The organism is Vibrio olivae, from assembly GCF_042428525.1.
In the GTDB taxonomy this organism is placed as follows: Bacteria; Pseudomonadota; Gammaproteobacteria; order Enterobacterales; family Vibrionaceae; genus Vibrio; species Vibrio olivae.
In genome coordinates this window covers 2,082,042-2,139,712 of sequence record NZ_JBHMEP010000001.1, presented here as the reverse complement: position 1 = coordinate 2,139,712, position 57,671 = coordinate 2,082,042, and the positions used below count along the sequence as shown (strand labels likewise).

Sequence of the window (57,671 nt, the reverse complement as noted above, 5' to 3'; positions counted from 1 at the left end):
ATGTGAGAAAGCTCGACATCTGGGTAGTCTTTGGCAATCTCTTCAACCACTTCACGCCATAAAATTGAGCTTTGTAGTACATTGGCTTTGTCAATTGAGCATACTTTTTTACGACGAAGGCGCGCAGACTCAAACGCAATTTTGGCAATGCGCTCAATTTCAAAGCGGTGATATACCTCGGTATCGAATGCTTTTTCATTCGCACCTTCACCTTCACGACCTTTTGGCTGACCAAAGTAAATCCCACCAGTCAACTCGCGAACGACCACAATGTCAAAACCACGCTCAGAAATATCGGCGCGCAGGGGAGAGAAGGCTTCTAAGCCTTGGTGAATTTGCGCTGGGCGCAGATTGCAAAATAGTTGAAAATGCTTACGAAGTGGAAGAAGAGCTCCGCGCTCAGGTTGATCATTCGGTGGTAAATGTTCCCATTTCGGGCCGCCAACGGAACCAAACAAAACCGCGTCTGCCTGTTCACAGGCGGCAACTGTGCTTTGTGGTAGTGGGGTTCCATGGTTGTCGATGGCAATACCACCAACATCGTGCTGCTCGCGATGAAAAGTGATGTTGTGTTTCTTTTCGATAGCATCCAATACCTTATGGGCTTGGGCCATTACTTCTGGGCCAATGCCGTCACCGGGCAATACTGCAATCTGATAGCGCTTGTCTGTCATGTTCTTCCTTAAATTTTAGATTTTTTCGTGTGCTTAATTCTAATGAAACCCCGAGCGAAATGCTCGGGGTAAATTCGTTAAACGGCTGCAATTTGCTTTTGTTTGATGGCTTCGATCTGATCCGCTCGGTGGATACTGTTGATCACATGTAGCAAGGCCTGTCCGGATGCTTCAACGATGTCAGTTGACATCCCAGTACCATGGTATTTACGACCTTTATAGTTAGCGATGATGTCTGCTTGGCCTAGGCCATCTTCCCCTTCACCTTTTGCTGTTAGGTCAAACTTATCCAATACGATGTCGTAACCGGTGACGCGATAAATGCATTGATATAAAGCATCAACAGGACCATTTCCAACTGCGGCTTCGCTTTTCTCTTCATCGCCGCATTGTAGCTTAATACTGGTGGTTGCCATCACGCTACCAGATTGTACGCTTAGATAATTCAACTTGTAGAAATCGTCTTCTTCGCGCAAGTTTGAGAAGTGCATGAGCGCTTCTAAATCGTAATCAAACACTTGCCCTTTACGGTCAGCCAGTTTCAAGAAGTCTTCGTACAGCACATCCAAATTGTACTGCTCTTCTTTGTAACCCATGGTTTCCATGTGGCTCTTAACGGCAGCACGACCACTTCGGCTGGTCAGGTTCAGAGCTTGGTTCTTCAAGCCAATTGACTCTGGCGTCATAATTTCATAAGTGTTTTTGTTCTTTAGCATGCCATCTTGGTGAATGCCTGAGGAATGGCTGAAGGCATTCGCACCAACAATGGCTTTATTGCTTTGAATTGGCATATTACATAATTGGCTAACAAGCTTACTGGTCCGATGGATTTCTTCGTGTTTGATGCCAGTATTGACGCCTAGGAAGTTTTCGCGAGTTTTGATGATCATCGCGACTTCCTCTAATGAGGTGTTACCCGCGCGTTCACCAATCCCATTGATGGTCCCTTCAATTTGTCGAGCGCCGGCTTGAACGGCAGCAATCGAGTTCGCCACTGACATACCCAAATCATCGTGACAGTGAACGGAAATGACCGCTTTATCGATATTAGGGACGCGATTGAATAGGTTTTCAATGATGCCTCCGAATTCACTAGGAATGGTATAGCCGACTGTATCTGGAATATTCACGGTTGTTGCACCTGCATTGATCGCCGCTTCTACCATACGGCATAGGTTATCAATAGGTGTACGGCCTGCATCTTCACATGAAAATTCAACATCATCGGTATATTTACGCGCATGTTTCACTGCATTAACTGCCATTTCGACAACATCATCATAGCTACGACGCAGTTTATCTTCGACATGAATGGTTGATGTGGCTAAGAAGGTATGGATTCGGAATTGATCCGCCACTTTCAAGGCTTCTGCTGCTGCGTCGATATCTTTTGCTACTGCGCGTGATAACGCGCAAATTCGGCTGTTTTTGATATTTTGAGCAATGGTTTGTACGGATTGAAAGTCGCCTGGAGAGGAAATCGGAAATCCCGCTTCGATAACATCAACGCCGAGTCTTTCCAGCGCGAAAGCAATTTGCAGTTTCTCCTTAACCGTTAAGCTTGCTGACAACGCTTGTTCGCCATCCCGTAATGTGGTGTCGAATATAATGACTTGGTCGTTCATGTTGGCTTCCTTTTTATCGATGTTGTGTTGTGCGTGTTATGTCATGTTGTGTTTATGGAGATACAAAAAAGCCCGCATCTCGATGCGGGCTTGATAAATCTTGTGTGGTTATTTTTCTTCCACAGCCTACCCGCGCGATCTGGTCACGATGAGGAGGAGGCTAAGCAGGAGAGAAAAACGAGCTGTCATGATTGTTAAGCTTTCCACAAAATTAAGTTATCAAATTAGTACCGCACTCCATGGGTGACGTCAACCCTAAAGTCGAATTTTTATTCAAATTGATTCAACTTCGAGCTTGAATCGCAGTTTGACGTGGAAATTTGCTCTCTTCATTACCTTGATAGTGTCTATCACCATTATTGGTCTATTAAAATCAGCTTGCCGGTCTGAGGATCGCGGTAGACGGTTCCTACACTTTCCATGCCTTGTTGCGATTGTCCCTGCTGTTTCATTCGGTCGGGTAAATCTATCAATTCATCGGAGGTGGTTACTTCTACTTCAGTCAGTGAAAAATGACGTTTAAGGTCATCGCTTTGAGCTATGAGTGCGATCATCAGCCCAAGAGCAAATACCAACATCACATCCATAATATTGGCGAAACCGCTGAGAGGGTCCGTCTCTTGATGAGAAAAACGTCCCCCTTTTAGCAGCCTTAGACGGGGAGGGTGGTTATGCGTTGATTGCGGCTTCATCATATTCTCTCGTTTCAATTTCTAATAACGTCACTTCATACCAACGGCGGCGAATGCGCCCAAAGATATAGCCGAACAAGCCAATCAATAGGCCCAATACCGTGGTATCAAAAGCAACGGTCATTGCCGTTGCGAGTTGCTCGATATTTCCACTAGAGAGAGCCGCAAGGCCAGGTCCGAGAGGAATGAGTGTACCCATGAGACCGAGAATTGGCCCGCTGCGAGCCAACAGATCCACACGTTCCAAACGTTTGGCGGCATATTGTTCAAACTCGTTAATCGTGCTTTGTTGTAAAACACGTAGACCATTGTATTTTTCGCTCAGCAAAATGCCGAATTCCCATAACAAACACAAAAGGCAAACAGCAAGACCGAGCATTACTGGGTAAAGAAGCCAAGAGACCAAATGGTGAAGTAGACCCAATGTGTATCCGTAAATCATCAAGATGCTCCTTTTAAGGTGTTTATTGTGCGGCGATGTTGGCGGTAGCTCAGCATGACGATAGCCACAAAAAACAGGCCGATGACGCCTGAGATTAGCCAAGTCAACCAGGAGGCACTTGGCTCAGAGGGCTGAGAGTCAGATTGTGTTGATTGCGGTTGCTGCGACTCTTGCTCTAGCTTGACTTCTTTCAATGAGTGAATTTCTTGGCGCTGGGGAGAGTCTTGCTGCGCCTGCTGCAAAACTTCGGTAAAGGCTTGACGTTTATCGCCGCTGAGCAGCGATTTGAGCCAGGGCATCATCGGATGATCTGGCGTCGTATGACCACTGCCCGGTAACCCGTGTTTTATCACCAACTGTGCAAACGCATCAGCCAGTTGCTGTGTCGTCGCTTGGTCTGCATTCCAAAATCCTTTGTGAATCGCGACCAACATAATCGCCAACATATTGGATTTAACATGAACGTTGTGCCCTTGTTCGAGAAAGTCGTCTAAACCGAGTTGATAGCGGTCATCCATATACACCTCTTTCACTTCCTGCCATGCCCAATCCCCGACTAATGTCGGGTTAGTGACTTGCCACCCCCAGAGGTACTCCAAAAATTCACTGCCCATGGTTCGAGCACCTGCATAGCCGTGCTTCATTAAGCCGGTTAACCACTCTGGGTTGAGGAAACGTCCTCTAAGTTCTTGTTTTAACGCGCTCGCGAGCGGTTCCGTGACCACTTTTTTGGGATTGGCATGATTAATCACGAAGTTGTTCGGAGCTTGTCCAGATAGTGTTTCGACCGCTAAGCTAAGGCCGCCTAAATAGTCAAATGCATCGTTATTGTCGATGAGGCCGTATAGATTGCTTGAACGACCGAAATAGGTATTTTCCACATCGCTTAACAAGTGACGAAATGTTTGTTCTGCTGCGATACCATATTGTTGTGATGTGAAACCATGACCTAGCCGCCTTAGGTACACATCGGCTAACTCTTGGCGTTTTTCCCAAGCCCCTGAACGCTCGGCTAAGCGATTCACGCCAGCTCCATAACTGCCCGGAGCATCACCAAAAATACGTAATGAAGCTCGCAAAGCAGCTTGTTCCGGTTTAAGGCCTTGAGCCAGTAAATCGCGGCTGTCTTGTACCCAGTGAGCCGCGACTAAGTTTTGACTCAACGGCTCTTGACCACCCTGGCGCAGGTTACCTAGTGGCTGCAATGCGATATCGAGAACTTGAGTTAAAGCCGGATGCTGTTTGACGATGATATCTGCTGACGCATCGAGAGCGAGCAATACGGCGTTATCTAACAAATGCATTTGCTGAGCGTAAAGGTCGCGAAATAGCCCGGAAGTGGTGAACACCATATCACGGCGCTGGCGAGCGCTGGGTAATGGTTGGCGCTTTAAGCCTTTAACTAGCCCTCGACTGTTCCAAACTGGCTCCAAGCCGAGCATATCTAATGCGAAAGCGATCATTACGCCTTCATCGCGCACGACATCGGATGCCCATAATATTTGTGCTTCACGTTTTGTTGGATCGAAGGGATTATTGTGGCGAGCATTGCTGGCCATCTCTTTACCCAATTGCCACGCAATTCGGCTAGGAATTAAGCTGTTGTCTAGAGCATAAAAATTTCGACCAGTCGGTAGGCTTTCAGGGCTACGAATCGGATCGTTTCCTTTTCCAGGCGCGATAAAGCGGCCATTTAGCCCATTTAACAGCGCCGTCATTTCATAGGAAGGGGAACTACGGAGTAAAGCTTGCCACTGCTGACGTTGACTATCTGATGTTGGGGACATGGAATTGACCATCATATCAATGGCAGGCGTCTGCCAATCTTTGCCAAAGATATGTAGGCCATATGGCATGAAGTTTTCTTGCAGGTTCGTGAGGTAATGACCAATTTCATGCACCAGCATATCGTCATTGACTTGATCAAAGCCGATCCCCATAACGGCGAGTTCAGCAGACATTGATTGCGCGAGTTCTTGCTTGAGGTCGAGTGCGTCTACTTTGGCTCGAATTTGGGAGATTAACTGGCTTTTAAGCGTTTGATTACGGCTGTCGTGATTGGCTTCAAAACTTTCAACTAATTGGCGTAATTGCAGTAAATCGTCATAAAGTGGCGTGCTCTCGAGTGGAGGAGTGAGGTGGTCAACCATCACAGCTAACCCACGGCGTTTGGCTTGAATGCCTTCACCAACACCATCCACGATATACGGATAGATTCCGGGAACATCGGCTGCAATGATTCTTGAGTAATCATCATTGGCTAAACCAACGGAACGGTGTGGTAGAAACTCGTAGGTTGAGTGACGGCCGACATGGACGATGACATCGGCTTTAAACACATCACGTAAATAATGATAGTAAGCCAAATATTGGTGCGTGGGTGGGAAGGCTAAGTTGGCGTGTAGCAGTTCTGGATTCACCTCCCAGCCTCTCGGTGGTTGAGGGCTAAGCATGATATTCCCATACTGCAAGCTAGGTAGCAGCAACTGTTGGTTATACACCATGACATTGCCGGGAATCTCTCCCCAACCGCCGAGGCCTTCAATCCCCGTTTCCTGTAACGCTTTTATAATGTTTTTGGCTTGCGTCCAGCAAGCTGGGCCAGAATTCTCGATTTCGCTCAAGTAACAGGTTTTCAACTGCTTTAGCAAAGAGAGCGCTCGCGCTCGCGCCGGATGATCCACCCCTTCGACCAAATGCACCATTTCTTCCATGGTGCTAGTGAGTAAAGCATGCGCTTGCTGCGGTAATTTGGCGTTAAGTGCGGATTGTAACTGCGCTTGTAAGCGGCCAAATGGTCCATAACGCATCTCATCTTGTACTGAGCTTGGCAGTGTCGCGAAGTAGTCTTGATATTGCGCGAGATTCATTGTTGGAATTGTTGCACTCATGGTTTCCAACGCGTGTCGGTCATTGGGGAGGTTGACTCCACGCTGCTGAATATCATCCAGCAATGCCTGCTGTGAATTGGGTAAGGTGCCGACTTGATATCCTGCTTGCTTGAGGCGATTTAATATTTGCCATAAAGAGGCAGGAACATCAAGGTTGTCCGCGCCGATATTGTGGCGTCCTGGAGGGTGGTTATAGTAGACAATCGCAACGCGCTTATCTTTGTTGGCTTTGGTTTGTAAAGTCGCCCAGCGTTTGACTCGCTGAGTGATGACTTGCATTCCTTGTCGCTCGGGTTCAATCGGCTGAATCTCAATGCCAGACAAGGGATCTTGGTGTACTTGTCCTGCGGTTGCGACGATTATTGGCTGACTAGCACCTTGAATTTCTGGCATTGCCACTTGGTAGTAAACTTTATCGGAATGAATGCCATCGGCAGAGAGTTGCCATTGCTTGGCGGTTCGATCACGAAGTTTGATCGCTTTGAGTACAGGAACGTTAAGTTTGGTCAACTGCTCGGTGGCGTGTTCTCTTCCTTTCCCACCACCAATCACGAAATCTTGCAACATCACAATTGCGGCTAAGCGTGGCTCTATCGTACTCAGTGTCTCAATCGCTTGAACACTGGCGTCTCCCCAGGCTGCAAGCCCGACGAGGCATTGCAAGTGATGAGTGTCTTCAATTTGTCGACACAACTGTTGGAATACCTTGCTGTCACTCGGGCGCGTGCCACCACTATGATCAAGCAGCATTACAATCGGCTGGTGGTGGGGCATTGTCGGCAATTGCGAATAATACTGTTGTTGATACCACCATCTGAGGCGTGGTTGCGCCGTTGCAGGTTCTGGAGTGAGTGAGTTATCCCAAAGACGAGCAAGCCAAGTCAATAAGTGGCGAGTGTTGTCGACACCGCCAGCTTGCCAATAGCCGCGAGCCGTTAACCAAGGTGCTTGTTGTGGATTTTGTTTAAGCAGCGCACTGAGCCAAGTTTGGAACTGATCATCGGGTCTTAGCGCGGCCAAGGTAGTTAATTGCTCAGGAGCAGAAAATTGTTGCTGCTGTTGGTAGCGACTTAATCCGACGAGTCGGTGGTCACTACTAAAAATTAGCAGTGTGTCTGGCGCATTGAGTTGTAAATCATGTTCTAGCTCGCCAACAATAGCCCCATATAGCCCAATTCCCACTAGCGCTTGGCTATGAGTGAGCAATTGTTGGCGAGTGGTGGATGAGCTGGCTAACCATTGTGTGTCCGTTCGCGCCGTGATGCGAATATTCGGTGTTTGCTGGTGAAATTGTTCCACTGCTTGAGCAATGGTTTCTGCGTTGCGCTGTGAGACAATCAACAGCAGTTGATGTTGTGCTGCGCTGCTGCTGGCGCTCATTAACATCAAAAATAAAATAAACAAAATGCGCATATCTAACCTCAAGGGAATGCTTTGCCTTAAGGGAGAATTGTTCTGAGGACTGATGTCGGAGAAAAGGTGATGTAAAAGACCAACGACATAGTGCCAGGTATTCCCGCCCGGTGACGTGTTTTAATCCGTATTTAAACCCCAAGTATCTGGCTTGTGATAGTTCACTTACAGTTGCGGGTACAGCCTCGGATTCGCACCGAGTTCCTTGGTTATGCCGATGAGGGCAAAGTTTAGATGGGTTGTTATAGAGGGTTCTATTTGTTAGGTCAATAAATAGTCGCTATTCAGTAAGTCTTATATAAAAACAACCATAAGCAAACGGTGAATTTGATGCTGGTGGAATTTTCATCAATTTACCAATAATACGTCACCGAACTGTCATTTTGGCTCTTTAACGTGATTGGTAATCCGTCAAAGAAGGAGTCGGTAATGCGTACTATAGAACCGATTGCAAAGTTAGATTTTGCATTCTCACAGTTGTGTTTGCGCCATAAATTCAGTTTGCCTGTCGCTCGTGTGAGCCAAGCCATTTCCCATACCGGTGATGGCCACCTTTATGCGTTGATTGGGGCGTTGGCTTGGTTTGTTGATGGGCCGCTCGGGCTTGTATTTTTGATGACCGGCCTGTTGGCCTTTGCCATCGAACTGCCAATCTATTGGTTAGCCAAAAATCTGTTTAAACGCCGCCGCCCGCAAGAATTGTCTGAACTATTAACCTCCTTTATTACCCCTTCTGATCGATATAGTTTGCCTTCTGGACATACCAGCGCTGCGTTTCTAATGGCGGTGCTGCTCGGGCATTTCTACTCAGACACGCAAATATTGGCGATGAGCTGGGCGAGTGCCATTGCCGTCTCTCGTGTGTTGTTAGGCGTTCATTTTCTTACCGATGTTGTGATTGGTGCATTACTCGGCACTAGCTGCGCGGTGGTCGCGATCAGTGTGATGGGAGGGTAGAGGTTGAGAATATTATTTGGCGTTCAAGGGACAGGAAATGGACATATTGCTCGGGCTCGCGCAATGCAGCAATCGTTTGAAAATAAAAACGTTGCAGTGGACTTCTTGTTTTCAGGTCGTGAGCGGAATAAGTATTTTTCGATGGAGCCATTTGGCGACTTTGAGACTCGTCGTGGCCTGACGTTCTGTGTTGATAAAGGCAAAGTGAATTACTGGCAGACTGCCGCTAACAATAATCTCTGGCAATTTCGTCGTGAAGTGGCGGATCTGGATCTTTCTGGATACGACTTAGTCTTGAATGATTTTGAGCCTGTTTCTGCTTGGGCCGCGAAACAGCAAAATATCACGACGATTGGTATCAGCCATCAAAACGCCTTTCGTTATCCTATTCCGGTCAAAGGCGCGAACTGGGTAGATAAAAAAGTCGTTAAGTATTTTGCGCCCACAAAGTTCAGTATTGGTTTGCACTGGTATCACTTTGATCAGCCGCTTCTGCCACCAATTATTCATACTCATGGCTCACAAGTCATTCGTCATGAGGCTTTTGTGTTGGTGTACTTGCCTTTTGAACGCCTAGAAGCGATCAGTGACTTGTTATTTCGTTTTACTCGACAGTCCTTTGTCTGTTATCACCCAGAGGTTAGTGCGCCTTATCAGGAAGAAAATATCCAGTATCAACCCTTATCACAGCCCAACTTTCAACATCATTTATTGCGTTGTGGTGGAGTTATTGCCAATGGTGGGTTTGAATTACCTTCAGAGGCATTGAGTTTAGGTAAGAAGTTATTACTCAAACCTCTGGCTGGTCAGTTTGAGCAATTGACCAATGTCGCGACGTTAGAACATTTAGGTTTGGCCCATTCAATGGATTATTTGGACGCCTCTGCGGTCCGTGACTGGTTAGACGAAAAGCAAGCGGATCAAGTGCAATTCCCGAATGTGGCGGATGCGATCACCGAGTGGATCCTCAGCGGTGAATGGCATAACAGCGCGTCTTTAAGTGACCAATTGTGGGATAAGGTCAACTTTCCAGAATACGTCTCCTTCTCTTAATTCTGCCTCTATCACCCGCTGACAAGTGTTGGATTTATTCACTTGTGAGTGGGTGTTTTTATTTTTGAACATTCATTACTCTGATGAATGTGTGGGAAAATTCCGATAAATCGCCTCTATCGGCTGCGAAAATTATTCTAAAAACAGCCTGAAAATATTTTTAGGGTTTTTTATACTGTATATAAGCGTTTGTTTTGTAGGTTTTTTCCTGAAATGTGGGTAAAAAATACTGATTAAATATCAACACTGTTGATAAGGGCTTATTGATTCGAAGATAGTAGCGCTGTCCAAAGATTCATCTAAAACACAAATATAAGAATCCTTGGTTATCTATTCCGATTTTTTGAAAGTTATCGTTATTAGGTTTGACGAATACAGAGGCGTTTTATCAATGTTAGACAAAAAAGAACCAATGAATGCAATTTCTAGCTACCGAATGGAGAGTACGCTAAGAGGAGTAGACCTTAATCTACTGACCGTGTTTGACGCAGTAATGCAGGAACAAAATATTACTCGCGCTGCACACAATTTAGGTATGTCTCAACCGGCAGTAAGTAACGCTGTTGCGCGTCTTAAAGTCATGTTTAACGATGAGTTGTTTATGCGCCAAGGTCGCGGTATTCAACCAACTCAACGTGCTCGTCAATTGTTTGGGCCTGTTCGTCAAGCTTTGCAATTGATCCGCAATGAATTACCGAGCTCTATTTTTACGCCAGACACTTCAACGCGTTTATTTAAAATGGCGATCTGTAGTCCTTGTGATATGCGTTTTGCCCCGCGCATTATGCAAACCATCCATAGTAAAGCACCGAATGTACAGCTGCATCTCGATGCGGAATTCTCAAGCAACTTGGCTGAGCGTTTACGTTTTCAAGAGATCGACTTTATTATCGATTACTCGCGCTTTGATGAACCAGGTTATTCCAGCACTGAAATCTTCCAAGATGAATTAGTCGTGGTGGCGTCCAAATCACACCCGCGTATTCAGGGTTCTGTGACTGCCCCTGATCTTCTTGAAGAGCGCCATGCAAAATTGTCCCATGTTCACGGGTTACGCAGTTTCTCTGAATTGGCTTACAGCGATTTGGATGTGAAAAGCTACTATGAAGGTACCAGTCTGAGTAATGTGCTTTACGTAGTGAGTCAATCTGAATTGGTGACCATTGCTCCTCGTTGGATGGTTGAAAATGCGGTGAACAAGGATCAATTGCAAGTCCTTCCATTGCCATACACCAATTCACAAATCAGTGGGTATTTGAGCTGGCATGAGTCGAGCGAAAAAGACAAAGGCCATATCTGGTTACGTGATCAATTAATGGTGATTTGCGGCGAAGTGGTTGCCCAAGCTTAATCTTTGAGCTCGCTGTTATAAACGTAAAACCTTGGATAGTGTCGCTATTCAAGGTTTTTTACAATTTATACCCTCTCAAGTTTGACCCTTGTCAGTTGCCTTTTCTTGACTTGGCGATACACTTGTTCGCTCAAGTTAGCTTACAGCTGTAAGCCCAAAGGTATAAAAGAGCATGGCCTATTTAGATTTTCATATTGTTAGCCGTATACGAGAGCAGGCCGCCAAAGGCGGGGAGCGCGTTGCGCTACAACATAAAGTGGATAAAACCTGGCAAGCGATCAGCTGGAAGTCTTTTGGTATTCAGATCGACGAAGCTTCGCGGGCTTTATTAGCATACGGGATTGATGTTCAGGATAAGATTGGCATCTTTTCGTCGAATATGCCGCGCTGGACGATTACTGATTTTGCTGCAATGCAAGTGCGTGCGGTTACGGTGCCTATTTATCCAACTAACACCGCTGAACAGTCCGCGTATATTTTGCAAAATGCTGATGTAAAAATACTGTTTGTTGGTGAACAGGCACAATATGATGCGGCTCTCGATATTTTCCAACAATGTCCACAGTTGGAATGGCTGGTAGCGATGTCTGATGATATCGATCTGCAAGGCGCGCCATTTGCTGTGCATTGGGCTGACTTTACCGCGCGAGGTTCTGATAACTATCAGGCTGAGTTAGATTCGCGTCTGTCGCAGGCGAATTTGCATGATCTATTTACTCTGATTTATACCTCTGGAACCACAGGGCAACCGAAAGGAGTCATGCTGGATTATGCCAATATAGCCGCGCAGTTACAGGGCCATGATCAACGCTTGCAACTGGGTGAGCAGGATGTCTCTTTGTGCTTTTTACCTTTGTCCCATGTTTTTGAGCGCGCTTGGAGTTTTTATGTTCTGTACCGTGGTGCGAGCATTAGCTATCTGCAAGATACCCGTTTGGTGCGTGAAGCACTAACCGAAGTTAAGCCGACCGTGATGTCTGCCGTTCCCCGTTTTTATGAGAAAGTGTTCTCAGCCATTCATGAAAAAGTATCGAAGGCGCCTGTTCATAAAAAGGTTCTGTTTACTTGGGCTGTGAATATGGGGGCCAAAATGGCGGCGTGTCATCAGCAAAACACTAAACCTTCTTGGTTGTTAGCCCGTAGTTATCAAGTGGCGGATAAATTGGTGTTATCCAAAATGCGCGCTTTACTCGGTGGACGAATTAACTTTATGCCGTGTGGTGGCGCGAAACTGGATGAAACCATTGGCCGTTTTTTCCATGCGATTGGCGTTAATGTCAAGCTTGGCTACGGTATGACAGAAACGACCGCCACGGTTTCTTGCTGGGATGATAAGTGCTTTAACCCGGACTCCATCGGTATGTCGATGCCGGGAGCTCAAGTTAAAATTGGCGAGAATAACGAGATTTTAGTCCGTGGGCCGATGGTGATGCGCGGCTACTATAAAATGCCGGAAGAAACGGCCAATACGTTTGATGAGCATGGCTTTTTAAAAACTGGCGATGCGGGTTACATTGATGAAAATGGCAACCTATTTATTACCGATCGCATCAAGGAATTGATGAAGACCTCCGGTGGGAAATACATTGCCCCACAAATGATTGAAGGTGCGATTGGCAAAGATCATTTCATTGAGCAAATTGCGATTATTGCCGATACCCGTAAATTTGTATCGGCACTTATTGTTCCGTGTTTTGATAGTTTGGAAGAGTATGCCAAAGAGTTAAACATCAAATATCACGATCGTTTAGAGCTGGTGAAGCATCATCAAGTTGTTGCCATGTTTGAAAAGCGGGTGGAAGAGTTACAGCAAGGACTGGCTAAGTTTGAGCAGGTGAAAAAATTTAAGCTGTTGCCAAAAGCGTTCTCAATGGACGATGGTGAACTGACACCTACCTTAAAACTACGTCGTAAGGTTATTAATAACAAATATCAGCAAGAAATCGACGAAATGTACGATGATAAAGACAAAAAAGCCTGATTTCTCGTCTTTTCACTAACAATTAAAGCCTCGTGAACCGATTGGACGCGAGGTTTTTTTGATTGCGGGTTTCTGATTGTCGATGGATTTAGCGAATGATATTCGTCGATTTGATTATATTTTTTCACTTTTTTCTGCACGAGCTTGTCGTATCTTTCTAATTTGTTATCAGGTTGTAGTGAAATAAACTGAAATTATCGATATTTTTAGCATCTTGTTTAAAAGGTGATCCAACTCCCAATGGATCGCTGTTCCGTTCCGAGTTACATTGTTGCCATGCACTTACTGGTTGTTATGACAGCCTGATAAGACATAGAGCCGAAGTGAAATATTTCGAATTAGGCTACGAATAAGCCCTAACTATGTATCAGCCAAGAGAGAAGTTGACCTGACTTTTTGATATTGGCAAGGAGAACAATATGGCAGCAATGTTGTCTGGCGCCGAAATGGTCGTCCAGTCTTTGATCGAAGAAAGCGTTGAGCAGATCTTCGGTTACCCCGGTGGTTCCGTGCTAGATATCTATGATGCTCTGCACGCTAAAACTGACCACATTAAACACGTCCTCGTTCGTCACGAACAAGCCGCTACCCATATGGCCGATGGCTATGCACGCGCAACCGGTAAACCTGGGGTCGTGCTCGTATGTTCAGGCCCGGGTGCAACCAATACGATCACAGGTATAGCGACGGCGTATATGGACTCAATCCCAATGATTGTGATTTCTGGTAACGTGCCGAATAACCTTATTGGTAATGATGCGTTCCAAGAGTGCGATATCGTTGGTGTGTCTCGCCCTGTGGTGAAACATAGCTTCTTAGTCAAAAAATCGGAAGATATTCCTGAGACCATCAAAAAAGCGTTTTATATTGCTACCACGGGTCGCCCGGGTCCGGTGGTGATTGACTTACCCAAAGATGTACTCAACCCACAAAATAAATTGCCGTTTGAGTATCCTGAAAGCATCAGCTTGCGCTCTTATAAACCGACGACCAGTGGTCATAAAGGACAAATTAAAAAGGCGTTACGCGCACTGCTTGAGGCTAAAAAGCCTGTCCTTTACATTGGCGGTGGCGCTGTGATTTCAGAAGCGGATAAACAGGTAACCAAACTGGCGGAAACGCTTAATTTGCCTGTTGTCAGCACGCTAATGGGGCTGGGCGCTTTTCCTGGGACCCACCGTAACGCGCTGGGTATGCTAGGTATGCATGGCACTTATGAAGCCAATATGGCGATGCACCACGCGGATTTAATTTTCGGCGTTGGGGTTCGTTTTGATGACCGTACGACCAATAATTTAGAAAAGTATTGCCCTAATGCCAAGGTAATGCACATTGATATTGACCCTTCCTCCATTTCCAAAAATGTGCGCGTCGACCTGCCAATTGTCGGCTCTGCGGAAAAAGTTTTGGATAGCATGTTGAAATTACTGGTCGAGCAGGGGGGTAATAATGACGAGCAAGCGCTTGAGTCTTGGTGGCAAGATATTCAAGTCTGGCGAGATCGTCAGTGCTTGTCCTATGAAACCTCTCCAGAGCGGATTAAACCCCAACAGGTGGTTCAGACGCTACATAAACTCACCAAGGGCGATGCGTATGTTGCCTCTGATGTGGGTCAACATCAGATGTTTGCTGCGCTTTATTACCCATTTAACAAGCCGCGCCGTTGGATCAATTCAGGGGGGTTAGGCACGATGGGATTCGGCTTGCCAGCCGGAATGGGCGTTAAGTATGCAAAACCACAAGAAGAAGTGGTGGTCATTACCGGAGATGGCAGTATTCAAATGAATATTCAAGAGCTATCAACGGCACTTCAATATGATATTCCATTAAAAATCATTAACTTGAATAACCGCTTCTTGGGAATGGTCAAACAGTGGCAAGACATCATTTATCAAGGGCGTCACTCGAACTCTTACATGAGTTCTGTTCCGGATTTTGCAGCGATTGCAGAAGCTTATGGGCATGTTGGTATTCGAATCTCAACACCTGATGAGCTAGAAGCGGGCTTGCAAAAAGCGTTAGACATGAAAGATCGTCTCGTGTTTGTTGATATTAATGTTGATGAAACCGAGCACGTATACCCGATGCAAATTCGCGGTGAGGGTATGGATAAAATGTGGCTAAGCAAAACGGAGAGAACTTAATTATGCGCTACTTGATTTCAGTGTTAATGGAAAACCAACCTGGGGCATTATCTCGCGTGGTCGGTTTGTTCTCTCAGCGTGGCTACAACATTGAAACCCTCAATGTTTCGCCGACAGATGACGATACGTTATCGCGCTTAAATGTCACGACAACCAGCAGTGAGATGCAGCTTGAACAAATTCAAAAGCAGCTGCATAAATTGATTGATGTGCTAAAAGTACAAGAAGTTTCCGAGCAAGAGCACATTGAGCGGGAATTAATGCTAGTGAAAGTGAAAGCCAGCGGTTACGCTCGAGCAGAAGTGGCGCGCATGTCTGACATTTTTCGTGGGCAGATCGTTGATGTCACTTCATCACAATACACGGTGCAAATTGCTGGCACCAGTGAAAAACTGGACGCGTTTGTCACCGCTATGTCGGATGTCACGGATGTGATTGAAGTCGCTCGTAGTGGTGTGGTTGGGATTGCACGTGGTGAGCGGGCTCTGAAAGCTTAATTTCGCACTGCTAGTTGAATAAAAAAGCCACCGATTCGGTGGCTTTTTTTGTGACTAAAGCGAGCGCATTAGTGCAAGATACGGGCGCGTAGTGTGCCTGCAATGCCTTTGAGTTTTGCGAGCGCTTCATCAGAGCGTTCTGTTTCCACATCAATGACGACATAACCAATTTCTGGAGACGTTTGCAGATACTGTGCCGCGATATTGATGCCTTCTTCAGCGAAGATGGTGTTAATTTGATTCAGAATGCCAGGACGGTTTTCGTGAATATGCAATAGACGAGAACACTCACGTAATTCTGGTAGCGATACTTCTGGGAAGTTAACACTTGAGAGTGTTGAACCGTTGTCTGAGTACTTGGCGATTTTGCCTGCAACTTCAACCCCGATGTTTTCCTGCGCTTCTTGTGTTGAGCCGCCAACGTGCGGTGTCAGAATCACATTGTCATATTTCATCAATGGTGACTCAAATGGATCCGCGTTGGTTTTCGGTTCGGTTGGGAACACATCAACAGCGGCGCCCGCAAGGTGGCCAGATTCCAATGCTTGGCATAACGCAGGAATATCGACCACGGTTCCACGCGCGGCGTTGATGAAGATTGACCCTGGTTTCATGCGCGCAAATTCTGCTTCGCCCATCATGTTTTTGGTTTCTGGGGTTTCAGGCACGTGTAGAGAAATAACATCACACTTGTTGAGCAGCTCGCTCATGGTATGAACTTGCTGTGCATTACCCAGTGACAGTTTGTTCTCGATATCGTAGTAATACACGTGCATGCCTAGGTTTTCGGCAATAATACTCAGCTGAGTACCGATGTGGCCATAACCGATGATACCCAGGTTTTTACCACGAGCTTCAAAAGAGTGATCAGCACTCTTTTTCCAAATACCGCGGTGAGCGAGGGCATTTTTCTCTGGAACACCACGAATAAGTAGAAGAATTTGACCAAGTACTAATTCCGCAACACTACGAGTGTTGGAAAATGGCGCATTGAATACTGGAATACCACGTTTGGTTGCTGCGCTAAGTTCAACTTGGTTTGTCCCGATACAAAAACAACCGACAGCAACCAATTTGTTGGCTGCTTCAAATACTTTTTCATTGAGGTTGGTGCGGGAACGAATACCGATAAAGTGAACGTCTTTGACGGCTTCTAGCAATTCCTCTTCAGGTAGGGAGCCTTTGTGGTACTCAATGTTGGTATAGCCGGCAGCTTGTAACACTTCTACAGATGAAGGGTGAAGGCCTTCGAGAAGCAGAATTTTGATTTTATCTTTTTCCAGTGAAACTTTGGCCATTATGTTCGTCCTTAAAATGGAAATATGGGGCTTGGTTGGCGCACATTGACCTAAACATCAAATAAAGACAGTTTCATTTGTCGTTTTTAGAAAAGCAAACGTTTTCCTTGTGCGTCTTCTGAACAATAACTTATCAAAAAAATTTTAGTTTGGGTAAGAAAATTACGGAATAAGGCATAATTTTTCCGCGGAGAAAATAAAAAATGGCGCCTTCAGGCGCCACATGTAATTAAGTAACAGAAAAGTCGCTATTTGTTTAACTTTTATTCATCAATTTTAGCACCGTTTGGTGTCCCGGTGATCACTACGTCTGCGCCACGTTCTGCGAACAGTCCGACGGTGACTACTCCGGCGATGGCATTAATTTGTTGCTCAAGCTGTTTGGGGTTGGTGATCTGCATGTTGTGCACGTCAAGAATGACATTGCCATTGTCGGTGACAACGCCTTCGCGGTACGCGGGGTCTCCACCGAGTTTAACCAGTTCACGGGCGACATAAGAGCGGGCCATTGGAATCACTTCAACAGGCAGCGGAAATTGGCCTAAAACCTCCACCGCTTTTGTGTCATCAACAATACAGATAAACTTTTTGGAAATCGCCGCAACGATTTTTTCACGGGTAAGCGCTGCACCGCCACCTTTGATCATCTCGCGAGCAGGGTTGATTTCATCTGCGCCGTCAACATATACATCCAAAGACATGACATCGTTACAGCTAAATACTTCGATGCCCAGTGCTTGCAGTTTCTCAGTTGAGGCATCAGAGCTGGAAACCGCGCCTTTGATCTCATCTTTCATGGTCCCTAGAGCATCAATGAAGTGATTAACGGTTGAGCCTGTTCCGACGCCAACAATGCTGTCTTTTTCAACATATTTTAAAGCTGCCCAACCAGCTTCTTTCTTCATTTCATCTTGAGTCATGCTCATCTCCTGAATTGACACTGTGTCCGCTAAGATAAATTGCGCGAATTATAACGGCTTAGTGTTTGAATTCCCAATGCCATATGCGCGATGGGGTCACTATTTTCGGCAAAGGCACATCCCACTCTTCTGTCGGGAGTCGCTCGACATGTTGGCAATCATGGGCAAGGCCTATAGGCGTTGGACCGACGCCCGTGGCAAACCAGCGGGCAAGGCTACGATCGTAATAACCGCCGCCCATCCCCAGGCGATGACCTTGAGAATCAAAACCAACCAGAGGCGTGAATACTAGGTCTAGTTGCTCTATGGGTTTGACTTGCGTTTGGTCTAGCTTTGGTTCGAAGATGCCATATTTGTTGGTCATCATTGGCGTATGCTGGTGATAATGGAGAAACAAAAGATGCCCCGGCGAAAAAGGATGCAAAACCGGCAAATACACTTGCTTACCTTGTGACCACAACAATTCAATCAAAGGCTGAGTATCGATTTCACCATCGTTAGACAGGTATAGAGCGATATGTTGACTGATTGCGAGTTCAGGGAGCGTTTGACATTGAGAAAGCAGTTGCGCTGCGGCGTGCATTTGAATCGTCTCATCAAGCTGGTTCCGTTGCTGACGAATATACTGACGAAATTGACGACGAGTCTGAGCCATATCCGTGCCCATTGATTGAAAAGTAGTAAAAGAGAAGGTTACCCCAGGGTGCCGTTGAGGAATTTTGACCCATGAACCAGCTGGTTCAGGGCGGATTGGCAAGATGACCGTAGGCTTCTCGGTACGAGCCGAGCTTGCTCAATAGCCATCAATTACTAATCCTTCGGTGTTGCTTATCGGCTCAGGGACGTAATCCTCTGTCGCACACCCCAGGGTAAATCTGAATTCTTTGTGTACCTGAAAAGCTATGACTGCGTTTTCGTTACTTGAGTAAGTATACCATCAAGTGACGCGGTAAGCTTTTCCATTTTCTCGGTCAACGAATGTTGTCGCTGTGCTTCATCTTGTGAGCGAGATTGTAACTCATAGCATACATTTAATGCAGCTATGGTCAACAGTTGAACCTCGTTGGTGACTTTTGTCTTAGAGCTCATTTCTTCAATGCGAGAGTTCAAATCTTGGGCAGCTCGAATCAACGACTCTTCTTGCCCTGCAGGGCAATTTACTCGAGTGAGTTTACCTAAAATTTCGACTTCTACCGCTTGATTGCTCATAAGAATTCTCAACACCTAATTTGGGTGATCAAGATGGTTGAACACCGAGGTGGAAACTATAGGAAAAGCGACTTTAAGATTCAAGCTTTTCACCTGAGTTCTGACTAAAACCATCGGTGATGAACCAGTAATTGGACAATTTGATTAAAAGCTAGGCACTGAAGCTCTGTCAACATTTTCGCCGATGGCTGGTAAGTGATAGAATTAAACATATTTTTGATAATGGATAGAGCGATGAGCGAAACCTCACTCCCTGAATATCAATCTGTGGCTTCAACGCTGCAGTCGGCCAGTTTAGCGGTGACGCCTGCAGAACTGCACGGTTTATTATGTGGCATGCTCAGCGGTGGGCTGAATAGCCAAGATCAAAGTTGGCAGCCAATTCTTTTTGATTACACCAATGATGGCATGGCTTGGCCGAGTAACGCCGCGCAGGTCGCGACATCACTGCTTGAATTGAGTAGTAAAGAGTTCCATAGCAATGCACTCAGTGTTTCGCTACTCCTTCCTGATGACGATAGTGATATTTTTCAGCAGGCGGATGCAGTATCCGATTGGGTAAATCACTTCATTTCTGGTTTGGGTTTGATTGGCGCGGACATCAAAAAAGCGTCGAAAGAAGCCAAAGAAGCGCTCGCCGATTTGGAAGAGATTGCCAAATTGGGGATTGATGAAGACGATGACCTAGAAGAACAAGGTGCATTGTTGATTCAAGTGATCGAACACATCAAAGTGTGCGTACTGACCGTTCATGCCGAATTTGGTGTACGTCCTTCGGCAACTGAAGCGGCTTCGCCGACCATTCACTAAGAGCGAGCGCCATGAAACAGTTCGATATTGTTATTGCTGGTGGAGCGATGGCGGGAATGACGCTGGCTTTGGCGATAAGTCGTCGTTGTCAGCACCCATTGTCAATTGCGATTGTCGAGCCGTTTGCTGCTGATCATCAAGCGCATCCAGGGTTCGACTCGCGGGCCATTGCGCTCTCTTACGGGACGGTACAGCTACTCAAAGAGTTTGAACTTTGGCAGCATATTCGCTCACTAGCGACCCCGATCGAACAGATTCATGTTTCTGACCGTACCCATTTAGGCATGACTGAAATTACGTCTACTGAAGTGGGATTAGAGGCGCTTGGGTATGTGGTCGAATTGGCGGATGTCGGGCGCGAGTTTTCCGCATTAGTCGCCAAGGACCACCAAATAGACTTATTGTGCCCAGAGTCAGTGGTAAATATTGAACGTGACCAACATCGTGTCACTATCGAGCTGGCAAGCGGGGACGCGATTCAGTCCAAACTGCTGGTGGCTGCTGATGGTGCCATTTCAACGTGCTGTGAAAAAATTGGTTTATCACTTGAAGAGCATGATTTTGAGCAAGTTGCAGTCATTGCCAACATTGTGACGGCGAAGCCACATCAAGGATGGGCATTTGAGCGTTTTACTGATGAAGGGCCGGTTGCGTTGTTGCCGATGAGTGAGCAACGGATGTCTCTAGTATGGTGTATGTCAGCTCAGCAAGCTGAGGATGTTAAGTTGATGCAAGATGAGCAATTTATCGCGACATTGCAGCAACGTTTTGGCTGGCGTTTGGGTAAAATAGAAAAAGCAGGTGAGCGCGCAAGTTATCCGTTAACCCTTCGTTACCGACCACAAAATATTTCTCATCGATTTGCGATTGTAGGTAACGCTGCGCAAACGTTGCATCCTATTGCTGGACAAGGCTTTAATCTTGGTATTCGTGATGTCGCCAGTTTAGCGCATGAAATTGGCTTGTCGTTAGATGATGCGGGAGACTACGCCATGCTTAGCCGTTTTCGTCAGCGTCGAGAGCATGACCGCCAAGCAACGATTGGGCTCACTTCTTCGTTAGTCCATCTGTTTTCTAACGATTATTTATCGCTGCGCATTGGTCGAAACCTGGGGTTACTCGCGCTGGATCGCGTACCCGGTTTAAAGGTGCCTTTATTACAACGTACGCTTGGATTGGTTGAGCGTTAATATTAGGAAAAGTTATCATGATGCAAAGCGTTGATATTGCCATCGTCGGCGGTGGTATGGTGGGTTTAGCCCTCGCTGCAGCTTTTAAAGAGTCAGATCTACGTATCGCGGTGATCGAGGCTCATGTTCCAGATAGCCAACTTGAGTCTTTGCCCGATATTCGTGTTTCCGCATTAAGTCGTTCAAGCGAAACGATATTACGTAATCTAGGCACTTGGAGTGGTATCACTCAGCGTCGAGCGGCACCTTACTCTGCGATGGAAGTGTGGGAACAAGATAGCTTTGCGCGAATTGAATTTAGTGCACAGCAGCTGGCCCAGCCTGATCTTGGCCATATTGTCGAAAATCGAGTTATTCAACTGGCGTTGCTTGAACAAGTTGAAAAGCAGGCCAACGTGAGTTTGTATATGCCAGCCCAATGTCAAAGCTTGGCTATGGGAGAAAGTGAAGCCTGGCTGACGCTTGATAATGGCCAGTCATTAACGGCTAAGTTGGTTGTTGGAGCGGATGGAGCGAATTCTTGGGTGAGACGCCAATTGGATATCCCTTTAACCCACTGGGACTACGGGCACAGTGCGGTGGTGGCAACGGTTAAAACTCAGCAACCCCATGAAGAGATCGCAAGACAGATCTTTACCTCACAAGGCCCTCTGGCTTTTTTACCGCTGGGTGACCCGCACCTTAGTTCCATCGTGTGGTCCACTGATCCAAATCGTGCCAATCGCTTGGTTTCGCTTTGCGATGATGAATTTAATAAAGTCTTGGCTGCAGAATTTGATACACGTCTTGGATTATGCCAAGTCGTGAGTGAGCGCCAAGCCTATCCGCTCAAAATGCGCTATGCACGGGATTTTGTTCTCGATCGTATAGCCTTAGTGGGAGATGCTGCGCACACCATTCATCCTTTGGCGGGGCAAGGAGTGAACTTAGGGCTACTCGATGCCGCCAGTTTGGCACAGGAAATTCATCAGTTATGGCGTCAAGGTCAAGATATTGGTGCTCGGCGGTCTCTGCGTAATTACGAACGTTGGCGCAAATCTGAAGCGGCCAAAATGATCGCTGCGATGCAAGGCTTTCGTGATTTGTTTGACGGTAATAATCCGGCGAAAAAGTTGTTCCGTGGTATTGGTATGAAATTAGTCGGTCAGCTACCGGGAGCGAAAGACGAAATTATGAAGCGAGCCTTAGGGCTAAAAGGTGAGTTGCCAGAGTTGGCGAAAACCTCGTTTTTTGAATCGGTATAAGGCAAAAAGGTTGGCATAAGCCAACCTTTTTTTAATTCATGGCTGAAGTGCGATTACGCGTAGGCGCAGCGTAACTTCATTATCTCTTCGTTCACTTCTTTCACCGCCTGATAATGGCGCTTTTCGGCTTTTTCTGGAAGAATCAGTTTGCCGTTGTCGAACTCAAATTTGCCAATGCCGTAGATATAAATTCTACCTTTAAAAAGTCGACTTACGTGTTTAGCAATCATACCGGGTGTATAGCGCTTAAACAGTCTCATAGTGTAATCCTTATCTTTTTCAAGCGCTGCACATTATATAAAGCCCACTCAAAAAAGGTGTGATACCAGTGGGATAATATGCAGTAAAATGACATGCGTTTGGATACTTTTGCTGTTGTGTGCAAAAAATCAGTTAAATATCCAATTTAGTGTGACGCTTTCCTCATATTTATACTGTTATAGGCGAAAAAAGTTCAGTGGGTGTATTACGCCTAAGGTTTATGACCGTTTTAAGAATAGACGAAGATTTTTTTTATGTGCTAGTTCTCGGTCAGAGGTTTGAGAAAAAAAGCCCGCGCGATGGCGGGCGAATAGTCACAGATGCATTACACAAAAAGTGGATGTCCTGAAACAATCAGTGGATTCACTTTTTCGTTGGAGAAGGAATCGCGCCGTTACCAACAAACTAAAAAGCGTTTGCAAGTAACCACACGTCAAAACAATACAACTTCATTTGTTTGAACTTTAACCAACGAACTCAGCATAAATTAAAAACATAGCTGTGACTACTTATGCTTTTAATTTGAATAAAAATTTATGATGTTTTATATCATTAGTGAGGTGGTTGTCACGTTTTTGGTGTAATGTGATGTATGGCACTCTACTTAACGACACAGATCGGCAAGGGTAGGTTGGCATAACTGGATTAAATCAGCGGAGCTAAGCGCGATACCAGCCATATTATGGCCACTACTGATCGTAATCGTCTTCTGCGTGACCAACTGATGATCCATTAAGATGGCCATTGGATGTTTGAGTAATAAAGGCGTAACGCAACCGACTTGATATCCAGTAATCTCTGGGACTTGGCTGAGTTCAACACAGGTCATCCTTCGGCATTGTAAAATTGCGCGGGCTTTTTTAGGGTCAACCGATTGATCGCCGGGGACGCACGCTAGAGCGTAAAGGTTTCCCATATCACGTAATAAAATGGATTTTGCCATCTGGCTAGGTGCGATACCGCGTTGCTGGGCGGCATCGATAATGGTCGTTGCGGGACGTTGATGAGGCAGCAGGCGATAATTCACCTGCTGAGCATCTAAATATTCAGTAATACATGTAGAGAAAGGGCTACTCATCATCCAAAGAATACGGCAGAGGTTGAATACTCCAGCGCGTTTCTGGCTGGGCTTTCAAACGTAAAACGGTGTCAGGTTCTAAGTTATTCGGAAGGACTGCAAGAGCGATCGCTTGCTGGTTGTTAAACTGATAGCCTGCCATTAAGGTACCAGCTCCTCGCCAGTTTTCTCCTACGGCACGTTCAATTTCACATTGACCAAAATCGGTGATCTCCTGCTCGGTGTTACCTGCCAAAATGCATAGAGAGCGTTTATTGATACCGCGATATTTCGCTCGAGCCACGGTTTCTTGCCCGGTGTAACACCCTTTGGTGAAACTGATTCCCCCCAATGCTTGCAAATTAAGCGCTTGGGGAATGTGTTCATTTTGCTGCTTATCGGTGACTATCGGTAAGCCATTTTCGATATCAAATCGAGTCCACACTGACTCATCGACGGTTTGCGCAGAGGTATTGGCCACCAGTTGCTGAGCAAAGTCGCTATCAACTAGAAGCAGCCAACGTTGAGGATCGATTTTTACTAAACTGCCGTGCTCAAAAGCAATGACGTCAGCATTGGTATCGCCATAGTTTTTCACCCATTGCTCGGCTTGAGCACCCATGATGCCCAACGCGATGTCATCGGTTTCTTCTAAGGTTATTTTTGAAAAAATCGCGTATTTTTTCAGTTCAATCAGCTCTTTGTCGATTGCTGATTTAGGCTGAAACATCGCTAATCCATCGCGATGAGCAAAGGCTTGAAAAACACTCCATACTTTTCCTTTTGCATCACAATGGGCACCAAAGGTGGATTGGGTGTCTTGCAGTGAAACCAAATCGCAGGTCAGTTGTCCTTGTAAGTAAGAGACCTTATCTGCTCCCACCGCTGTGATGGCGCTCCAGGAGCCAAGGTGGGTAAGCATTAAGTCGGGCAAAGCGTCTTGAGGTGAGACAGAGAGCGGAGAAAATGAGTTCAACCAATCCATATTTCAGTTACCTAGTCAGATTTGGGTTATAGCACTATGTTAATGGCTAATGCTGGCGTTAAACAACCCTAAGTTGTTGCACGTATTTTTGTTAGCTTACTCGGTAGTGTGACTGAGTTAGTGGTTGTCACTTATTTTGCTTGTTACACTGCGGCGCAAACAACCAGAGGGTGAAGGATAACAACAATGTACACTACGGAAGAGAAAGCACGTATTAAATGGGCGTGTCGTCGAGGAATGCTAGAGTTAGACGTGGTGATCATGCCGTTTTTTGAAGAGTGTTTTGATTCACTAACTGAAACCGAACAGCAGCATTTCGTGTCACTATTAGAATGTGATGATCCAGACTTATTTACTTGGATTATGGGACACGGCCGAAGTGAGAACCTCAGTCACGCTGCAATGGTAGATAAAGTTGTCGCTCACAACCTCAGCAAGGTCCGTTAATTTTTTAGCTGGTCCATCCTTTTACGCTGCGATTGCCCACCTTGCTGCTTTGCAATTGGCAATCGCATTTATCTTGTTTAATCCAATACCGCTCATCGGTTGTATTCCTCTTCTGTCTCTACTGTTGGATACTTTTTTATCATCTAGGCCGCTAGGGAAACCCTTGGTTGGCGCATGCCATGTGGCGCCACATCAGCTTAAATTTGGCGAGCGCACTCACCGAATCAAGGCAACCTACTTAAATTATAAGACTTGGCTGGTGGTGTTAGAGCTAGAAGGCGGACAACGTTATTATTTATGGCGAGACAGTGTCAGCGAGCAGCACTATCGACAACTGCTGGTTATGTTGCAAAATTCGACTCCAAATAAAAAAGCCACCGATAGTTCATCGGTGGCTTGAAGAGTTTAGGTCGCGAACAGGGATTTAAAATCGTTCGGGAGTCAGGATTGTTGGGCCGCTGTTTTCCTCAAGCTCTGGGTAGTCAAGAGTGTAATGTAGGCCACGGCTTTCTTTACGCTGCATCGCACAACGTACCATCAACTCGGCAACTTGAAGCAAGTTACGTAGTTCTAATAAGTTATTAGATACTCGGAAGTTACTGTAATACTCATGGGTTTCTTGCTGCAGAAGCTGAATACGTCGCAGTGCGCGCTCAAGACGTTTGTCAGTACGGACAATCCCCATGTAATCCCACATAAATAACCGCAGTTCATGCCAGTTGTGCTGAATGACGACTTCTTCATCGGAGCTGCTGACTTGACTTTCATCCCACTCAGGAAGTGTGTGCGCAAGTTGAGCGTTGTCGAGATTATCAAGAATGTCCTTCGCCGCTGCCCAAGCATAGACCACGCATTCCAGCAGTGAATTCGATGCCATGCGGTTCGCGCCATGCAAACCGGTATAACTGACTTCGCCAATTGCGTAGAGCTGTCGTAAATCGGTTTGTCCGTGCTGATTCACCATCACACCACCACAGGTATAGTGGGCGGCTGGAACAATCGGTATCGGCTCTTTGGTCATATCGATACCAAGGTCCATCAAGCGCGAATAAATCGTCGGAAAATGTTTTTCCACGAAATCAGCCGGTTTGTGGCTGATATCCAAATACATGCAATCTGCACCAAGGCGCTTCATTTCAAAGTCGATCGCGCGTGCCACGACATCACGAGGGGCCAACTCTGCGCGTTCATCAAAATCCAGCATAAAGCGAGATCCGTCCGGGCGACGTAAATACGCGCCTTCACCGCGAAGCGCTTCTGTCAGCAGAAAGTTCCGGGCTTCTGGGTGGTAGAGACACGTTGGATGGAACTGATTGAACTCCAAGTTGGCTACACGGCAACCGGCGCGCCAAGACATGGCAATACCATCGCCCGAAGAGACATCGGGATTGGAAGTGTATTGGTAGACTTTTGATGCGCCACCTGTAGCGAGCACGACAAACTTCGCGCGAACCGCTTCAACATGCTCGTCGTTGCGATTCCAGATATAGGCACCAATGACTTTTTTGCGATCGCCACCGATACGATCTTCGGTGATGAGGTCAAGCGCATTGTGGCGTTCTAAAATGGTGATGTTCGGGTGGTTATGAACGTTATCTTGCAGTGACGTTTGCATCGCCATGCCCGTTGCATCGGCCGCGTGTAAAATACGACGATGACTATGGCCGCCTTCGCGAGTGAGGTGATAACGTGGGTGCTCATCATCGTCGTTTTCCATACGATCAAACGGTACGCCACCATCAATGAGCCACTGTACGCACTCTTTGGCATTTTTGGCGATGTACTCGACGGTCTCTTTTTCACAGATGCCAGCGCCTGCAATTAATGTATCTTGCACATGGGATTCAACACTGTCAGATTCATCAAAGACCGCGGCAATGCCACCTTGGGCATAGTAAGTCGCTCCTTCGCTGCGCGGTCCCTTGCTGAGAACGATGACTTTACAATGCTTGGCTACGCGCAGCGCTAAGGTTAGACCCGCAGCGCCGCTACCAATGACTAACACATCACATTGATGCTCTCGGTTTGCGTTCATAAAACTTTTAAATTCCCGAACTATAGTAGAGTGGTCACACTCTTATTCCATTAAATTTGCTCAATCATAGCATCGCTTTATTTGCAATTCTTAGTAAATAACATTGCTTTTCGCTATTTTCGTCCTCAAAATCGAAGCCTAGAAAGTAGGACGTGAACCACTTTGCCAGATTACTGTAAAAGTTCTGAGAAACGATTGAACTTTATTTGTATTGCCTTGTCACAATAGTGCTCAAGTAAGCAGTGGTGTCAACACTACATTTTGCATAATTAATGCCCATATCTGAGAAGATAGGGGTTTATAACGATAGGAGTATGCGCTCGAATGAACGAGCAGTTGACCGATCAGGTATTAATTGAGCGAGTTCAGAGCGGCGATAAGCAGGCGTTTAATCTTTTGGTTTTGCGTTATCAAAACAAAGTGTGCAACCTCATTTCCCGATACGTTAATAATCCCGGCGATGTGCCTGATGTCGCACAAGAGGCATTTATTAAAGCATATCGGGCGATCCCGAGTTTTCGCGGGGAGAGTGCATTCTATACTTGGTTATATCGAATTGCTGTGAATACCGCTAAAAACCATCTTGTTGCTCAAGGGCGTAGGCCGCCAGCGAGTGATGTCGATGCTGAAGATGCTGAATATTACGAAACGGCTAGTGCGTTGAAAGAAATATCGAACCCTGAGAACTTAACGTTGTCCAAAGAATTGAAACGTGTCGTTTTCAGTGCTATCGAAGCACTGCCTGATGATTTGAAAACCGCAATGACGTTGCGTGAGTTAGATGGGTTGAGTTACGAAGAGATTGCAGCGGTGATGGAATGCCCTGTTGGTACAGTTCGCTCGCGTATTTTTAGAGCCCGCGAGGCTGTAGAGAAGAAGATTCAACCCTTGATGCAACGTTAAATTCGGTAACTACTATGGTGAAAGATAATGGCTGACAAAGAAAAACTTTCAGCACTCATGGATGGAGAGTTGGTCGATAAAGCTTTAATTTCTGAATTAGAGCAAGATCAAGATAGTCTGCAGGTTTGGAAAAATTATCATCTCATTGGTGATGTGATGCGCGGTGAAGCACCTGCTAATCCAAGCTGGAATATCGCGAATAGCGTTGCATTGGCCTTAGAAAATGAACCCGCGCACGGCGTGAACGAACGTCATAGCGTGATCGGCATCAGTGAAGCTGTCACTGAGTCTCAACCTGAACCGAAAAAAGCACGTCGTCAGTTACCAACCTGGATTACGCAATTTGGTCAGGTGGCGGTCGCGGCTTGTGTTACGCTTGCCGTTGTACTGGGAGTACAACAGTATGGTGGTGACTCTGCGACAGATGGATCAGGAGATAAACTTCCTGTTCTACAAACGGTTCCTTTTGCCGGAAGTGCAGAGCCCGTAAGCTTGACACGTGAATCGGTTGAACGTCAGGTTAATGAAGTGAATGTTCAAGAGCAGCGTCGACGCATTAGCGCCATGCTGCAAGATTACGAGCTGCAATTGCGATTAAACAGTGGTGACACTGAGCATCACATGGTTGATCCTGAAACGGTAGTTGAATGAAAAAGTTTCTGATCAGTGTGCTGACACTGCTCAGTTTGAATACGACAACGGCCTTTGCAGAGGAGACTCCTGCAGAGGCTTTGTTGCTTCAAATGCATGATGCAAGTCAGCAACTTAGCTACGAACTCTCCTATATTTTGATTAAAAAAAGCAGTATTGAACCAATACTGTACCGCCACGCACGTGATGAAGACCAAAAGCAACTTGCCCATTTGGTGTATTTGAGCGGTCCTGTGCGTGAAGTGATTCGTCGCGGTGATGAAGTGAGTTATATCGAACCGAGCGTCGAACCCTTTACCATTGAGTCCGGTTTTATGGTCGCACCGACCATTCCTCTCCTTAATTCCGATGTTGAAGAGCTAAGCCGTTTTTACGATTTTATTCGTGTTGGTCGTGCTCGCGAGGCGGGGAGTGCGTGCCAAGTGTTACGTGTGGTTCCTAAAGACGGGCTGCGCTACTCCTACGTGCTGTGGATTGACGAAAAAACCAAGTTACCACTGCGCGCTGACTTGCTGGATCGCGATGGTGAAATTTTAGAGCAGTACCGAACGGTCTCTTATTCGGTCAGTGAGCGAGTCTCTGAGGTATTAGGGGCACTTAAAAAAGTGCGTTTACCAGAGGTTCTATCATTACCTAAAGGCAATCTTGATTCGACCTTTTGGCATGTCGGCTGGACCCCTAAAGGGTTCGAGGCACGAGAGTTGAACCGTTATCGTATGGCCGTGACTGATCGCTTAGTTGAAAGCCAAATGTATACCGATGGCTTGTTTAATTTCTCGGTTTATGTCTCTAATAAGGATAACGACTCGCTCAAAGGGCAAATAGTCCGCCAAGGGCGTCGAACACTACATAGCTTTATTAAAGGTCAAAATGAGATATCAGTGGTCGGGGATATTCCGCCGGCTACGGCAAAACGCATTGCTCAATCTGTGACCTTTTCACCACAGGAAGCGCAACAATGATGACGGCATTAGCGACCGTGTCAGCGGTTAAATCCATTCAACAAGGGTTTGAAGTACAACTCAACTGCGAGCAAAAAACCAGTTGCAGTAGTTGCTCGTCGCAGAAAAGCTGTGGCACTGGCATTGTCTCTAAAGCGGTCGGCAATAAAGCACTTAATTGGACGCTTAAAACCAATCAAGACGTACACACAGGCCAAGTAGTGGAAATTGGTTTTCCTGAAAGAAGTTTAATTTTATCTGCGATGGTCGTGTATATCACGCCACTATGCGCAATGATTCTCGGGGCTTTGCTTGGTCAGTGGTGGCTAGCACCGTTATTGTCCGCCGGTGAAGGGGCGGTTATCGCCAGTTCCGCGGCGTTTGTTGCTTTGGGAATGGTCGTCGCAAAACGCTTAGCTCGACGCTTAGAAGCCAACTCCGGACAACAAGTGGTGCTCGTTCGAGTGCTAGGCGAACCAATTAGCTAGTGCGAACTGGTCAGAAATTGGGTAGAATCTGCCAACTTAATTGACTGCCGTCGTTAGACGGCAGTCTTGTTTCCTCGTTAACAAGAGTTTAGTCACCCCAAATCTATGAAGCACATTCGTAACTTTTCGATTATCGCCCACATCGACCACGGTAAATCGACCTTATCTGATCGCCTTATTCAAGTTTGTGGTGGTCTTACTGATCGTGAAATGGAACAGCAAGTACTGGACTCCATGGATCTTGAGCGTGAACGTGGTATTACGATCAAAGCGCAGAGCGTCACCTTGGATTACCAAGCGAAAGACGGCGAAACCTATCAGTTAAACTTTATCGATACGCCTGGACATGTCGACTTCTCGTATGAAGTCTCGCGTTCTCTTGCCGCTTGTGAAGGCGCATTGTTGGTGGTTGACGCCGGACAAGGTGTTGAAGCCCAAACCCTAGCGAACTGTTACACCGCCATTGAGATGGATTTGGAAGTTGTTCCTATTCTCAATAAAATTGATTTACCCGCAGCTGATCCTGAACGTGTTGCTGAAGAAATTGAAGACATCGTGGGTATTGATGCGATGGAAGCAACGCGCTGTTCGGCAAAAACAGGTCTTGGTGTTGATGACGTTCTAGAGAATATTGTTCAAGCGATCCCGGCACCTGAAGGTGATCCTGACGGCGCATTACAAGCGCTTATTATCGACTCTTGGTTCGATAACTACCTCGGTGTGGTTTCTTTGGTGCGAATTAAAAACGGTTCACTAAAGAAAAACGACAAGATCAAAGTGATGAGCACTGGGCAAGTGTGGGGTGTGGATCGTATTGGTATCTTTACGCCAAAACGAGTGGATACCGATGGCCTAAATACCGGTGAAGTTGGCTGGGTAGTTTGTGGCATCAAGGACATTCTGGGCGCTCCTGTCGGTGATACACTGACTCACGCTAAAAATGGCAGTGAAAAACCATTGCCAGGCTTTAAGAAAGTCAAACCGCAAGTTTATGCTGGTTTATTCCCTGTTTCTTCGGATGATTATGAAAACTTCCGTGATGCGCTGGGTAAATTGAGCCTCAATGACGCGTCACTATTTTACGAACCAGAGACGTCAGCGGCTCTGGGCTTTGGTTTCCGTTGTGGTTTCCTTGGCATGCTGCACATGGAGATCATTCAAGAACGTTTAGAACGTGAGTACGATCTTGATCTGATTACTACCGCACCAACGGTAGTGTATGAAGTTGAAAAAACCGATGGCGAAGTGATGTATGTGGACAGCCCAGCTAAGCTGCCTGCAATCAACGATATCGAAAATATTCGTGAGCCTATCGCGCGTTGTAACATTTTGGTACCGACAGAATTCCTCGGCAACGTCATCACCTTATGTGTTGAAAAACGTGGTGTTCAAGTTGATATGGTTTACCACGGTAATCAGGTGGCAGTCACGTATGATGTCCCAATGGCAGAGGTGGTTCTTGACTTCTTTGACCGGTTGAAATCGACATCACGTGGTTATGCGTCCTTAGATTACAACTTCCAGCGTTTTGAAGCTTCGAATATGGTACGTGTTGATGTATTGCTAAATGGCGACCGTGTTGATGCCTTGGCAATGATTACCCATAAAGACCAAGCGCAAACGCGTGGCCGTCAGTTGGTTGAGAAGATGAAAGAATTTATCCCTCGCCAAATGTTTGATATCGCGATTCAAGCTGCGATTGGTAACCATATTATTGCGCGTTCAACGGTTAAGCAGTTACGTAAGAACGTGATCGCCAAATGTTATGGTGGTGACGTGAGCCGTAAGAAGAAACTGCTTAAGAAGCAGAAAGAAGGTAAGAAACGTATGAAGCAGATTGGCAATGTCGAACTGCCTCAAGAAGCGTTCTTAGCAATTCTTCACGTAGGTAAAGATTAAAGTTTGTTGGATTAACAGACGCAGTGAGTTGATTTAACGAATAAAAAAGTTAAGTGAAAGGGCTTAGGCTCTTTCACTTTTTAATGTAAGGGAACTCAATGGCAAACGTATTTTCACTGATTTTGGTTATCGTTACTTTGGTAACTGGGATTGTATGGTTATTCGATAAGTTGGTCTGGCGTAAAAAACGCCAAGAAAAAGTGCGCGAACTTGTCGGCGATAACCAGAAGGTTGATGAGCAAACTCAAGCCAAAATTGCGCCACAGCCTTGGTGGGTGGAAAACAGCGTGTCTATTTTCCCTGTCATTGCGTTTGTTTTGGTTCTACGCTCATTTATTTATGAACCGTTTCAGATTCCATCGGGATCCATGATGCCAACCTTATTAATTGGTGACTTTATCCTGGTAGAAAAGTACGCATATGGCTTGAAAGATCCTGTGTGGCGTACACAGTTGGTTGAAACTGGTAAACCGGAGCGTGGTGATATTGCGGTATTCAAATACCCAGTCAACCCTAGTATTGATTACATTAAACGTGTAGTTGGTTTGCCTGGGGATGTCGTACGTTATAGCGGTAAGAAAGAAGTCTGTATCCAAGCTAAGGGCAGCGACGAGTGTAAGCCTGTCGCGCTGTCTAACGTTGAACAAAGTGAGTTTTATCAAGATGGTATTCCATTGATTGAGATGCAAGAGCACCTTGGCGATGTGGAACACCATATCTTGGTTAACCCGCTGCGCCGTGATCGTGTGAGTCAATACCATCCACGAGGCGGAGTGAATGAATGGGTAGTGCCTGAAGGCCACTACTTTATGATGGGCGACAACCGTGACAATAGCGCTGATAGCCGCTATTGGGGCTTTGTTCCAGAAGGGAATTTGGTAGGTAAAGCCGTCGCGATTTGGATCAGTTTTGAATTTGAACGCGATCAAGACAGTATTCTGCCTTCATGGATTCCAACAGGTGTGAGGTTTAATCGCATCGGCGGTATTAACTAGTTCGAATTAGAACACCAAAGACAAAGAGAGAGTATGACTACTCCTATTGCAAAGCTACAAAGAAAGCTCGGTTATCAGTTTAATGATGTCGAGCTATTCAACTTGGCGCTGACTCACCGCAGCGCCAATGGTAAACATAATGAGCGTCTTGAATTTCTGGGCGATTCAATTTTAAGTTTTGTCATTGCTGACGATCTCTATCACCGTTTTCCAAAAGTAAATGAAGGCGATATGAGCCGTATGCGTGCCACATTGGTACGCGGAAATACGCTTGCGGAACTCGGGCGAGAGTTTGAACTCGGAGATCACTTAAAATTAGGTCCAGGCGAATTGAAAAGCGGTGGCTTCCGTCGTGATTCGATTCTCGCTGATGCCGTTGAAGCCATCATTGGTGCTATCTATCTTGATAGCGATATTGAAGTGGTTCGAGGCATCATTTTAACCTGGTATCAAACTCGCCTGACAAGTATTCAGCCTGGGGTGTCTCAAAAAGATCCTAAAACTCGGTTGCAAGAATTCCTTCAAGGCAGAAGAAAACCTTTACCTGTTTACACAGTGTCTAAAATTAAAGGTGAAGCACACAACCAAGAGTTCACGGTTGAGTGTGAAGTAGCAGGAATCGGAAAGCCTGTCATCGGGAAGGGAACCAGTCGCCGTAAAGCTGAACAAGCTGCGGCTGAACTAGCATTAGAGCAACTATCCAATGGCTGATAACGAATTTGATATCGACGCGTTTTTCGCGTCGAGTGGTGAAACCAGTTCACCAGAAAACCAACACTGCGGCTTTGTAGCGATTGTTGGTCGTCCGAATGTGGGTAAATCCACTTTACTGAACCATATTTTGGGGCAGAAAATTTCCATTACCTCGCGTAAACCTCAGACCACTCGCCACCGAATTATGGGGGTAGAGACGGAAGGGGATTATCAAGCGATTTTTGTGGATACACCTGGGTTACATATTGAAGAAAAGCGTGCGATCAACCGTTTGATGAATCGTGCTGCTAACTCATCATTAAGTGACGTTAACTTAGTGCTGTTCTTGGTTGACGGTACACATTGGACTGAAGACGACGAAATGGTGCTGACCAAGTTGCAGAAAGCCAACTTTCCCGTCGTTCTGTGTGTTAACAAAGTCGATAATGTTAAAGACCGCAATGATGTCATGCTGCATATGCTTGAGATGTCGAAGAAGATGGACTTTGTTGATGTGGTGCCGATTTCGGCTAAACATGGCAAGAACATTGATGTCTTGCGTAAGCATGTGCGTGAACATTTGCCTAAAGCGACCCACCACTTCCCGGAAGAATACGTTACTGACCGCTCTCAACGTTTTATGGCGTCTGAAATTGTGCGTGAAAAGTTAATGCGTTTTACCGGTGAAGAGTTACCGTACTCTGTCACGGTTGAAATTGAACGCTTTGACTATAATCCAGAAACCGATGGTTTTCATATCAATGCGCTAATTTTGGTTGAACGCAGTGGTCAGAAAAAAATGGTCATTGGCAAAGGCGGTGAAAAGATCAAAACCATCGGTCGTGAAGCTCGACTCGATATGGAAGAGTTATTTGGTCGCAAGGTCTATTTGGAAACTTGGGTTAAAGTGAAATCGGGCTGGGCTGATGATGAACGTGCTTTACGGTCTTTAGGTTACATCGACGACTTATAATTCGGCATCTTGGGTCACGCTAAAATTGTTTTCAACGTTAAAAAGAGAGAGTATGAACTCTCTCTTTTGTTATCGGAAAGGATGAGAGATTGAGTGACGGTTTACAACGCTGCTTTGTGTTGCATCGGCGACCTTACAGCGAATCGAGCTTGATTTTAGATGTATTTAGTGAGGAGCATGGTCGCCTGACGTTGCTCTCAAAAGGCGCGCGTAGTAAGCGCTCCAATTTAAAAGGCGCTCTGCAACCATTTACTCCTTTGCTACTTAAGTGGTCGGGAAACAGCTCGATGAAAACACTGCGCCAAGCTGAACCCATTAGCCTTGGCTTACCGCTCACCGGTATCAATCTCTATTCCGGAATGTATATTAACGAAATTCTTGGCCGAGTTTTAATGGCTGAGGTTCCTATGCCTGCGTTATTCCATGATTATCTGCATGTATTAACCGAACTGGCGCAGTGTGAGAACCCGGAACCGGCCTTAAGGCGGTTTGAATTGGCCTTGCTCTCGGCGATGGGATACGGCGTTGATTTTCTTCATTGTGCAGGCAGTGGTGAACCCGTGTCGCCAGAGATGACTTACCGTTATCGAGAGCAAAAAGGATTTATTGCTTCGGTAAGAAATGACAACCTCACGTTTTATGGAAATGAGCTGATCGCCATCAGCGAGCGGCGCTTCGTCACTAAAGAGCAATTACGCGCAGCGAAGCGCTTTACACGTATAGCCCTAAAGCCGTATCTTGGCGGCAAACCGTTAAAAAGTCGGGAATTATTTACGTCCAGTTTTAACACTTCCAGAGCAAGGAGTATTGGAAAATGAGTTCAATCTATCTCGGTGTCAACATCGATCATATTGCAACGTTGCGAAATGCCCGTGGAACCAAATACCCAGATCCTGTGCATGCGGCAGAAATTGCTGAACGTGCTGGGGCGGATGGTATTACGGTGCACTTGCGAGAAGATCGTCGTCATATTAAAGATCGAGATGTTCGTATTCTGCGCGAAACGATTCAGACCCGGATGAATCTTGAGATGGCGGTGACCGATGAAATGGTCGATATCGCGCTACAAACTCAGCCTGAATACGTGTGTTTAGTTCCTGAAAAACGTGAAGAGTTGACGACCGAAGGGGGGCTTGATGTTAAAGGCCACCTTGAAAAAGTGAAAGCGGCGACTCAAAAACTTGGCGCTGCGGGGATCAAAGTCTCTCTGTTTATTGATGCTGATCGCGAGCAAATTGATGCGGCGAAAGCGTGTGGTGCGCCTTTTATTGAACTCCACACTGGTCACTATGCGGATGCCCAAACCGATGCTGAGCGTCAAGCTGAACTCAAGAAAATCACGGCAGGCGCAACGTACGCGAGTGATTTGGGGATTTGTGTCAATGCGGGTCACGGGCTGACCTACCATAATGTCGCCCCCATTGCTGCGATTCCGGAAATTTATGAGTTGAACATTGGCCACTCAATCATTGGTCGGGCGGCATTTGATGGCTTGGCAACGGCGGTTGCCGATATGAAAGCTGTGATGATTGAAGCGCGTAAATAGCCATGGCCATTTTAGGTATTGGGACGGATATTGCTGAAATCGAGCGTATTGAAGCCGCGCTTGCACGCATTGGTGAAGGGTTTGCAAAGCGAATCCTTACCGAGCCAGAATTTGAGCAATACCAAAACCGCAAGAAACAAGGGCGGTTTTTAGCTAAGCGCTTTGCGGCAAAAGAAGCGGCCTCTAAAGCATTGGGGACAGGCATTGCCCATGGAGTCACCTTCCATGATTTTGTGGTCAGTAATGATCCTCATGGTAAGCCCGTACTTTCATTGGCAAACAAAGCGCAACAATTAGCTCAGGCTCAAGGCATCAATGCCATTCACCTTTCGATTTCGGACGAACGCCACTATGCAGTGGCGACCGTTATTTACGAATCCTGAGTTTGGAGATAAGGCGCCGCGCTCGCGGTGACCTTCTCCATTTCATCTTGCAATTCAAACAGCTCAGGTTCCATCTCTGCTAGCTCTGCCGATGAACGCAGCCCCTTCTCAAGGGTTTCACACACTTTCTTTAAGCGCGGTACGCCACAGTAGGAACAGCTGCCATGCAGTTTGTGCACATGATGCAGCAACTCTTCACGGCTGGTTTCACCATTTAGAGCCAGTTCGGTAACTTGGTTCACTTCTGGAATATAGTCCACCAACATCTGGAGCATTTCCGTGGCGAGATCGGCTTTATTGGCCGATTGCTTAAGTGCCATTTGCCAATCAATAATAATGTTACTGTAGCTTTGCTCGGTATCGGTTTCTGCTTTTTCTGGTTCGTGGTGAACCAGTTCTAACTTCCCAAACTCATTCTGATCCGCATAAGGATTCCAGTGCATCAACACCTGTTGCAGAACATGCTCTTCAATTGGCTTGGTGAGATAGTCATCCATACCTGCTTTCAACAGGCGGTCTCGTTCGCCCTCCAGTGCATGGGCGGTGACGGCAATGACGGGTGTATTCGCATTAAGTTCGGTCTTTTTGATCTTACGGCAAGCGCTAACGCCATCCATATGCGGCATCTGAATATCCATGAGGATAATGTCAAAGTGAGTACTTTCTGCCAGCGTGACTGAATCCATACCATTGGTACAGGTGATGACGTTGTCCACATGTTCATGCAGTAGAGCACTGATCAGTTTCAAGTTAGCTGGGTTATCATCGACCGCCATAACCTTGAGGGGTAATTTCTCGCTACTGAGCATTGGAACCACAGGTAATTCAGGAAGTAGATCTTGGTTGGCGACCAACGTCTGCATCAATTTCTTACGCGATAGTGGCTTAGTAATGCAATGAACTTGGTATTTTTGCAAAAGATGATCAGACAGCGCCAAAGCCGTACTTGGCGTACCAACCACAACGTGTGGCGCGCAGCGCATTGCTTGTTCTACCCATTGTTCAACTTGAGCTAATTGATTGCTGTGGTTAGCCGCGAGATTGAGCAGCACATAATCAAACTTCTCAACTGCTTCTGGCAGGCTCGTACGAGTCGTGACGTGCAAGCCCTCTTGTAACAACATGCGCTGGGTTATCGTGGCGACTTGCATGTTAGCTTCAATCAACAAAATGGTGCGTTGGTGAAGTACTGCGGTATTCACGTGATCACTGACAGGCATGTGGGTTGCGTGTAGGCTCAGGGTTAACCAGAACGTCGAGCCTTGGTGCAGCCTACTGGTCAGGCTAATTTCCCCTCCCATTTGACTCACCAGTTTTTGGGTAATCACCAAGCCAAGTCCCGTCCCGCCATAACGACGCGAGATACTGGCATCGGCTTGGCTAAAGGCTTGGAACAACTGCGCTTGCTGACGTTCTGAAATACCGATACCCGTATCGCGCACCATAAATTGCAACTCGACAATATCTTCTTTGCGTGAGCGAAGCTCAACACTGATATCGATGTTGCCGCGTTCGGTAAATTTGATGGAGTTACCAACAAGGTTTGTCAGTACTTGCTGAATTCGCAGTGGATCGCCGACCAGCCCGGTTGGAATTTCAGGATCAATATTGAGTGTAATCTCAAGCCCTTTCTCATGAGCGCTGGTGGCTTGAAGGTTAACCACTTCTTCCAAGGTTTCCTGAAATTCAAATGGAATATTTTCGAGCGCTAATTTACCCGCTTCAAGTTTTGAAAAGTCGAGAATGTCATTGATGATGCTCAACAGATTATTAGCCGACTTCTCAATGGTTTGCAGATAGTCGGCTTGGCTATTGGTTAATTGTGTTTTAAGCATTTGGCGGGTAAAGCCAATCACACCATTGAGCGGGGTACGCAGTTCATGTGACATATTCGCCAAGAATTCAGACTTAACGCGGGCAGCTTCTTGAGCTCGCTTCTTGGCGATATCCAATTCGACGTTTTGAATTTCCAGCTGTTCTAAGGTTTCACGTAGGTCTGATGTGGCTTGATCGATACTATGCTGCATCTCGACGTGGTATTCCGATAACGACACCGCCATTGCGTTGATACCATTTTTAAGTGAGTCGAGTTCGCCATGCATTTTACCTTCAATACGTACGTCGAGATGGCCTCGGCGAATTCTATCAACCATATTTTTCATATGAGTGATGGGCCGAGTGACATCATGCATTAGGCGCATCGCAAAAATAGCCGATAGCCCAAGCCCGGTGAGCAGAACTAAAAACGCCGAAAAAATTTCTTGGTATTGCTGTAGGCGCAGCGATGACAAATCCATTTCAATGGCGATGTAGCCAAGGGCTTGTCCGGCGGCTTGACCTCGCGGCGTGGCAATGACTCCAGACTCAGCGAGGACGGGGGCTCTTAAAATCAGAGTATTGTCATGTAAGTCGGACGACACCAACTGAGGAATCGGTTTGTTTTTAGGGTATGTCAGTGAAGCAAAGTTGGGATGAAAGTTGGAGGTTACGAACAACTCATGGTTGTAATCAAATACCGCGATACTGCGAACCAACTTTGAATTCTTGCGATGGGCGTAACTGATGATCCGTCTTACGGATTCTCGGCTATTGTTTTTTAAACCGTTTTCACTCGCGATAGCAAGAGGTTCGATGATACTTAGCCCTGAATCAATCATCTGATTCTCTAAATCGTGATAGCGGTTAAAAGAGAAAAAAGCACTCAATAACAAGCCGATAATTAACGTCGGCGCTAAAGTTAGGGTAATTACACGGGCACGTAAGCCATATCTGGTCATTATTATCTAAACATCACGGTATGGATATGGGAAAATAGCCCCCAGCACCAGTAAAAGGATTGCTTGGCGAAACCATGACGTCTCGCGACATTTAAAGCAATCTCAGTGCCAAAGCCGTCGAAACAATAAGCATAATCAACTCAGACGGCTCACACAACGACTGCGCGGAGAAATAGTGATTCTTTCGCAGCAAATATTGAAGCAAGCAATGAATAAATAGGTAAACCATGGCGCGTTTTTTCCAAGCTAAGAAAAAGACTCAGATCAACACCAAGCATCAATCTGTGACGATTGAAAAGCTTGACCACCACGGAGCTGGGTTGGCGTATATGGACAACAAACCACTGTTCATTGAGGGGGCTCTGCCGGGTGAAGAGGTCGTCACTCAGTTAACTGAAAGCAAAAGCAAGTATGCGCGAGGGCGATTGATTAAAGTGATCACGCCAAGTGAATCTCGTATTACGCCATTTTGCCCGCACTTTGAACAGTGTGGTGGCTGTAACATGCAGCACGTGTCGGTCGAGGAGCAACGAACTTATAAGCAGCAGGCGTTAAGTGAGTTGATGACCAAATTTGCAAAACAGCAGATCACGCTCGATCCTGTTATTGCTGGTTTAGATCGCGGGTATCGCCGCCGCGCCCGTTTGAGTGTGTGGTTCGATAAAAAAAGCGCTCAGTTGCAAATCGGTTTTCGTCAAAAAGCCAGTAAGCAAATTGTAAATATCAAAGCGTGTCCGGTACTTGCGCCTGAGCTGAATCAATTGCTGCCAGAACTTCATCATTGTTTAAATCAATTCTCGGAACCGAGCGTGATTGGCCATGTCGAATTGGTTAAAGCGGACAATACACGTGTGTTGGTCGTGAGGCACACTCGTGGGTTAAAGAACCAAGATGCGAAACGCCTAAAGCGCTTTGCGCAGCAGTATGAGTTGTCGTTGTATTTGATGGCGCAAGCTGATCACCTTGAACTTATCCAAGGTCCGGCTCCTATTTATCAAGAAACGGGAGTGGTCATTCCTTTTGAACCTACGCACTTTATTCAGGTCAATCAAAGCGTTAACCAAAGCATGGTGAGTCGCGCATTGGAATGGCTCGAACTGAGCAAACAAGATAGCGTTTTGGATCTATTTTGTGGTTTGGGAAACTTCAGTTTGCCCATTGCTCAACAGGTTGAGCGAGTCGTGGGGGTAGAGGGTGTCGAAGAGATGGTATTCAAAGCTCGATCAAACGCAGAGCAAAACCAGCTGACCAATGCCGAGTTTTACCACGCAAATTTAGAAGCCCCATTGGCAGATGAGCCATGGGCAAAACAGCAGTTTAATAAGGTGCTGCTTGACCCAGCACGAGCAGGAGCAACCGGAGTGGTTGAACAATTGGCAACCCTTGGTGCCTCGCGAGTGGTTTATGTTTCGTGTAATCCTGCTACCCTAGCAAGAGATAGTCAAAGCTTGCTGAATCAAGGTTTCCGTTTACAGCGTCTTTGTATGTTGGACATGTTCCCTCATACCAGTCATTTGGAGTCGATGGCGTTGTTTGTAAAGTAGTGATGTTGCTTAGGAACGAGCGCATCAATCAATAAAAAATATAACAGGATAGAAAAATGGTTGCGGTACGAAGCGCACATTTGAATCAAAACGAACAGTTTGAGCTTGAAAAGTGGATCGCGAGTCTCGGCCAGGATGGCAAAATTTCTCGTGCACTGACCGATGTATACCGGCAGTGTGAACAGGTTTTAGAAGGGCACTCGAAGGCGCAACTTCTGTTGTGGCGTGGTCGAGAGATGATCGAAATATTGATCACCTTATCGATGGACACTGCGACGTTGGAAGCGGCGCTGTTGTTTCCTTTGGTCTCAAGTGGCGCGTATCCACAAGATCAATTGGAAGAACAATACAATAAAGAGATTTTAAAACTGATTGAAGGCGTCGAAGAGATGGCGGCCATTGGTCAGTTAAATGTCACCAAAGAGGGAGGCGAAGCCTCTGAGCAAGTGGATAATGTGCGCCGCATGTTATTGGCAATGGTTGACGATTTTCGCTGCGTGGTCATTAAACTGGCTGAACGTATTTGTAATCTCATTGAAGTAAAAAAAGAGCCTGATGAAGTACGCCGTGCCGCGGCAAAAGAATGTGCCAACATTTATGCGCCTCTGGCTAACCGACTTGGTATTGGGCAACTGAAATGGGAAATTGAAGATTACGCGTTTCGTTACCAACATCCAGAGACTTATAAGCAGATTGCTAAGCAACTGTCTGAGCGGCGCATTGTACGTGAGCAATACATCAAGGATTTCGTCGAGTCTTTATCCAAAGAGATGAAAGAATGCGGAATCAATGCGGAAGTGACGGGGCGCCCTAAGCATATCTACAGTATTTGGCGCAAAATGCAGAAAAAGAACCTCGCTTTTGATGAGCTCTTTGATGTGCGTGCAGTGCGAATCATCGCGGATAAACTACAAGACTGCTACGCGGCGCTCGGTGTCGTGCATACTCAGTTCAAGCATATGCCCAGTGAGTTTGACGATTATGTCGCCAATCCTAAGCCAAACGGTTATCAGTCGATTCACACGGTGATTCTTGGCCCTGAAGGAAAAACCATTGAAATCCAGATTCGTACCAAGCAGATGCATGAAGAATCTGAGCTTGGTGTGGCCGCTCACTGGAAATACAAGGAAGGGGCAAGCAGTCGTAGTGGATATGATGAGAAAATTACATGGCTACGCAAACTGCTTGATTGGCAAGAAGAGATGTCCGATTCTGGCGAAATGCTCGATGAGTTACGTAGCCAAGTGTTTGATGATCGCGTCTATGCCTTTACGCCGCGCGGTGATGTGGTTGACTTACCGATGGGGGCAACGCCACTCGACTTTGCCTATCACATTCACTCTGAAGTCGGTCATCGGTGCATCGGTGCCAAAGTTGGTGGGCGGATTGTTCCGTTTACCCACAAATTGCACATGGGGGATCAGGTCGAGATCATCACCTCTAAAGAGCCAAACCCATCCCGTGATTGGTTGAACCCATCATTGGGCTTTGTGCACTCAGGCCGAGCTCGAGCCAAGATTAATGCTTGGTTCCGCAAGCAAAGCCGGGAGAAAAACCTAGAAGCTGGTCGAGAAATTCTAGAGAGTGAACTGGCAAAAATTGGCGCGACACTCAAAGACGCTGAGCAATATGCCTTGAAGCGTTTTAATGTCAACTCAGCGGATGAACTCTTCGTTGGTGTCGGTAGCGGTGATTTACGAATCAACCAAATCATCAATCACATTAACGCATTAGTGAATAAGCCAACCGCAGAAGAAGAAGATCAGCAAGCGCTGGAAAAACTGCAAGAAGCTGAGCACCGTGTAACCAGCCGTCCGAAAAAAGATGCCGTTGTGGTGGAAGGGGTTGATAACCTGATGACACACCTTGCACGCTGCTGTCAGCCGATTCCTGGTGATGAGATTAGTGGCTATATCACTCAAGGGCGTGGTATTTCGGTGCACCGCTCGGATTGTGAGCAGTTGGATGAACTACGCCATCATGCGCCAGAGCGAATCATCGATACGGTCTGGGGCAGTGGCTTTGTAGGATCTTACATCTTAACCATGCGTGTGGAAGCGATGGAGCGGGGCGGATTACTCAAAGACATCACAACCTTGCTGGCCAATGAGAAAATCAAAATTGCCAGTATGAAGAGCCGAATTGATTATCGCCGACAAATGACGATCATGGATTTTGACCTTGAAGTTAGTAACGTCGAAGTTCTGCCAAGAATATCCAAACGGGTTGAACAGATTCGTGATGTGATGACGGTAAAACGCCTCACGTAAACGGGTTTCAAGTGCCGATAAAATCATAGACAGTGAGCGAAAAGGTGAGTGGGAGTACTGCTCACCTTTTTTATTTAGAGGAAGGAAAAACGATGAGCCACCCAATAGAAGATTTAGAGCGCATTATGCGTCAACTGCGTGACCCTGAGAACGGTTGTCCTTGGGATGTAAAGCAGACCTTTGAATCGGTCGTTCCACACACTATTGAAGAAACGTATGAAGTGGTGGACGCGATTCATAAGCAAGATTGGTCAAATTTAAAAGAAGAGCTTGGGGACTTACTGTTCCAGGTGATTTTCTACAGCCAACTGGCTAATGAGCAAGGGCTATTTGATTTTAGTGACGTCGTTGACACCGTGAATGAAAAGCTGACTCGACGCCATCCTCATGTCTTTGGTGGTGCCAATTTTAGCAGTGATGCGGAGCTAAAAGAGAATTGGGAAAATCAAAAAGCGCAGGAAAAAGCGCAAAGAGGCGAAACAACGCAAAGTATTCTAGACTCAGTACCAAACTCGCTTCCAGCATTGATGCGCGCCAATAAAATACAAAAGAAATGTGCTCAATTTGGCTTTGACTGGGACACATTAGGGCCGGTGATTGATAAAGTCCATGAAGAAATTGAAGAAGTACAGCAAGAGGCGTTGATGGTACCGGTCGATGAACATGCTTTGGAGCTCGAACTGGGCGATTTATTGTTTGCTGTGGTCAACATGACGCGTCATTTGGGAAAAAATCCAGAAAGTGCGTTAACCAAGGCAAATGTCAAATTTGAACGTCGATTTAGGCAGGTTGAGCAACTTGCTCGCCAGAATAACCGTCCTCTGAATGCGTTCACATTAGATGAACTGGAACAGTTTTGGCAGCAAGTCAAACAGCAAGAGAAATCGACCAGCGAAACCTAAGAGGTTTAGCAATGACGCGTAAGAATGCGCTGTCATTCAAAGGTTCTACCATTCTCATCGCTGGGATTGATTTGAAGCAAAAAATAAAAACACAGGTGTGATATATTTCACGTTGTGGCGGTTAAGGGCTTCTGGTACAATTTTCTCCCGTCCAGAAGAAATCCATTTCCCTCATTCAACCAATTTCAGGTTAAACATGACGACAAACTATATTTTTGTTACTGGCGGGGTCGTATCCTCTCTAGGTAAAGGTATTGCAGCTGCATCACTGGCAGCGATTCTAGAAGCTCGTGGTCTGAAAGTGACCATCATGAAACTAGACCCTTACATCAACGTTGACCCAGGCACAATGAGCCCAACTCAACATGGTGAAGTTTTTGTAACCGAAGACGGCGCTGAAACTGACCTAGACCTTGGCCACTACGAACGTTTTATTCGTACCAAAATGTCCAAGCGTAACAACTTCACAGCGGGTCGTGTTTATGCAGACGTTCTTCGTAAAGAGCGTCGTGGTGACTACCTAGGCGCCACTATTCAGGTGATTCCTCATATCACTAACTCGATCAAAGATCGCGTGATTGAAGGTGCTGAAGGTCATGATGTCGCTATCGTTGAAATTGGTGGTACCGTAGGTGATATCGAGTCATTGCCATTTATGGAAGCGATTCGACAACTTGCCGTAGAAATTGGCCGTGAACGCGCTATGTTTATGCACCTAACGCTGGTACCTTACTTGGCGGCTGCAGGTGAAGTGAAAACCAAACCAACGCAACACTCAGTAAAAGAGTTGCTTTCGATTGGTATTCAGCCTGACATTCTCGTTTGTCGTAGTGATCGTGTGATTCCTGCCAATGAGCGTAAGAAGATTGCTCTGTTCTGTAACGTGTCAGAAAAGGCCGTTATTTCAATGAAAGATGTAGATTCTATCTACAAGATTCCTTCATTGATCCGCTCTCAGGGATTGGATGATCTGGTTTGTAACCGTTTTGGCATCAATGCACCAGAGGCGGATTTGTCTGAGTGGGAACAAGTTATCTACGAAGAAGCGAACCCGACGGGCGAAGTGACGATTGGCATGGTTGGTAAATATATTGAATTACCAGACGCCTATAAGTCAGTTAACGAAGCATTAAAACATGCAGGTCTAAAAAACCGTTTAAGCGTGAATATTAAATACGTTGATTCTCAGGATATAGAAACCCGAGGTATTGACCTTTTAGAAGGTTTGGATGCTATCCTAGTACCTGGTGGCTTCGGTGATCGTGGTATCGAAGGTAAAATCCGTGCGGCTCAATACGCACGTGAAAATAAGATTCCATATTTAGGTATTTGCTTAGGTATGCAAGTTGCGTTAATTGAATATGCGCGTAATGTCGCCGGTATGGAAGACGCACACTCAACAGAATTTAACAAAGGCACCAAGTACCCGGTTGTTGGTTTGATTACAGAATGGATCGACAGCGAAGGTAACGTAGAAGAGCGCACTGAAACGTCAGATCTTGGTGGTACAATGCGTCTAGGTTCGCAATTATGTCACCTAGAAAAAGGCACGAAAGCTCGTGAACTATACGGTAGCGATACAATTCATGAACGTCATCGTCATCGTTATGAAGTGAACAATGTTCTTCGCCCACAAATTGAAAAGGCAGGTCTGAAGGTTTCTGGTCTATCAGCAGATAAGAAACTGGTAGAAATGATTGAAAACCCGGATCATCCATGGTTTGTTGCGGCTCAGTTCCACCCAGAGTTCACCTCAACGCCTCGTGACGGTCACCCACTGTTTGCCGGCTTCATTAAAGCCGCGGGTGAATATCAACGTAGCGAAGAGAAATAAAAGGATACGGGCAGTAGCTGAAGATGTGCTACTGCCCTTTAATTTTGACATTTATATTGAAACGAGAGGAAACATTAATGTCTAAGATCGTTAAAGTTCTAGGTCGTGAAATCATCGACTCACGTGGTAACCCAACTGTTGAAGCTGAAGTACACCTAGAAGGCGGTTTCGTTGGTATGGCGGCAGCTCCATCTGGCGCTTCTACTGGTTCTCGCGAAGCTCTTGAGCTACGTGACGGTGACAAATCACGTTTCCTAGGTAAAGGTGTTCTTAAAGCAATTGAAGCTGTAAATGGCCCAATCGCTGAAGCACTTGTTGGCAAAGATGCAAAAGCTCAAGCTGACGTCGACCAAGTGATGATCGACCTAGACGGTACTGATAACAAATCTAAATTCGGTGCGAACGCAATCCTAGCTGTTTCTCTAGCAAACGCAAAAGCTGCTGCTGCTGCGAAAGGCATGCCTCTATATGAGCACATCGCTGAGCTAAACGGCACTCCAGGTCAATTCTCTATGCCTCTACCAATGATGAACATCATCAACGGTGGTGAGCACGCTGACAACAACGTAGATATCCAAGAGTTCATGATCCAACCTGTTGGTGCAAAAACTCTTAAAGAAGCACTACGTATCGGTGCAGAAGTATTCCACAACCTAGCTAAAGTACTTAAAGGTAAAGGCCTAAGCACTGCAGTTGGTGACGAAGGTGGTTTCGCTCCTAACCTAGAATCGAACGCTGCAGCACTAGCGGCAATCAAAGAAGCTGTTGAATCTGCAGGCTACGTACTTGGTAAAGACGTGACTCTAGCGATGGACTGTGCAGCATCTGAGTTCTACGACAAAGAAGCTGGTAACTACAACATGAAAGGCGAAGGCAAAATCTTCACTTCTGAAGAATTTAACTTCTACCTACAAGATCTAGCGAACCAATACCCAATCGTTTCTATCGAAGATGGTCTTGACGAGTCAGATTGGGATGGCTTCAAACACCAAACTGAACTTCTAGGTGGTAAAATCCAGCTAGTTGGTGATGATCTATTTGTTACTAACACTAAGATCCTGAAAGAAGGTATCGAGAAAGGTGTTGCTAACTCTATCCTTATCAAGTTCAACCAAATCGGTTCTCTAACTGAGACTCTAGCTGCAATCAAGATGGCTAAAGATGCAGGTTACACAGCAGTAATCTCTCACCGTTCTGGCGAAACTGAAGATGCAACTATCGCTGATCTAGCGGTAGGTACAGCTGCTGGTCAAATCAAAACAGGTTCTATGAGCCGTTCTGACCGTGTTGCTAAGTACAACCAACTTATCCGTATCGAGGAAGCTCTAGGTGAGCGCGCTCCTTTCAACGGTCTTAAAGAAGTTAAAGGCCAAGCTTAATATTAGCTTCGCTTTATAGTTCTTTTAAATACCCCGCTTTAGCGGGGTATTTTTTATTCGAAAAAGCGTTAGGTGAGCGCGCTCTGCTGTTATTTCAAGAACGCGGTCTTAAAGAAGTTAAAGGTCAAGCTTAATTCTTAACTGAATAAAGTTTAGCTTTAAAGCTTTTTGAAGCGCTCCACTTCGGTGGGGCGTTTTTTATTTGGAAGCGGGCAGTGAAGAGCGATGAGCCGTTCTGACCGTGTTGCTGCTATACCTACAAGAAAGCAACCCACTTATCCGTATCGAGGAAGCTCTCGATGAGCGCGCTCCATTGTATCTCAGAGCGCGTGCGATAAGGATCTTTGTGACAGTCAGTTTAGGTCGGCAATGGCTTGAATGCGCCTTCTGTCGAGCTCTTCACGAATGGCTTTACCCTGATAACCATCTTGGATCACTTGATGCACATCGATTTCCAATGCGGCCTGATAAGCTTGTTCAAACAACGCTTTTTGAGGGTATGGCCGGTTTTCTAGCCCTAACCGCCCAGCATGATCAGCTTGGCAACACAGTAATACTTGCTCAAAGCGCTGTGGTTTGCGCCAGGCGTCGAGTTTATTGAGTATCTTCAGCTTGGTTGCCGGTTTTAACTCGGCGGCTCTGTGTATGTTTGAGTGCTGCTCACAGACCAGCAGTGCCAGCTCTTTGCATTCATTCGGAACTTTAACACGCTCACACAACGCTTTAATGAGTTTTAATCCAGTATGGCAGTGTAGCTTGTGACTTGGCCACTCTGCTGGTGGTGTGACGCCCTTGCCTAAATCATGGACTTGAGCCGCAAAGCGCAGAGCAATGGAATCGGAAAGTTTAGCGGCTTGCTCGGCGACCATGAGAGTATGAACCCCAGTATCAATTTCTGGGTGCCATTGCTGTGGTTGAGGGACGCCAAATAATGCATCGATTTCCGGGAGTACGTGCTTAAGCGCACCACATTGATGTAATACCTTCAAAAAGATATGTGGGCTCTGCGTCGACAAAGATTTTTGCCATTCTTGCCATACACGTTCTGCGGTTAAGTGAGCCAGTTCTCCACTGTCGCTGAGGTGTTGCATCAACGAGAGCGTTTCCGGAGCCACGGTAAAACCAAGGTGATTTAGTTTGGCAGCAAAGCGCGCAACACGCAGCACCCGCAGTGGATCTTCCACAAATGCCTCAGAAACATGACGTAAAATGCGTTGCTCAATGTCTTGCTGACCACCGTAAGGATCGATAATACGACCATCTTGATCTTGAGCCATGGCATTGATGGTAAGATCACGGCGCAACAAATCATCTTCCAAAGTGACGTCTGGGGCAAAGTAGCAGTCAAACCCAGTATAGCCGACACCGCTTTTTCGCTCGGTACGTGCCAATGCATGCTCTTGCTTTGTGGTGGGATCAAGAAATACCGGAAAGTCTTTGCCAACAGCGGTAAATCCAGCACTGAGCATTTGTTGTGGGGTGCTGCCAACGACCACCCAATCGTGGTCGTAAACATCTAAGTTTAAGAGTTGGTCGCGGACCGCGCCGCCAACAAGATATATTTGCACTGCCTGACCTCAAATTGGGAAAATAGCTTTGGCGATAACTGGCACTAATGGTACTTTGCTTAGCATTGAAATGACAGAGAAGAGAGTATGTATAAGGATTATTATGGTTTTGTAGAGCTGCCGTTTTCTATTGTACCGAACTCTCGTTATCTGTATCTCAGCCCTCGCCACCAAGAAGCGATGCGTCATTTGCAATCTGGGTTAGGCGAAGGTGGTGGTTTTGCGATGTTGACGGGGGAGGTTGGCACTGGAAAGACCACGATCGCTCGTGCCATGCTCAAATCCCTCGATAGCCAAACTCAAGCAGGTTTGATTCTCAACCCGACATTTTCATCGATTGAGCTTCTGCAAGCTATTTGTGATGAATTTAATGTTCGTTATCAGCCCAATGATTCTCTTAAAGTGCTGAATCATGCGTTGTACCAGTGTTTGCTGGCGAATCATACTCAGGGCCGTCAAACACTATTAGTAATTGATGAAGCGCAACACCTCTCTGCTGACGTCTTAGAGCAGTTAAGGTTACTGACGAATTTAGAAACTGACAGTCGTAAACTCCTTAAAGTATTACTCATCGGGCAGCCTGAGTTGCAGTATAAGTTACAAATGCCGCAACTTAGGCAACTTGCTCAGCGCATTACGGGGCGCTATCACTTGCTACCTCTTACGGTAGACGACACCGTGAAATACATCAGCTTTCGACTGGAAAAAGCAGGCGGCGATCGCCAATTGTTTACTTCGAAGTCTATGAAGTATATTGCAACACAAACGCAGGGGATTCCTCGCCTGGTGAATTTGGTGTGTGATGCGATTTTAAACGAAGCCTATTCGCGAGGTGAGCGACAACCCAGTCACGAGACCGTGGTCGACGCTTGTCAGCATGTTATGGCTTTTCAAACCAGCTTTAATCAGGCCTCAAATAATCAACAAATAACGAGTATTAAACGCCGGCTATGGACGGCAAGCACACTAGTCGGGAGCGGGTTAGCAATTGCTTGCTATGTTTGGACGCCAATGTTGATTAGTCCTTTGGCAAAAGAATATGCGCAGCAACATTACCCTAGCTCTCCGGCATCTGCCGTTGAAAAAAAGGTAGTACCAGCATCGCTCACAACATTGATGAGCTCTGGACATCTACTGGAGCAGGGCATCAGTGAGCTGTATAAAGTATGGGGGTACGATGCCTCTGTCATGGACAGTTTCTGCCAAGAAAGCAATAACACGCGAGAATTTGAGTGTCATTATCAAGGCTCGGCAACACTTGAGACCATTGAAGCATTGAACTTCCCTGTGTTGCTGGAATTAGACGTTAACCAACAACCGGAATATGCGATTCTTTACCAAATGGATGATCAACATGTCGAGTTGCTCATGGGGGATAAGCGCTTACGCTTTGAACGTAACACCCTGAACCAATTTTGGCAGGGAGGCGCCTACATCATTTGGAAAAAACGCTGGTCACAAACGCTTAAGCCAGGCATGTCCGGCGAAAAAGTGGCAGAGTTGAATCAATGTGTGTCTAAGTTGCTTGGCGAGTCGGCAACGTCGTCTGACCGCTATGATGCCGCTTTAGAACAAAAAGTGAAGTTATTTCAGCGCTGGCAGAAATTGAGTGTTGATGGGATTGCTGGGCAGCAGACCCTCGATCGACTTTCTCAAATGACGCAAAGTGACGCGCCATTGCTCAATCATCAAGGAGAGCCACATGTCGAATGTTCTTAAAGCGCTTGAACAATCTGAAAGTGGATTTCAGCAAAGAAGTATCCCAACTCAAAGGGGGAAAGCGCAGCCCCAAGCCGATACTCGGCTGGGGTATGGATGGATAGCGGTGGCACTTTTACCTGCCGCTATTATATTGGCTTGGCGTGGTATTTCGACTTGGCAGCAAGTGCTGGAAAATCAACAAGCCTTAGTCAATCAAGCGCCAAAAGTGATTGAAGTGCCGGTAGCGTTTACGCAATTGGATACACCTAACTTTGATGCGTTAAAACCGATTGAAAATATCTCGTTGACGAGTGGCGAGGAAAAGCCTCAATCCCCATCGCCAAGCACAACTGCATCGGCAGAGACGCCTAAGGTTAATGACGTGCTTGACGGCGTCGATCTGTCTGCATTGCCTGCCGATTTAGCCGTGAAGGTACACTCGGCTCTTAGCCAACAGTCGAAGGGGGCTGCGACTCACAACGCACTCGCCCAAAGCGATTGGACTGACTTATCACAGCACGGCATGGAATTTACTGGAAAGTTGATGCCTCTCAACTTTCAGACCCATGTGTATTCAGATAATGAAAACAAGCGCTGGGTTAAAATTAATGGCCAAGAATACACACAAGGTCAAAATATTGATTCGCAGCTTGAGCTGGTGGAAATAAGGCCGCAAGGTAGCTTGCTCAGTTTTCATGGGCAGCTGATTTTTGTTCCCGCACTTTATGATTGGCAAGGATAAAAAAAACCGACTCGAGGAGTCGGTTTTTTTTAATTAGAGATTAAACCCAGCCTGAATTTTTGCGTTTACGGCGAGGCATAATTGACGGCAGAATCAAGCCAAACAGTAAGCCACCTCCAGCAACGCCACCACCATACATGAAGTATTTAAGCAGTAGATCATCTTTTTGCGTGTCTAACTTGGCTCGTAGCTTACGTACTTCCTCTTGAGAGGCGGTTAGCTGATTACTGATGTCAGAGTAATTTTTCTCAAGTTCTGAAATCTGTTTATTACGAACTTCAAGGGATTCTGCAAGGCCTGCTTTTTCGCTGTCAGCCGATTGCCGTGCGTTCGCCAATTTGTTTTTAACCTCAGCCAGTTCTTTCTCCAAACGAGGCATACGTGTGGCCATGCTTTCTTGGCGAGTGATGAAACGCGTCTGTACCCAGCCTTTACGTCCTTTCTCGTCAACGACTTCGCTATAACCGGTTTCTTTATTGCTCTGTAGCAAGTTCACTTTCTCACCCGCATCCACGCTACCAATAATGCGGTACTGGTTATTTGGACCAGAATGCATGTAGGTAAAGAGCTTGTCTGCGATATAACGGTCTTGAGCGAAAGCGGCAGGTGCAGCCAACATGGTGACTAAAACCATGTAAAACAGTTTCTTCACGGTAAATCCTTTAGCAGTTTGGTAGTTGTTCAACTATTTCTTTAATGTGAAACAAATACTAAGAACTTTCTTCGCGCTCTGCAACTAAGAAGGGAGGCTGAGCCTCCCTTTCTGTGTTTTTGAGTCAATAATAACAGTGCTCTAACAAAGCATTGACCTGTTATTTAACGGAAAATGGCTTCAATTGCGTAGAAGAAGACAACCGCTAATAAAGCGCCGGCTGGTAAGGTTACGACCCAAGACGCAACGATATTACGCACCACACCGAGGTTAAGGGCTGCGATGCCGCGAGCAAAGCCTACCCCGAGCACTGCGCCGACCAAAGTTTGCGTGGTTGAGATCGGCAAGCCAGTTCCTGAAGCCAGTACCACAGTAGAAGCTGTAGCAAGCTGCGCTGCGAAGCCTCGACTCGGAGTGAGTTCGGTAATGCCTGTACCGACGGTTGCCATGACTTTATGCCCAAGAGTGGCCAAACCTACAACAATACCAAAGCCACCAAGCGGTAGAATCCACCATGCGATTTCACTTTTCGCGGCGATGTGCCCCATGTGAGAAACACTGGAAACAACCGCAGACAGGGGACCGATAGCGTTGGCTACGTCGTTTGAACCATGCGCAAACGCCATTGCACACGCTGTAATCACCATCAAGACACTAAAGATACTCTCAACACCTGCAAAGCTGTGGTCGTCTTCACGAGCGGTGAAGCGGTTGCGAATATACAGGTAACCACCGACCATCACTAAAGCTGACACGGCGGCAGCCCAAAGCCAAGCTTCCGTCCCTGTCAAATGAAGCCCAACGTGCTTAAGGCCTTTTTTAATGGTGACCAGTGCAATCACCATGGTGGTGATAAACATGTACACAGGCACAAAACGTTTGGCGTTGTGTAATGGGTTTTCGGTGTCGAAAATCAGACGCTGAGCACTGACAAAAATCAGGTAAGCAAAGAATCCGGAAATAATTGGAGTGATAATCCAACTGCCGACAATGCCTTTGACACTTCCCCAGTCAACCGCTTCTGTGCCAACAGAAACGCAAGCGAAACCGATGATAGCGCCAATGATAGAGTGGGTCGTGGATACTGGCCAGCCCATATAGGAGGCAAGTAGAAGCCATGTACCAGCAGCCAGCAGTGCTGACATCATGCCAAACACGAGAATATCAGGTTGAGAAGAGAAGAGAGAGGTCTCAATGACTCCTTTACGGATTGTGTCAGTCACTTCACCGCCTGCAAGATAGGCCCCTGCAAACTCAAAAATCATCGCGATGATGATCGCTTGTTTGACCGTGATGGCTTTAGAACCAACTGACGTACCCATAGCGTTCGCTACGTCGTTGGCACCAATACCGATAGCCATTAGGAAACCGAAAAGGGCTGCAATTATGATCAGGACAGTGCCGTAATTCGCGAGGACATCCATCGTAATACCTAGTTGTTGATAACCAGCGGAGTAAATTTAGGCACGAAACTGCCTTAAGCGTTTATCTGTCGTGACGCTTAAATATAGGCAGTCGTAATTTACTCTTCGTTATTTGATTTACTTAATTATGAGCGTGACAACATTAATTCAAGTCGAGCGCCAACTCGTTGCGCTTGATCAGCGATTCCGCCGACCCACTCAAAAATTTTGTACAAAAATATCACATCAATTGGATTCATATGCGCTTCAATCGCCATCAATTGCTGACGTAGTTGAATCTGCATCGCATCCGTATCATCTTCGATGACATCTAATTGGTGAATCATTTCAGCCACAAGTGTTACCTCACGGCCTTTGAACCCGGTTTCCAGTAGTTCATCTAATTCATTGATGACTTTCTGTGCTTGATTGGCCGCATCTAAACAACGCTTCACATAAGCAATAAAATTATCTTGAAGAGATTCTGGAATGGAAAGTTGACGACCATAGACACGACCAGCGATATCTTTGGCAAGGTTGGCTAACTTATCTTGTTGAGTCAGTAGCTCTAACATGTCACTACGATCAACAGGCATGAAAAGCCCACGAGGAAGTTTAAGACGAATTTCTCGTTTTAATACATCCGCCTCTTTCTCAAGATGAGAAATTTGTGCACGAATTTCAGATGCTTTTTCCCAATCGCCCTGAGCACAGACTTCAAAGAAGTTGATCAGGTGAGAGCAGCATTCATTGACGCACACTACGTGGCGTTGCAAAGGCTTAATCGGGGACTTTGCAAATAACCCCATGATTGTATTTACTGGCATGGTAATTCAACCTAATTCATATAACCCTAAAAAAACAGTCACCACTCATGGCGAAATGTTGAACACTGGCTATAAAGGCGCGCATGGTAACGCATAAAATCGGTGATTAAAACTTTTTTTAATCCACTTATAGCCATGTTGTTTGGATTGCCATTTTGTCAGCGAGGCGAATTGGTGACTTCCTGTTACTGACGAAAACGTTTGCTTCATTGGAATCTTAGTTAGCTTATTAAAAGATACCAAACGCTTACCTTTTACCCGCCTGTTTTGCTACCCGTGGCGCGAAAATGACACACTCGACATTATTGCGTATCGATTTACGCTCAAATGTGAGGATTTCTTGCTTGCTGACACTGAGTTTAAGCAATATCCTGTTGGTATCTGCGTTTAAAGGTAAAACTATGGAAACCGAAATAGAACTGAAGTTTTTTGTTTCTCCAGACTTTTCAGAGACTTTACTAGAAAAGATCTCTGAAACCAAAGTTCTTCAGCACAGTTGCCGTGAATTAGGAAATACCTATTTCGATACACCGGACAACTGGTTACGCCAGCACGATATTGGTCTTAGGATTCGTCGTTTTGATGATGTCTTTGTGCAAACCGTTAAAACCGCTGGGAGAGTGGTAGCAGGGTTGCATCAACGGCCAGAATACAATGCTGAGCATAATAGCAATGATCCTGATGTTTCTCTTCACCCTGATGATATTTGGCCGCAAGGCAAAGCACTGGAAGAGCTTCAGTCAGAACTTAGCCCTCTATTTTCAACCAACTTTACCCGTGAGCAATGGTTAGTGGGCATGGCAGACGGAAGCCAAATTGAAGTTGCCTTTGACCAAGGCGCTGTGATCTCTGGTGATGAAGCCGAACCGATTTGTGAAGTCGAATTAGAGTTGAAATCAGGGCAAACCGATGCCTTGTTCACGCTTGCTCGCGCATTGTGTGATCATGGTGGAATGCGTCTTGGCAACCTCAGTAAAGCGGCTCGTGGTTATCGACTTGCAATGAAGCTTGCTCCTGATGAAGTGACAAGACTGCCTTTGGTGCGTACCAGTAAAACAGACAGCGTGGAATCGTGTTTTATTCAGTCTCTTGAGCACGCCTTAAATCATTGGCAATACCATGAACAGCTTTATGTTGAGCAAGAGAGCATAGAGGCGCTTCATCAAATTCGCCATGCCGTTAGCTTTATTCGTCAATTATTAAGTGTCTATGGGGGCATTGTGCCACGCAGAGCCAGTGCAATTTTGCGCCAGGAGCTGAAATGGCTAGAGCATGAGTTAGAGTGGTTGAGAGAGTATGACCACCTTGAAGATTTGCTGGAAGATAAAGGTCACGCGCTACGCAAGCTCGACGCTAAGAAGTTTTTGATCACTCAATTGAGTGAGATGCAGCAGCAGTTGCCAGATCGTTTTGAAGTTCTGAATCTGTTGACTTGCGCGCGTTACACCGGCTTGATCCTCGACTTGAGCCGTTGGATTTTGACTCGTGGCTGGCAACCTTTTCTCGACGAAAAAGCGCGTGAAAAGATGGATCTTAATATTCAGCAATTTGCCGCAAAACAACTTGATCGTACTTGGGCCGATCTTACTGAAGCGTTTCCGGCAGAGAAGTCGCTCGATCGCCAAGAATACATTGATCAGCAGTATCGATTATTGCGTAATCTCTATACGGGAATGAGTTTCGCCAGCTTGTACGATCTCGATGAACGTAATGGTTTTCGTTTGCCTTGGGCGGACTTACTCGAAGGCATTGAAGAGTTACTCATGCTAAAACCGCTCGAAGATCTGAAAGATCAGTTAGAAACAGAAGAACGTGAACAACTGGAGCGTTGGCTATTTCGTCAAGAGACATCGATTTTACATGCCATGGAACAGACCAGAAAAATCAGTGTTGAGGCCACGCCTTACTGGCGAGAATAGGTCAAACGGAATTGTGTAAAAAGAAGCCTTCGGGCTTCTTTTTTTGTTATGAATCTTTCATTAGTCAACATTTTCACCTTGGTGACTTTAGACCTGTCTCTTTCTGCCGATAACCGAGTATTCCAAGGGGAAACGTTGTGGTACAAGCAAATAATTTCACGGTCCGTAAAAAATTATAAATTATTGAAGTTTGGGTGATTGACACCTCATACCCTACTGGAAATTACTGATACAATCTTTCGAATTAGATCAATAAATAAAAATAGAACTTTAGATTGATGATTTTATAGAGCTATAAGCGCGTCAACAAAGTGAAAGGGAGAACGAATAATGGCAATTCTGTCGTTTAAGCCTTGGGAACGAGTGATCACCGATATTCGCTTAGTGCCGAAAATGGTTTTACTGATGGTGTTCAGTACCATTTTGATCATTGCTAAGCAATTGTGGGACGCAAGTACGTTTTATAACGCTTTAGTCGCGGCAACCCAAAATACACAAGTTGCTCAACAACACTATGATGCCTATTTAGTGCAAGTGGTTTGGCAGACCGTATTTATGATTATTATCTTTGTGGTATTGCTGATGTTTACGGCACGTATCATGCTGCGTCAAACACGCTATATTAGTGAATCGATCAACACCATGGCTCAAAAAGATCTGTCGGTAGCGGTTGATATGCAGTGTAAAGATGAATATGGCGACGTTGCACGAGAGATCGAGAAAACTCGTCGTCAGCTACGTGAAGTGATCAAAATGCAAGTGGGGGCGTCGAAAGAGCTGTTTGAGCTGACGGAGATTATGGCCATCAGCATGTCGGAAACCAAAGAGTCCGCACAAGAAGAGTTTCGTGAAATTGATCAACTGGCTACAGCAATGAGCGAGATGTCCTCAACCGTTCAAACGGTGGCAGAGCATGCGCAAAGTGCATCAACGCTCACCGAAAATGCGTCAACGCAGGCGGCTTCTGGCCAACGTTTCGTGCTTGATACTGTGGCTAAAATTCGTCAATTGTCTTCCGACATTGCGGCTTCTGCCGAAGCGGTGAATCAAGTTGAAGAACGTGTTGAAGCGATTGGCAGTGTGGTAGGGACGATTCAAGGCATTTCAGAACAAACTAATTTGCTGGCTCTAAATGCTGCGATTGAAGCGGCGCGCGCAGGTGAAGCTGGACGCGGTTTTGCTGTGGTGGCGGATGAAGTGCGTAATCTTGCTCAGCGTACCCAAGAGGCGACCGTTGAAATTCAAGAGATGATCAGCCAATTGCAAAACAGTGCGGGTTCGGCCGTTGAGCTGATGGAAAAAAGTGTGGTTGAAGCAGCCGATGGCGTTGATTTGGTCACCAATGCTGGACAAGAATTGGACGGTATTGTCGATCAAGTCAATCAAATCAACGATATGAACTTCCAGATAGCCTCTGCTGCAGGCCAACAAAGTACGGTAGCAGAAGAGATGAATCAAAACCTAACCAATGTCCGAGAGCTGGTTGAAGCCTCGGTGACCGTTGT

Annotated in this window: 49 protein-coding genes, 1 other RNA gene and 1 riboswitch (2 of these 51 cut by a window edge); of the genes, 31 read left to right on the top strand and 19 right to left on the bottom strand. The window is 46.1% G+C overall.

Annotation, left to right across the window (positions count from 1 at the left end; genetic code table 11):
* The 5 genes from leuB to ACFFUV_RS09845 form a co-directional block, all read right to left on the bottom strand.
* Positions 1-674 carry the 5' portion of a 3-isopropylmalate dehydrogenase gene (leuB, locus tag ACFFUV_RS09865; RefSeq protein ID WP_390191763.1) on the bottom strand. Its footprint begins 418 nt before the window's first position, so 674 of the gene's 1,092 nt are visible here — the first part of the coding sequence; its start codon is at positions 672-674; its stop codon lies beyond the left edge, outside the window.
* Positions 675-751: 77 nt separating this feature from the next.
* The gene (gene leuA / locus ACFFUV_RS09860; protein WP_390191761.1) at positions 752-2,299 is read right to left on the bottom strand and encodes a 2-isopropylmalate synthase; all 1,548 of its coding nucleotides are present in this window, start codon (positions 2,297-2,299) and stop codon (positions 752-754) included.
* Positions 2,300-2,655: 356 nt separating this feature from the next.
* Positions 2,656-2,994, bottom strand: a complete 339-nt coding sequence (locus ACFFUV_RS09855) for a DUF2149 domain-containing protein (RefSeq protein WP_390191758.1) — start codon at positions 2,992-2,994, stop codon at positions 2,656-2,658.
* The gene (locus ACFFUV_RS09850) at positions 2,969-3,433 is read right to left on the bottom strand and encodes a MotA/TolQ/ExbB proton channel family protein (protein ID WP_390191755.1); all 465 of its coding nucleotides are present in this window, start codon (positions 3,431-3,433) and stop codon (positions 2,969-2,971) included. Before ACFFUV_RS09850 ends, ACFFUV_RS09855 begins: the two co-directional genes overlap by 26 nt.
* Positions 3,433-7,737 (bottom strand): cobaltochelatase subunit CobN, encoded by a 4,305-nt coding sequence (locus tag ACFFUV_RS09845; protein WP_390191752.1) that lies wholly within the window; start codon positions 7,735-7,737, stop codon positions 3,433-3,435. The genes ACFFUV_RS09850 and ACFFUV_RS09845 overlap by 1 nt, the downstream gene beginning before the upstream one ends.
* Before the next feature lie 120 nt (positions 7,738-7,857).
* Positions 7,858-7,983, bottom strand: a riboswitch (cobalamin riboswitch).
* Between the two features lie 183 nt (positions 7,984-8,166).
* On the opposite strand from ACFFUV_RS09845, the gene ACFFUV_RS09840 reads away from it, so the two are divergent.
* The 6 genes from ACFFUV_RS09840 to ilvN all read left to right on the top strand — a co-directional run bounded on the left by ACFFUV_RS09840 (position 8,167) and on the right by ilvN (position 15,720).
* On the top strand, positions 8,167-8,694 hold the full coding sequence (locus tag ACFFUV_RS09840) for a phosphatase PAP2 family protein (protein WP_390191750.1): 528 nt from the start codon (positions 8,167-8,169) through the stop codon (positions 8,692-8,694).
* A gap of 3 nt (positions 8,695-8,697) precedes the next feature.
* Positions 8,698-9,747, top strand: a complete 1,050-nt coding sequence (locus tag ACFFUV_RS09835; protein ID WP_390191748.1) for an MJ1255/VC2487 family glycosyltransferase — start codon at positions 8,698-8,700, stop codon at positions 9,745-9,747.
* Between the two features lie 391 nt (positions 9,748-10,138).
* Complete coding sequence (leuO, locus tag ACFFUV_RS09830) at positions 10,139-11,098, top strand: transcriptional regulator LeuO (protein WP_390191746.1); 960 nt, start codon at positions 10,139-10,141, stop codon at positions 11,096-11,098.
* Between the two features lie 172 nt (positions 11,099-11,270).
* A complete protein-coding gene (locus ACFFUV_RS09825) occupies positions 11,271-13,079 on the top strand; it encodes an AMP-dependent synthetase/ligase (protein ID WP_390191743.1) in 1,809 nt (602 codons plus the stop codon).
* Positions 13,080-13,498: 419 nt separating this feature from the next.
* On the top strand, positions 13,499-15,223 hold the full coding sequence (locus ACFFUV_RS09820) for an acetolactate synthase 3 large subunit (RefSeq protein WP_390191740.1): 1,725 nt from the start codon (positions 13,499-13,501) through the stop codon (positions 15,221-15,223).
* A gap of 2 nt (positions 15,224-15,225) precedes the next feature.
* On the top strand, positions 15,226-15,720 hold the full coding sequence (gene ilvN / locus ACFFUV_RS09815) for an acetolactate synthase small subunit (protein WP_390191932.1): 495 nt from the start codon (positions 15,226-15,228) through the stop codon (positions 15,718-15,720).
* Positions 15,721-15,788: 68 nt separating this feature from the next.
* Here ilvN and serA read toward each other — a convergent pair whose 3' ends face one another.
* The 5 genes from serA to ACFFUV_RS09790 all read right to left on the bottom strand — a co-directional run bounded on the left by serA (position 15,789) and on the right by ACFFUV_RS09790 (position 19,147).
* Positions 15,789-17,018: a phosphoglycerate dehydrogenase gene (gene serA / locus ACFFUV_RS09810; protein WP_390191737.1), complete on the bottom strand. Its 1,230-nt coding sequence runs from the start codon at positions 17,016-17,018 to the stop codon at positions 15,789-15,791.
* 263 nt (positions 17,019-17,281) lie between these two features.
* Positions 17,282-17,938 carry a ribose-5-phosphate isomerase RpiA gene (rpiA, locus tag ACFFUV_RS09805; protein ID WP_390191735.1) on the bottom strand — a complete coding sequence of 219 codons (657 nt, stop codon included), beginning with the start codon at positions 17,936-17,938 and terminating at the stop codon, positions 17,282-17,284.
* A 58-nt stretch (positions 17,939-17,996) separates the two neighbouring features.
* Positions 17,997-18,593, bottom strand: a complete 597-nt coding sequence (locus tag ACFFUV_RS09800) for a 5-formyltetrahydrofolate cyclo-ligase (RefSeq protein ID WP_390191732.1) — start codon at positions 18,591-18,593, stop codon at positions 17,997-17,999.
* Between the two features lie 36 nt (positions 18,594-18,629).
* Positions 18,630-18,812: non-coding RNA, 6S RNA (gene ssrS / locus ACFFUV_RS09795), on the bottom strand.
* A 26-nt stretch (positions 18,813-18,838) separates the two neighbouring features.
* Positions 18,839-19,147: a cell division protein ZapA gene (locus ACFFUV_RS09790; protein WP_390191729.1), complete on the bottom strand. Its 309-nt coding sequence runs from the start codon at positions 19,145-19,147 to the stop codon at positions 18,839-18,841.
* A 234-nt stretch (positions 19,148-19,381) separates the two neighbouring features.
* Here ACFFUV_RS09790 and ACFFUV_RS09785 point away from each other — a divergent pair, with 234 nt between their 5' ends.
* Genes ACFFUV_RS09785 through ACFFUV_RS09775 form a run of 3 tightly spaced genes read left to right on the top strand, consistent with a single transcriptional unit; the run spans position 19,382 to position 22,391 of the window.
* Positions 19,382-19,957: a YecA/YgfB family protein gene (locus ACFFUV_RS09785; protein ID WP_390191728.1), complete on the top strand. Its 576-nt coding sequence runs from the start codon at positions 19,382-19,384 to the stop codon at positions 19,955-19,957.
* Between the two features lie 11 nt (positions 19,958-19,968).
* On the top strand, positions 19,969-21,147 hold the full coding sequence (gene ubiH, locus ACFFUV_RS09780) for a 2-octaprenyl-6-methoxyphenyl hydroxylase (protein WP_390191725.1): 1,179 nt from the start codon (positions 19,969-19,971) through the stop codon (positions 21,145-21,147).
* A gap of 17 nt (positions 21,148-21,164) precedes the next feature.
* The gene (locus ACFFUV_RS09775) at positions 21,165-22,391 is read left to right on the top strand and encodes an FAD-dependent 2-octaprenylphenol hydroxylase (protein ID WP_390191723.1); all 1,227 of its coding nucleotides are present in this window, start codon (positions 21,165-21,167) and stop codon (positions 22,389-22,391) included.
* 53 nt (positions 22,392-22,444) lie between these two features.
* Here ACFFUV_RS09775 and ACFFUV_RS09770 read toward each other — a convergent pair whose 3' ends face one another.
* The 3 genes from ACFFUV_RS09770 to ygfZ form a co-directional block, all read right to left on the bottom strand.
* Complete coding sequence (locus ACFFUV_RS09770; protein WP_390191720.1) at positions 22,445-22,651, bottom strand: stringent response modulator YtfK; 207 nt, start codon at positions 22,649-22,651, stop codon at positions 22,445-22,447.
* A gap of 605 nt (positions 22,652-23,256) precedes the next feature.
* Complete coding sequence (locus tag ACFFUV_RS09765; protein ID WP_390191929.1) at positions 23,257-23,730, bottom strand: aminoacyl-tRNA deacylase; 474 nt, start codon at positions 23,728-23,730, stop codon at positions 23,257-23,259.
* The gene (gene ygfZ, locus ACFFUV_RS09760) at positions 23,723-24,694 is read right to left on the bottom strand and encodes a tRNA-modifying protein YgfZ (RefSeq protein ID WP_390191717.1); all 972 of its coding nucleotides are present in this window, start codon (positions 24,692-24,694) and stop codon (positions 23,723-23,725) included. The genes ACFFUV_RS09765 and ygfZ overlap by 8 nt, the downstream gene beginning before the upstream one ends.
* 186 nt (positions 24,695-24,880) lie before the next feature.
* Here ygfZ and ACFFUV_RS09755 point away from each other — a divergent pair, with 186 nt between their 5' ends.
* On the top strand, positions 24,881-25,141 hold the full coding sequence (locus ACFFUV_RS09755; RefSeq protein WP_390191715.1) for an FAD assembly factor SdhE: 261 nt from the start codon (positions 24,881-24,883) through the stop codon (positions 25,139-25,141).
* Positions 25,110-25,541 carry a hypothetical protein gene (locus ACFFUV_RS09750; RefSeq protein WP_390191712.1) on the top strand — a complete coding sequence of 144 codons (432 nt, stop codon included), beginning with the start codon at positions 25,110-25,112 and terminating at the stop codon, positions 25,539-25,541. Before ACFFUV_RS09755 ends, ACFFUV_RS09750 begins: the two co-directional genes overlap by 32 nt.
* A 24-nt stretch (positions 25,542-25,565) precedes the next feature.
* On the opposite strand, the gene nadB is transcribed toward ACFFUV_RS09750, so the two are convergent.
* The gene (gene nadB / locus ACFFUV_RS09745; RefSeq protein WP_390191710.1) at positions 25,566-27,176 is read right to left on the bottom strand and encodes an L-aspartate oxidase; all 1,611 of its coding nucleotides are present in this window, start codon (positions 27,174-27,176) and stop codon (positions 25,566-25,568) included.
* Between the two features lie 324 nt (positions 27,177-27,500).
* Here nadB and rpoE point away from each other — a divergent pair, with 324 nt between their 5' ends.
* From rpoE to acpS, 11 genes are all read left to right on the top strand, one after another.
* A complete protein-coding gene (gene rpoE, locus ACFFUV_RS09740; RefSeq protein WP_390191707.1) occupies positions 27,501-28,079 on the top strand; it encodes an RNA polymerase sigma factor RpoE in 579 nt (192 codons plus the stop codon).
* Between the two features lie 27 nt (positions 28,080-28,106).
* Positions 28,107-28,730, top strand: a complete 624-nt coding sequence (locus ACFFUV_RS09735) for an RseA family anti-sigma factor (RefSeq protein WP_390191706.1) — start codon at positions 28,107-28,109, stop codon at positions 28,728-28,730.
* Complete coding sequence (rseB, locus tag ACFFUV_RS09730; RefSeq protein WP_390191704.1) at positions 28,727-29,692, top strand: sigma-E factor regulatory protein RseB; 966 nt, start codon at positions 28,727-28,729, stop codon at positions 29,690-29,692. The genes ACFFUV_RS09735 and rseB overlap by 4 nt, the downstream gene beginning before the upstream one ends.
* Positions 29,689-30,159 (top strand): SoxR reducing system RseC family protein, encoded by a 471-nt coding sequence (locus ACFFUV_RS09725; protein WP_390191702.1) that lies wholly within the window; start codon positions 29,689-29,691, stop codon positions 30,157-30,159. Before rseB ends, ACFFUV_RS09725 begins: the two co-directional genes overlap by 4 nt.
* Positions 30,160-30,264: 105 nt before the next feature.
* Positions 30,265-32,058 carry a translation elongation factor 4 gene (gene lepA / locus ACFFUV_RS09720; RefSeq protein ID WP_390191701.1) on the top strand — a complete coding sequence of 598 codons (1,794 nt, stop codon included), beginning with the start codon at positions 30,265-30,267 and terminating at the stop codon, positions 32,056-32,058.
* 98 nt (positions 32,059-32,156) lie between these two features.
* Complete coding sequence (lepB, locus tag ACFFUV_RS09715; protein ID WP_390191699.1) at positions 32,157-33,053, top strand: signal peptidase I; 897 nt, start codon at positions 32,157-32,159, stop codon at positions 33,051-33,053.
* A gap of 33 nt (positions 33,054-33,086) precedes the next feature.
* Positions 33,087-33,764, top strand: a complete 678-nt coding sequence (gene rnc, locus ACFFUV_RS09710; protein WP_390191697.1) for a ribonuclease III — start codon at positions 33,087-33,089, stop codon at positions 33,762-33,764.
* The gene (gene era / locus ACFFUV_RS09705) at positions 33,757-34,719 is read left to right on the top strand and encodes a GTPase Era (protein WP_390191695.1); all 963 of its coding nucleotides are present in this window, start codon (positions 33,757-33,759) and stop codon (positions 34,717-34,719) included. The genes rnc and era overlap by 8 nt, the downstream gene beginning before the upstream one ends.
* A gap of 89 nt (positions 34,720-34,808) precedes the next feature.
* Positions 34,809-35,537 carry a DNA repair protein RecO gene (recO, locus tag ACFFUV_RS09700; protein ID WP_390191693.1) on the top strand — a complete coding sequence of 243 codons (729 nt, stop codon included), beginning with the start codon at positions 34,809-34,811 and terminating at the stop codon, positions 35,535-35,537.
* A complete protein-coding gene (gene pdxJ / locus ACFFUV_RS09695) occupies positions 35,534-36,265 on the top strand; it encodes a pyridoxine 5'-phosphate synthase (RefSeq protein WP_390191692.1) in 732 nt (243 codons plus the stop codon). The genes recO and pdxJ overlap by 4 nt, the downstream gene beginning before the upstream one ends.
* Before the next feature lie 2 nt (positions 36,266-36,267).
* Positions 36,268-36,648: a holo-ACP synthase gene (gene acpS, locus ACFFUV_RS09690; RefSeq protein ID WP_390191690.1), complete on the top strand. Its 381-nt coding sequence runs from the start codon at positions 36,268-36,270 to the stop codon at positions 36,646-36,648.
* On the opposite strand, the gene barA is transcribed toward acpS, so the two are convergent.
* Entirely contained in the window at positions 36,636-39,425 is a 2,790-nt protein-coding gene (gene barA / locus ACFFUV_RS09685) for a two-component sensor histidine kinase BarA (RefSeq protein WP_390191688.1), read from the bottom strand. The two genes, acpS and barA, sit on opposite strands and share 13 nt — an antisense overlap.
* 227 nt (positions 39,426-39,652) lie before the next feature.
* Between barA and rlmD the strand changes: the two genes are divergently transcribed.
* From rlmD to eno, 5 genes are all read left to right on the top strand, one after another.
* Positions 39,653-40,969 carry a 23S rRNA (uracil(1939)-C(5))-methyltransferase RlmD gene (gene rlmD / locus ACFFUV_RS09680; RefSeq protein WP_390191684.1) on the top strand — a complete coding sequence of 439 codons (1,317 nt, stop codon included), beginning with the start codon at positions 39,653-39,655 and terminating at the stop codon, positions 40,967-40,969.
* 56 nt (positions 40,970-41,025) lie between these two features.
* A complete protein-coding gene (gene relA / locus ACFFUV_RS09675; protein ID WP_390191681.1) occupies positions 41,026-43,239 on the top strand; it encodes a GTP diphosphokinase in 2,214 nt (737 codons plus the stop codon).
* A gap of 92 nt (positions 43,240-43,331) precedes the next feature.
* The gene (mazG, locus tag ACFFUV_RS09670; protein WP_390191678.1) at positions 43,332-44,141 is read left to right on the top strand and encodes a nucleoside triphosphate pyrophosphohydrolase; all 810 of its coding nucleotides are present in this window, start codon (positions 43,332-43,334) and stop codon (positions 44,139-44,141) included.
* Between the two features lie 196 nt (positions 44,142-44,337).
* The gene (pyrG, locus tag ACFFUV_RS09665; protein WP_390191675.1) at positions 44,338-45,975 is read left to right on the top strand and encodes a CTP synthase; all 1,638 of its coding nucleotides are present in this window, start codon (positions 44,338-44,340) and stop codon (positions 45,973-45,975) included.
* Positions 45,976-46,052: 77 nt separating this feature from the next.
* Positions 46,053-47,354: a phosphopyruvate hydratase gene (eno, locus tag ACFFUV_RS09660; RefSeq protein WP_390191672.1), complete on the top strand. Its 1,302-nt coding sequence runs from the start codon at positions 46,053-46,055 to the stop codon at positions 47,352-47,354.
* A 353-nt stretch (positions 47,355-47,707) separates the two neighbouring features.
* On the opposite strand, the gene ACFFUV_RS09655 is transcribed toward eno, so the two are convergent.
* The gene (locus tag ACFFUV_RS09655; RefSeq protein ID WP_390191667.1) at positions 47,708-48,922 is read right to left on the bottom strand and encodes a multifunctional CCA addition/repair protein; all 1,215 of its coding nucleotides are present in this window, start codon (positions 48,920-48,922) and stop codon (positions 47,708-47,710) included.
* Positions 48,923-49,009: 87 nt separating this feature from the next.
* On the opposite strand from ACFFUV_RS09655, the gene ACFFUV_RS09650 reads away from it, so the two are divergent.
* Positions 49,010-50,641 carry an ExeA family protein gene (locus ACFFUV_RS09650; protein WP_390191665.1) on the top strand — a complete coding sequence of 544 codons (1,632 nt, stop codon included), beginning with the start codon at positions 49,010-49,012 and terminating at the stop codon, positions 50,639-50,641.
* Complete coding sequence (locus tag ACFFUV_RS09645) at positions 50,625-51,365, top strand: general secretion pathway protein GspB (protein ID WP_390191664.1); 741 nt, start codon at positions 50,625-50,627, stop codon at positions 51,363-51,365. The genes ACFFUV_RS09650 and ACFFUV_RS09645 overlap by 17 nt, the downstream gene beginning before the upstream one ends.
* A 40-nt stretch (positions 51,366-51,405) precedes the next feature.
* On the opposite strand, the gene ACFFUV_RS09640 is transcribed toward ACFFUV_RS09645, so the two are convergent.
* From ACFFUV_RS09640 to ACFFUV_RS09630, 3 genes are all read right to left on the bottom strand, one after another.
* Positions 51,406-52,017, bottom strand: a complete 612-nt coding sequence (locus ACFFUV_RS09640) for a TIGR04211 family SH3 domain-containing protein (RefSeq protein WP_390191662.1) — start codon at positions 52,015-52,017, stop codon at positions 51,406-51,408.
* Positions 52,018-52,181: 164 nt separating this feature from the next.
* Positions 52,182-53,441, bottom strand: coding sequence for an inorganic phosphate transporter (locus tag ACFFUV_RS09635; protein ID WP_390191659.1), 1,260 nt, complete (start codon positions 53,439-53,441; stop codon positions 52,182-52,184).
* A gap of 125 nt (positions 53,442-53,566) precedes the next feature.
* Positions 53,567-54,247 carry a TIGR00153 family protein gene (locus tag ACFFUV_RS09630; protein WP_390191656.1) on the bottom strand — a complete coding sequence of 227 codons (681 nt, stop codon included), beginning with the start codon at positions 54,245-54,247 and terminating at the stop codon, positions 53,567-53,569.
* A gap of 401 nt (positions 54,248-54,648) precedes the next feature.
* On the opposite strand from ACFFUV_RS09630, the gene ACFFUV_RS09625 reads away from it, so the two are divergent.
* Both ACFFUV_RS09625 and ACFFUV_RS09620 read left to right on the top strand, forming a co-directional pair.
* Positions 54,649-56,166, top strand: a complete 1,518-nt coding sequence (locus ACFFUV_RS09625) for a CYTH and CHAD domain-containing protein (protein ID WP_390191654.1) — start codon at positions 54,649-54,651, stop codon at positions 56,164-56,166.
* A 330-nt stretch (positions 56,167-56,496) separates the two neighbouring features.
* Positions 56,497-57,671, top strand: the 5' portion of a protein-coding gene (locus ACFFUV_RS09620) for a methyl-accepting chemotaxis protein (RefSeq protein ID WP_390191652.1). 85 nt of this gene lie beyond the right edge of the window; 1,175 of the gene's 1,260 nt are visible here — the first part of the coding sequence; the start codon lies at positions 56,497-56,499; the stop codon falls past the right edge of the window.

What these genes read in the sequence shown, in the direction of transcription:
- leuA (WP_390191761.1), bottom strand. Translation starts at nt 2,299, where the DNA reads ATGAACGACCAAGTCATTATATTCGACACCACATTACGGGATGGCGAA.
- ACFFUV_RS09855 (WP_390191758.1), bottom strand. Translation starts at nt 2,994, where the DNA reads ATGATGAAGCCGCAATCAACGCATAACCACCCTCCCCGTCTAAGGCTG.
- ACFFUV_RS09850 (WP_390191755.1), bottom strand. Translation starts at nt 3,433, where the DNA reads ATGATTTACGGATACACATTGGGTCTACTTCACCATTTGGTCTCTTGG.
- ACFFUV_RS09845 (WP_390191752.1), bottom strand. Translation starts at nt 7,737, where the DNA reads ATGCGCATTTTGTTTATTTTATTTTTGATGTTAATGAGCGCCAGCAGC.
- ACFFUV_RS09840 (WP_390191750.1), top strand. Translation starts at nt 8,167, where the DNA reads ATGCGTACTATAGAACCGATTGCAAAGTTAGATTTTGCATTCTCACAG.
- leuO (WP_390191746.1), top strand. Translation starts at nt 10,139, where the DNA reads ATGTTAGACAAAAAAGAACCAATGAATGCAATTTCTAGCTACCGAATG.
- ACFFUV_RS09825 (WP_390191743.1), top strand. Translation starts at nt 11,271, where the DNA reads ATGGCCTATTTAGATTTTCATATTGTTAGCCGTATACGAGAGCAGGCC.
- ACFFUV_RS09820 (WP_390191740.1), top strand. Translation starts at nt 13,499, where the DNA reads ATGGCAGCAATGTTGTCTGGCGCCGAAATGGTCGTCCAGTCTTTGATC.
- ilvN (WP_390191932.1), top strand. Translation starts at nt 15,226, where the DNA reads ATGCGCTACTTGATTTCAGTGTTAATGGAAAACCAACCTGGGGCATTA.
- serA (WP_390191737.1), bottom strand. Translation starts at nt 17,018, where the DNA reads ATGGCCAAAGTTTCACTGGAAAAAGATAAAATCAAAATTCTGCTTCTC.
- rpiA (WP_390191735.1), bottom strand. Translation starts at nt 17,938, where the DNA reads ATGACTCAAGATGAAATGAAGAAAGAAGCTGGTTGGGCAGCTTTAAAA.
- ACFFUV_RS09800 (WP_390191732.1), bottom strand. Translation starts at nt 18,593, where the DNA reads ATGGCTCAGACTCGTCGTCAATTTCGTCAGTATATTCGTCAGCAACGG.
- ACFFUV_RS09790 (WP_390191729.1), bottom strand. Translation starts at nt 19,147, where the DNA reads ATGAGCAATCAAGCGGTAGAAGTCGAAATTTTAGGTAAACTCACTCGA.
- ACFFUV_RS09785 (WP_390191728.1), top strand. Translation starts at nt 19,382, where the DNA reads ATGAGCGAAACCTCACTCCCTGAATATCAATCTGTGGCTTCAACGCTG.
- ubiH (WP_390191725.1), top strand. Translation starts at nt 19,969, where the DNA reads ATGAAACAGTTCGATATTGTTATTGCTGGTGGAGCGATGGCGGGAATG.
- ACFFUV_RS09775 (WP_390191723.1), top strand. Translation starts at nt 21,165, where the DNA reads ATGATGCAAAGCGTTGATATTGCCATCGTCGGCGGTGGTATGGTGGGT.
- ACFFUV_RS09770 (WP_390191720.1), bottom strand. Translation starts at nt 22,651, where the DNA reads ATGAGACTGTTTAAGCGCTATACACCCGGTATGATTGCTAAACACGTA.
- ACFFUV_RS09765 (WP_390191929.1), bottom strand. Translation starts at nt 23,730, where the DNA reads ATGAGTAGCCCTTTCTCTACATGTATTACTGAATATTTAGATGCTCAG.
- ygfZ (WP_390191717.1), bottom strand. Translation starts at nt 24,694, where the DNA reads ATGGATTGGTTGAACTCATTTTCTCCGCTCTCTGTCTCACCTCAAGAC.
- ACFFUV_RS09755 (WP_390191715.1), top strand. Translation starts at nt 24,881, where the DNA reads ATGTACACTACGGAAGAGAAAGCACGTATTAAATGGGCGTGTCGTCGA.
- nadB (WP_390191710.1), bottom strand. Translation starts at nt 27,176, where the DNA reads ATGAACGCAAACCGAGAGCATCAATGTGATGTGTTAGTCATTGGTAGC.
- rpoE (WP_390191707.1), top strand. Translation starts at nt 27,501, where the DNA reads ATGAACGAGCAGTTGACCGATCAGGTATTAATTGAGCGAGTTCAGAGC.
- ACFFUV_RS09735 (WP_390191706.1), top strand. Translation starts at nt 28,107, where the DNA reads ATGGCTGACAAAGAAAAACTTTCAGCACTCATGGATGGAGAGTTGGTC.
- rseB (WP_390191704.1), top strand. Translation starts at nt 28,727, where the DNA reads ATGAAAAAGTTTCTGATCAGTGTGCTGACACTGCTCAGTTTGAATACG.
- ACFFUV_RS09725 (WP_390191702.1), top strand. Translation starts at nt 29,689, where the DNA reads ATGATGACGGCATTAGCGACCGTGTCAGCGGTTAAATCCATTCAACAA.
- lepA (WP_390191701.1), top strand. Translation starts at nt 30,265, where the DNA reads ATGAAGCACATTCGTAACTTTTCGATTATCGCCCACATCGACCACGGT.
- lepB (WP_390191699.1), top strand. Translation starts at nt 32,157, where the DNA reads ATGGCAAACGTATTTTCACTGATTTTGGTTATCGTTACTTTGGTAACT.
- rnc (WP_390191697.1), top strand. Translation starts at nt 33,087, where the DNA reads ATGACTACTCCTATTGCAAAGCTACAAAGAAAGCTCGGTTATCAGTTT.
- era (WP_390191695.1), top strand. Translation starts at nt 33,757, where the DNA reads ATGGCTGATAACGAATTTGATATCGACGCGTTTTTCGCGTCGAGTGGT.
- pdxJ (WP_390191692.1), top strand. Translation starts at nt 35,534, where the DNA reads ATGAGTTCAATCTATCTCGGTGTCAACATCGATCATATTGCAACGTTG.
- acpS (WP_390191690.1), top strand. Translation starts at nt 36,268, where the DNA reads ATGGCCATTTTAGGTATTGGGACGGATATTGCTGAAATCGAGCGTATT.
- barA (WP_390191688.1), bottom strand. Translation starts at nt 39,425, where the DNA reads ATGACCAGATATGGCTTACGTGCCCGTGTAATTACCCTAACTTTAGCG.
- rlmD (WP_390191684.1), top strand. Translation starts at nt 39,653, where the DNA reads ATGGCGCGTTTTTTCCAAGCTAAGAAAAAGACTCAGATCAACACCAAG.
- relA (WP_390191681.1), top strand. Translation starts at nt 41,026, where the DNA reads ATGGTTGCGGTACGAAGCGCACATTTGAATCAAAACGAACAGTTTGAG.
- mazG (WP_390191678.1), top strand. Translation starts at nt 43,332, where the DNA reads ATGAGCCACCCAATAGAAGATTTAGAGCGCATTATGCGTCAACTGCGT.
- pyrG (WP_390191675.1), top strand. Translation starts at nt 44,338, where the DNA reads ATGACGACAAACTATATTTTTGTTACTGGCGGGGTCGTATCCTCTCTA.
- eno (WP_390191672.1), top strand. Translation starts at nt 46,053, where the DNA reads ATGTCTAAGATCGTTAAAGTTCTAGGTCGTGAAATCATCGACTCACGT.
- ACFFUV_RS09650 (WP_390191665.1), top strand. Translation starts at nt 49,010, where the DNA reads ATGTATAAGGATTATTATGGTTTTGTAGAGCTGCCGTTTTCTATTGTA.
- ACFFUV_RS09645 (WP_390191664.1), top strand. Translation starts at nt 50,625, where the DNA reads ATGTCGAATGTTCTTAAAGCGCTTGAACAATCTGAAAGTGGATTTCAG.
- ACFFUV_RS09635 (WP_390191659.1), bottom strand. Translation starts at nt 53,441, where the DNA reads ATGGATGTCCTCGCGAATTACGGCACTGTCCTGATCATAATTGCAGCC.
- ACFFUV_RS09630 (WP_390191656.1), bottom strand. Translation starts at nt 54,247, where the DNA reads ATGCCAGTAAATACAATCATGGGGTTATTTGCAAAGTCCCCGATTAAG.
- ACFFUV_RS09625 (WP_390191654.1), top strand. Translation starts at nt 54,649, where the DNA reads ATGGAAACCGAAATAGAACTGAAGTTTTTTGTTTCTCCAGACTTTTCA.